The following is a 56709-nucleotide window of genomic DNA, read 5'->3' on the forward strand; positions in this document are numbered from 1 at the left end:
CAGCGTGTCGAACACGCTCACCCGCAGCGAGTTCAGCGCTAGTTAGCCGGGCTGCCTGGGGAAGGGCGCACGTTCGTCAAATGCAGGCTGGGGTCCCACGGGATCCCAGGCTTTGGGTAGCTGGTCAAAGGACGCCTCGCTACGCGTTTGACCGCTGGAGCCCACACGGACGAGGCATCTACTAATGTTAGCCTTACCTAAGTAGGTGCTCGACCTGCGAATCCCACCCGATGAAAGGCCTCACTGTGCCCGCACGCCTCCGCCGTCCCGCAACGGCGCTCCTCGCGCTCACCGCCGCCGCAGCTCTTCTGCTCACCGGATGCGCCGTCGCCGAGACCGCCGCTGACGACACCTCCGCAACGGACGCCGATCTGCGCCAGGTCGAGCACGCACGCGGCACAACGGACGTGCCCGAGCAGGCGCAGCGCGTCGTCACGCTGGAGCCGCTGGAGCTCGACACGGCGGTCGCCCTGGGTATCACGCCGGTCGGCGCGGCGATCGCCTCGAACATCACCGGAGCGCCCGCCTACCTCGGGGTGGAGGGTGTGCAGAGCGTGGGTACCGTCCCCGAGCCCGATCTCGAGGCCATCGCAGCGCTCAAGCCCGACCTGATCCTCGGCACCGAGACGCGCCACTCCGCGCTGTACGAGCAGCTGTCGGCCATCGCGCCCACGTTGTTCATCGCGACGCAGGCCGACCCGTGGCGCGACAACGCCGCGCTCATCGGCCAGGCCCTGAACCGTGAGGACGAGGTCGCCGCGCTGCTGGCCTCGGTCGATGAGCGTTGTGACACCCTCGCCGACGAGTACGCCGTCGACGGCCAGACCGCGCAACTGATCCGTCCCCGCGACGAGACCACCCTCAGCCTCTACGGGCCGGTCTCGTTCGCCGGCAGCCTGCTCGAGTGCGTCGGCTACACGATCCCCGAGCGCGACTGGGCCGACGGCCTGCAGGCAGACCTCTCGCCCGAGAACATCCTCGACGCGCAGGCCGATCACGTCTTCGTCACCACCATCGATGTCGACGACGCCTCGACCATGCCCGCCGCACTCCGTCAGAACGCCGATGCCTTCGCCGCCGCGACGCTTGTCGACACCAGCTACTGGGTGTCGGGCGTCGGACCGAAGGGAGCCCACACCGTGCTCGACGACATCGAGGCGTACCTCGAAGCGAACCGGTGAGGCCGGCCATCGAGGCGGGGCCGCGTGCGGTCCCGCCTCGCCGGCGGTTCCGTCGCGCGACGGCCGGGGCCGCCGCGCTCGTTGCCGGACTGGCCGTCGCCGTGCTGCTGTCCCTGCTGATCGGCGCCAACCCTCTCTCGCCGTCCGCGCTGCTCGCCGCGCTGAACGGGGCAGGCACACCCGAGACCTCCTTTGTGCTCTTCGACCTGCGCGTTCCCCGCACCCTCGTCGGCCTCGCTGCGGGCGCCGCGCTCGGAGTGGCAGGTGCGCTGATTCAGGCGTTCACCCGCAACCCGTTGGCCGACCCCGGCATCCTCGGCGTCAACGCGGGGGCCGCCATGGCCGTCGCCCTCGGCGTCGCGTTCCTCGGTGTTCACGGTGCCTCGCACACGATCTGGTTGGCATTTTTCGGCGCGCTCGTCGTCACCGTGGCCGTGTACCTCGTCGGGTCGGCGGGGCGGGGCCCTGCAGACCCGATCCGGCTCACGCTTGCCGGCGTGGCGCTCGGCGCTGTGCTCTCGGGCATCACCACGGGACTCATGCTCAGCAACCCCGACGCGTTCGATTCGATGCGCAGCTGGAACGCCGGTTCGTTGCTCGGACGCACCACCGATGATCTGCTCTCGGTACTGCCGTTCCTCGCCGTCGGGATGCTGATCGCGATCGCATCGTCGCCCGGACTGAACGCGGTGGGCCTCGGTGAGGACGTCGCTCGGGCACAAGGGGCGAACGTCGCGGGCATCCGCATCGGCGTCATCGTCGCCGTCACCCTGCTGGCGGGCGGCGCGACAGCGCTGGCCGGACCGATCGCCTTCGTCGGGCTCATGGTGCCGCATGTGATCCGCTGGACGTTCGGTGTCGATCAGCGCCTCATCATCCCGCTGTCGGCGGTGCTCGCACCCATTGTCGTCCTGCTCTCCGATGTGGTCGGCCGGGTGATCATCGCGCCCGCCGAGGTGCCCGTCGGCATCGTCACAGCTCTGGTCGGCGCCCCGGTTCTCATCGTGCTCGCACGCCGCAGAAAGGCCAGCACACTATGACCGCCTCATCGCTCGTCGCCGCACCGCGCCGGGTCGTCCTCGCCGCGGGGCCGCTGCGGATACCGGTGCGCGTGCGCAGTCTGTGGGTCGGCGCGGCGGCCATCGTGACCCTGGTGGTTCTGCTCGTACTGTCGCTCGGCCTCGGCTCGTATCCACTCGCGCCCACCGAGGTCGTGCGCGTCCTTCTCGGCGGGGGAGAGGCGATCGACCGCACCGTCGTCCTCGACTGGCGGATGCCACGGGCGCTGGCCGCGATCTCGCTCGGCGCTCTACTGGCCATCGCCGGCGCTCTGTTCCAAACGGTGACGCGCAACCCGCTGGCCAGCCCGGACATCCTCGGACTGTCGAACGGCGCGTTCACCGGGATGCTGCTGACCCTGGTGTTCGTGTCGGCCAGCGCCCCCGCGCGTACGGCCGGTGCGCTGATCGGTGGGCTCGGTACCGCCGCGCTGATCTGGTTGCTCGCCGCGCGGGGCGGGGTGCAGGGGTTCCGATTGATCATCATCGGCATCGGCATCTCGGCGATGCTGGCCTCGGTCAATACGTGGATGCTGTTGCAGATCGAACTCGAGACGGCGATGTTCGCGTCGGCCTGGGGCACAGGGTCGCTCAACGGTGTGACGGCGGATGCTCTCGGAATCGCTCTGTTGTGCGCGACGCCGTTCGCCGTGGCCGCCGCGATGCTCGTACCGCGACTGCGGCAGATCGACCTCGGCGACGACATGGCCGCGGCTACCGGTGCACGCCCTGCTTTCGTGCGTACGGCGGCTCTGCTGATCGGCGTCGTGCTGGTCGCCGCCGCCACCACGGTCGCCGGCCCCGTCGCGTTCATCGCGCTCGCCGCCCCGCAGATCGCTCGCCGGATCGCGCGGACGCCCACCCTGTCTCTCGGGCTCTCGGCGCTGCTGGGTGCGGTGCTGCTGCTCGCCTCGGATCTCATCGCGCAGCACGTGCTGCCGGTGCCCCTTCCTGTGGGGGTCGTGACCGTCTCGGTCGGCGGCGCCTACCTCGTTCTGATGATCATCTGGGAGATACGCCGCCGTGCCTGATCACGCACCCCGCAACGACCCCTCCGCCCGCTTGCGCGCCGAGGGGATCACCCTGTCGTACGACCGCACCATGATCGTGCACGACACCACCGTCGTGATCCCCGACGGGTCGTTCACCGTGATTATCGGCGCGAACGCCTGCGGCAAGTCCACACTGTTGCGCGGACTCTCGCGGCTGCTGGCTCCGGCGAGTGGAGAGGTGGTGCTCGACGGCAGATCGATCTCGACGTACCCCGCGAAAGAGGTCGCCCGACGGCTCGGGCTGCTGCCGCAGAGCGCGCTCGCGCCGGACGGGATCACGGTCGGTGATCTTGTGGCCCGTGGCCGGTACCCGCATCAGAACCTGCTGCGACAGTGGTCGGTCGCCGATGAGGACGCGGTGCGCCGTGCCCTGGCAGCGACCGGCACGAGCGAACTGGCTGAACGCGCGGTCGATGAGCTCTCGGGAGGGCAGCGACAACGTGTGTGGGTGGCGATGGTGCTCGCACAGGAGACGGACCTGTTGCTGCTCGACGAACCGACGACCTATCTCGACGTCGCTCACCAGATCGAGCTGATGGAGCTGTTCGCCGAGCTGAACGCGCAGGGGCGCACGATCGTCGCTGTGCTGCACGACCTCAACCATGCCGCCCGCTATGCCTCGCACATCATCGCGATGCGCGGGGGACGGATCCTCGCCGAGGGGCCGCCCGCCGAGGTGATCACGAGCGAGCGGGTCGAAGAGGTGTTCGGCCTCGCGAACGTGGTGATCGACGATCCGGTCACCGGCGGCCCGCTCGTCGTCCCTCTCGGCGGCGCGGCACGGAACACGAAGATGAAGGAGAACGTATGAGCAGCCCGCGGCCATGGGAGTACAGCGCCTTTCCGGTCGTGGTGACCGCCCGGCGGCAGATCAGCCCCGGATTCGTGCGGCTGACGTTCGGGGGTGAGGCACTCGAGCACTTCGCGACCTGGGGAACCGATCAGCGCATCAAGATCGTGCTGCCGCTGGCCGACGGGTCCTTTCCGGATGTCGGACTGCTCGACGAACCCACACCGCACCCGTCGCAGTGGTACACGCGATGGAAGGAACTGCCTGACGGTGCGCGCAACGTGATGCGCACGTATACGCCGTCCGGCATCCGTCCGGAGTCGCGCGAGATCGACGTCGACATCTACCTGCACGATCCGGCCGGTCCGGCATCGGCCTGGGCAGCGCAGGCCGTTCCCGGTGACCGTGTGGTGATCACCGGTCCGGACAGCCGCAACGGCTGGACCGGTTACGGGCTGCACTGGGCGCCGGGCGATGCCAAGCGGATGCTGCTGGTGGCCGACGAGACGGCGTTCCCGGCCGTCGCCGCGATCCTGCGCGCGGTGCCCGACGCCGAGCGGGTGGACGTGATCCTCGAATGCACCGACCCGGCCGATGACATCGTGACAGCGCATGCCCCGGCGCATGCGCACATCACGCGCGTATCGCGCGGCGATGACCCCGACTGCACCGGCGCCGAGCGCGCGGTCGTCGAATGGGGCCGGGAGCGCGGCGAGGGGATGCACGCGGACCCGGGGTTCTACGCCTGGCTGGCGGGGGAGTCCGGCACCACGGCGCGGGTGCGTCGCCATCTCACGGCGAGCCTCGGTGTGCCCAAGGCCAGGGTGGCGTTCCTCGGTTACTGGAAGGTCGGCGGGCCCCTCGTGGGGTGATCCGCGCGGCGGCCACGGCCTCACAGCGCGTTCCTCACTAGTTCTCGCTACGCTGGCAGTGCCCACCCGTGCCGTGCGGACCGTACAAGAAAGAACACCCGTGAGCATTCCTCGAACCTCCACCGACCAGGAGGGCGGATATCCGAGCCCTCTCGATCTGATGAGAGGGGGTGAGATCGGATGCTGATCGCGGCGCTCACACTGTTGCTGGGTGTGCTGCTGACGCTGGCGATCATCGCGGCCTGCGGGTTCTTCGTCGCGCAGGAGTTCGCGTACATGTCGGTCGACCGGTCGCGGATGGCCGCTCAAGCCGAGAAGGGCGATCTTCAGGCGAAGCGCGTGCTGGCGATCACCAAGCGCACCTCGTTCATGCTCTCGGGCGCGCAGCTCGGCATCACCGTGACGGGTCTGCTGATCGGATACGTCGCCGAGCCGTTGATCGGTCAGTCGATCGGCACGCTGCTCGGAGGCGTGGGCCTCGATCCCGCCGTCTCGGTGCTGATCGGAACGACAGGGGCGCTGTTGCTGGCGACCGTCGTGACGATGATCTTCGGCGAGCTGTACCCGAAGAACCTCGCCATCGCGAGCCCCGAACCGCTGGCCCGTGCTCTGGCCGTGCCGACGCGCATCTACCTGCTGCTGTTCGGTTGGCTGATCGCCGTGTTCGATCTCGCCGCGAACGCCCTGCTGCGCCTGCTGCGCATCGAACCCCTCGAAGACGTCGACGCCAGTGCGACCGCTCGCGATCTCGAAGCGATCATCGAGGACTCCCGCGCCAGCGGTGACCTGCCCGATGACCTGTCGATCATGATCGATCGCATCCTCGACTTTCCGCAGCGCGACGTCGAGCACGCGATGGTTCCGCGCTCGCGGGTCGACTCCGTCCAGCCCGATACGACGATCGCCGAGGTGCGCGCGATGATGGCCGTCGGTCACACCCGCTACCCGGTGGTCGGCGATGAGGACGTGCCGGTCGGCGTGGTCGAGCTGATCGACCTGCTGCGCTCCGGCGGCTCCGACGATGCTCCGGTGAGCACGATCATGCGCGAACCCGTCATCCTGCCCACCGCCATGCGTCTGCCCGTGGCGCTCGATCGCATGCGCCTGGCGCGCAACGAGATGGCCTGCGTCGTCGACGAGTACGGCAACTTCGACGGCATCCTCACCATCGAGGATCTCACCGAGGAGGTCGCCGGAGAACTCTCGGACGAGCACGACGACGCCCCCGACCCCCTGCGCATGCACGACGACCGCTGGTGGATCGACGGCGACGTGCACCTCGACGAGGTCGAGCGTCTGGTCGGATACGACTTCGACGAGGACGACGATGAGGATGAGACGATCGCGGGCCTGATCATCCGCGAGTACGGAGACCTGCCCCCGGTCGGCGCCATCGTCACGATCAGCCTGGCCGACCGGCCGAGCGAGACGGTGCAGGGCCTGCGGATCCACCGGAGCCTGGAGGTCGAGGTCATCGAGGTGGCGCGGCTGGTGCCGTCACGGGTCGCCGTGCGTCTGCACGAGACCGACGACGACGCGGATGCTACCGCTGACGCGCCCACAGAGGATCGACGCGACGAGGAGGCGGCACGATGAGTTGGTGGATGGTCACGATCATCACGATCGCTCTGATCGTGGCGAGTGCGTTCTTCGTCATCGTCGAGTTCGCGCTGCTCGCCGCGCGCCGTCATCGGCTCGAAGAGGAGGCCGAGCACAGCGCCTCGGCCCGTGCTGCGCTGCGCAGCGTCAACGAGCTGACCGTCATGCTCGCGTTCGCCCAGCTGGGCATCACCGCCTGTACGTTCCTGCTCGGCGCGATCACCAAGCCGGCTATCGACTACGCGTTGGCGCCGGTGCTGGTGCAGTGGAACGTGCCGGCGGTCGCCGCCGACATCATCGCGTTCATGATCGCCCTGGTGATCGTCACCTTCCTGCATCTCGTCATCGGTGAGATGGCGCCGAAGTCGTGGGCGATCGCGCACCCCGAGACCGCAGCGAAGTCGACCGCGCTCGCCGCCCGCGCGATGACGTGGCCGCTGCGCCCCTTCCTGCTGTGGATCAACCGCATCGCGAACCGGCTCGTGCGGGCATCCGGCGTCGAACCGGTTGAGAAGGCCGCGGTGGGCGGGCAGGACGCCGACACCATCCGCGAACTCGTCGCGCACTCGCGCGCCGCCGGCGCTCTCGAGGAGCAGTATTCGCGCCCGATCGTGCGCGCCATCACCCTGGGGTCGTCGACGGTGGGAGATATCGTGCGCACCGATCGACGACCGACGGCGGTGGCCGAGAATGCCACGGCCGCCGACGTGCAGGCCGCGGCTGAAGCATCCACGCATCTGCGCATCCTCGTCGGAACGGGCGCGGACTGCCGTGTCGCGCACGTGCGCGACACCCTTGGGGTCGCCTCCGACACGCCGGTGGCGCAGATCGCCCGTGTGCCCCTGGTGCTCGCGCCCGATGACTCCGCATACGACGCTCTGACCCGCATGCGCGCCGCTCGTGCGCAGTTCGCGGTCGTCGTCTCCCAGGCCGAGCTCATCGGTGTGGTGACCGTCGACGACCTGCTGCGGCAGATCCTTCCGACGGCGGACCAGATGGCGGGTTGAGACCGTCACCGGGCGCGGTCTCGGCCGCTCCCGGTGGCGATCGGCGCCGTCGTCCGGCGACGGACAGGGCCGGTTCCGCGTACGCTGGTGTCGTCGCCGTCTCGCGAGCCCGTGCGGGCACACGCGGAGAACGTGACGACGAACCCCTCTTAACGCATACCCCTTTCCGATGAATCCGGTCATCGGTACTCTCGGCTCACGCCGGGAATGCGGTGTGTATGGTGTGCTTCGAAGAAAGGACGCACCCTTGGCTGAAGGCAAGAAGCTCGTCATCGTCGAGTCCCCGACGAAGATGCGATCGATCCAGGGCTACCTCGGTGATGGTTACGAGGTGCTCAGCTCGGTCGGCCACATCCGTGACCTGGCCGACAAGAAGGACATCCCCGCCGACCAGAAGAAGGCGTACGGGAAGTACTCGATCGACGTCGAGAACGACTTCGACCCCTTCTACGTGGTCTCTGACCGCAAGACGAAGACGGTCGCCGAATTGCGCCGCGCGCTCAAGGGCGCCGATGAAGTGCTGCTCGCCACAGATGAAGACCGCGAGGGTGAGGCGATCGCCTGGCACCTGCTCGAGACGCTCAAGCCCAAGGTGCCCGTCAAGCGCATGGTGTTCCACGAGATCACCAAGGACGCCATCCAGGCGGCCGTCGGCAACACCCGTGAGCTCGACATCGCGCTGGTCGATGCGCAAGAGACCCGCCGCATCCTCGACCGTCTGTACGGCTGGGACGTCTCGCCCGTGCTCTGGTACAAGGTCAAGTCCGGTCTCTCGGCCGGCCGCGTGCAGTCCGCCGCCACTCGCATGATCGTCGAGCGCGAACGTGAGCGCATGGCGTTCGTGTCGGCCGAGTACTGGGACGTCGAGGCCGACGCCGCCGCAACCGGCAAGTCGTTCCGCACGCGCCTGGTGCGCGTCGACGGCGGACAGCTGGCACGGGGTACCGACTTCGACGACACCGGCAAGCTCAAGAAGGCCGTCGTCGTGCTCACCGAGCAGCAGGCGACCGCGCTCGCAGCGGCGGTCGACGCCGCCGCATCGGCGACCGTCAGCAAGGTCGAGGCCAAGCCCGGAACCCGCAGCCCCTACGCCCCGTTCACCACCTCGACGATGCAGCAGGAGGCCGGTCGCAAGCTCTCGATGAGCGCCAAGCACGCCATGGGCGTCGCGCAGCGTCTGTACGAGAAGGGGTACATCACCTATATGCGTACCGACTCGGTGGCGCTGAGCGCGCAGGCGACGCAGGCCGCCCGCAGCCAGGCCGTCGCCCTGTACGGCGACGCGGCCGTGCCGCTGAAGCCCCGCGTGTACAAGTCCAAGAGCAAGAACGCGCAGGAGGCGCACGAGGCGATCCGCCCCTCGGGCGACACCTTCCGTACGCCCTCGTCGGTGGCATCCGGACTCGACCGCGACGAGCAGAAGCTGTACGACCTGATCTGGAAGCGCACCGTCGCCAGCCAGATGTCGGATGCCAAGTACGAGACGACCACGGTCACGCTCGTGGTCGACGCCGACGGGCAGATCGCCGAGTTCACCGCCTCGGGCACCGTGTACACGTTCCGTGGGTTCCTCGAGGCGTACGAAGAGGGACTCGACGAGAAGCGCAACGCCCAGGACAAGGCCGATGAGCAGTCGCTGCCCGCCGTCGCCGTCGGCGACGAGGTGGCGATGTCGGATGCTACCGCCAAGGGCCACCGCACCACGCCGAAGCCCCGCTACACCGAGGCGTCGCTGGTGAAGGCACTCGAAGAGCACGGCATCGGCCGTCCGTCGACGTTCGCCAGCACCATCGGTACGGTCATCGATCGCGGCTATGCCTCGAAGCGCGGTCAGGCGCTGGTGCCGACGTGGCTCGCCTTCAGTGTGGTTCGTCTGCTCGAGCAGCACTTCGCCGACCTGATCGACTACGACTTCACGGCGGCACTCGAAGACGACCTCGATGCGATCGCCCGTGGCGAGCAGAACCGCGTCGAGTGGCTGCGCTCGTTCTACTACGGATCGGATTCGCAGGTCGGACTGCGGCAGGTCGTCGACAACCTCGGCGAGATCGATGCGCGGGCGCTGAACTCCACCCCGATCACCGACACCGCGACGTTGCGCTTCGGCAAGTACGGCCCGTACCTCGAGGTGACCGACCCCGCCGACCCCGAGGCGAAGCCCCGTATCGTCAACGTTCCCGAGGATCTCGCGCCCGATGAGCTGACCGCCGAGAAGGCTCAGGAGCTGATCGACGCGCCGGTCGCGGGCGACCGCGTGCTGGGCGAGAACCCCGAGAACGGCAAGATCATCGTCGTCAAGGACGGTCGGTTCGGGCCCTACGTTCAGGAGAACGACCCGGTCTCCGACGAGGATGCCGTTGACGCGGCCACGGGCGAGGTCGTCGAAGCGCCCAAGGCGAAGAAGACCAAGAAGGATGCGCCCAAGCCGCGCACGGCATCGCTGTTCCGTTCGATGTCGGTCGAGACCATCGACCTCGATGCCGCGCTGAAGCTGCTGAGCCTGCCGCGCGTCGTGGGTGTCGATCCCGAGTCGGGCGACGAGATCACGGCCCAGAACGGTCGCTTCGGCCCGTACTTGAAGAAGGGCACGGATTCGCGTTCGCTCGAGAGCGAGGCGCAGATCTTCGACGTCACGCTGGAGCAGGCGCTCGAGCTGTATGCGCAGCCGAAGTACGGCGCCCGCAAGGCGTCGAGCGCGCTCGCCGAGTTCGACGCCGACCCCGTCAGCGGTAAGCCGATCCGCGTGCGCGACGGGCGCTTCGGCCCGTACGTGACCGACGGCGAGACGAACGTCACCATCCCGCGCGGTCAGACTCCGGACGACATCACCTTCGAGATCGCCGTGCAGATGCTCGCCGACAAGCGCGCAAAGGGCCCCGCGCCCAAGCGCGGTAAGAAGGCGCCGGCCAAGAAGGCTCCTGCCAAGAAGGCAGCGGCCAAGACGGATGAGGAGAAGGCTGCGGCTCGCTCCGCCGCCGCCAAGAAGGCAGCCGCCACGCGTGCGGCGAACCGCATCAAGGCCGCGCAGGCCAAGGCGAGTTCGTGAGCTCAGCGGGCGTCTGGGTCACCTTCGAGGGCGGCGACGGTTCCGGCAAGTCGACGCAGGCCGCGCTGCTGGGTTCCTGGCTCGAGGCGCAGGGGCGAACCGTGTTGCGCACGCGGGAACCCGGCGGCTCCGAGGTCGGGGTGCTGATTCGCGACATCGTCCTGCATCACCGCGGCGATATCGCGCCGCGGGCCGAGGCGCTGCTCTATGCGGCTGACCGGGCGCACCACGTCGCGACAGTCGTCCGGCCGGCGCTGCAGCGGGGCGACGTGGTGGTGCAGGACCGCTACCTCGACTCGTCCGTCGCCTATCAGGGAGCGGGCCGAGTGCTCGATGCGGGCGAGGTGCGCGAACTCTCGCTGTGGGCCACCGAAGGCGCGCTGCCCGACCTGACCGTTCTGCTCGATATCGATCCGTCGCTGGCGCGGAAGCGATTGGATGCCGACGACAAGCCCTTCGACCGTCTGGAGGCGGAGAAGGAGGAGTTCCACACGCGTGTCCGCGACGCGTTCCTCGCTCTTGCCGCCGCCGAGCCTCAGCGGTTCCTGGTGGTCGACGCGACGGCCGATCCCGACGACATCGCCGTCGTCGTGCGTGCGCGCCTCGCGCGCCTGCTCTGACGTCGGGTACAGCAGCCGATGTCGGTCACGCCGTTAGGCTGGAGAGCATGACCGCCGTCTCGACCGCCCCGTATCCGTGGTCGGATGTCTGGGGGCAGGAAGCTGCGGTGCAGACGCTGCGTCAGGCAGCAGCCGACCCGGCCGCGCTGTCGCACGCGTGGCTGATCACCGGTCCGCCGGGGTCGGGACGCTCGACGCTCGCCTATGCCTTCGCCGCGGCGCTGATCGCCGCGGGCCCTGAAGATCAGGCCACGATGCGGCAAGTGCTCGCCGGAACGCATCCCGATGTCACCGCGCTGCGCACCGACAAGGTGATCATCACGATCAAAGAGGCCCGCGCGCTCGTGGAACGGTCGTACTTCGCGCCATCGGCCGGGCGATATCGCGTGATCGTCGTCGAAGACGCCGACCGTATGGTCGAACGCACCTCGAACGTGCTGCTGAAGGCCCTGGAAGAGCCGCCCGAGCAGACCGTGTGGGTGCTGTGTGCGCCCAGCGAGGCAGACCTGCTGCCCACGATCCGCTCGCGCGTGCGTGCACTGCGGTTGCGCGAGCCCGATGTGGCGGACGTCGCGCGTCTGATCTCGGCGCGCACGAGGGCCGATGACGTCGTCGCTGAACAGGCGGCTCGGCATGCCCAGCGTCACATCGGCATGGCGCAGCGGCTGGCCGGCAACGACGACGCCCGACGTCGACGCGACGAGAGCCTGCGCGCCGTGCTCGGCGTGCGGGGCGTTGGCACCGCCGTCGAGGTGGCCGGGCGCATCATTCAGGCGGCCACCGAGGACGCGAAGTCGCTCACCGCCGAGCGGGATGCTGCCGAACGCGCCGCACTGCTGCGCATGGTCGGTGTCGCCGAGGGGCAGGCCGTACCGCCCGCGTTGCGATCGCAGATCTCGGCGCTGGAGGACGAGCAGAAGAAGCGGGCCACGCGCAGCCTGCGCGACGGTATCGACCGGGTGCTCACCGACCTGCAGTCGATGTACCGCGACGTCGTCATGCTGCAGTTCGGGCGTCGCGAGGGGCTGATCAACGCCGAACTGCTCGCCGAGCTCGAAGCCGTCGCTGCTGCCTGGCCGGTGCAGCGCACTCTCGTGGTGCTCGACGCGATCGCCGAGACGCGGGAGTCGTTGGAGCGCAATGTCGCCCCGTTGCTCGCCCTGGAGAGCCTGTTCGTCACCGTCGCCAGCGGAAGGACCCCGTGAACCACTCAACCGAACCCCGCGCACCCCGATCGGGTCGCGTGCGTCGTCTTGTCGCTGTCGTCTCCGGGCTCGCGGTGGCCTCCCTCGCCCTCTCCGGATGCCTCTACGCGCAGATCCCCGAGATGCAGGCCTCTGAGACGCGCGCACCCGACACCGCGGGCATCGCGCCCGAACTGGTGCCGTTCTATTCGCAGGAGATCGTGTGGGAATCGTGCGGTGCGCGCTTCGACTGCACCGAGGTCACCGCGCCGCTGGACTGGGACAACCCGGGCGACGGTGAGATCTCGCTCGCGCTGGTGCGTCATCAGGCGACGGGCGAGTTCCAGGGCTCGCTGCTGATCAACCCCGGTGGCCCCGGCGGCAGCGGCTACGACTTCGTCGCCGACTCGCTCGAGTACGCGGTGGGCCCCGAGTTGATCGAGAGCTTCGACGTGATCGGCTTCGACCCGCGCGGCGTCGGTCGCTCGACGGCCGTGCAGTGCCTGGACGACGCCGAGATGGACGAGTACAACTACGGTGTCCTGACCGCCGAGCGCGGAACACCGGAGTGGGAGGACGCGGTCACGGCCCGCAACGCCGAGTTCGCCGACGCGTGCGAGGCGAACAGCGGCGGCATCCTGCCCCACATCACCACGGTCAACTCCGCCCGCGACATGGACCTCATCCGAGGAGTGCTCGGCGACGACCACCTGAACTACCTCGGATTCTCGTACGGGACGTTCCTCGGAGCGACGTACGCCAAGCTCTACCCCGAGCGGGCTCAGCGCCTCGTGCTGGACGGCGCCATCGACCCGGCGGTGCCGGGCCTGCAGGTGGGAACCACTCAGGCTGTCGGATTCGAGTCGGCGCTGCGGGCGTACCTGCAGGACTGCCTCGACACGGCCGAGTGCCCGTTCAACGGCACGGTCGACGAGGCGACCGCCGACCTGCAGGCGCTGCTGGCGAGCGTCGAGCGCTCGCCCCTGCCCAACGGTGATGGGCGGATGCTGACGGCCGACACCATGATCACCGGCGTCATCACGGCGCTCTACAGCGAGCAGAGCTGGCCGTATCTCACACAGGGGCTCACCCTGGCGCTGCAGGGCGACCCGTCGGTGATGATGCTGCTCGCCGACAGCTACAACAGTCGCGACGTCGATGGTGTCTACCTCGACAACTCTTCTGAGGCATTCCGTGCGTACAACTGCATGGACTATCCGGTCGAGGATGATCCCGTCGCCGAAGAGGCGGCGATGAAGCGGATCCGCGAGCAGGCGCCGACCTTCGCACCGTACTGGGAGGGGCCTGACCCGTGTGCGGTCTGGCCGTACCCGCCGACCGGTACGCGCGGCGAGATCGCGGCATCCGGTTCGGGGCCCATCGTCGTGGTCGGCACCACCAACGACCCGGCCACTCCCTATGAGTGGTCCGAGTCGCTCGCCGACCAGCTCGAGAACGGCGTTCTCGTCACCCGCGTCGGCGAGGGGCACACGGGCTACAACAAGGGCAACGCGTGCGTCGACGCCGCGGTCGAGGGCTTCCTGATCGATGGCATCGTGCCCGAGGACGGTCTGCGCTGCGAGTAGCCCGGAGGTCATAGGGCTGTCAGAGCGCGGTGAACCGTGGTTCAATACCCGCATGACATTCCAACGTCGGGGCACGGGCCGGCGCGAGGACCTCGTCGAAGCGGCGACCGCGATCGTGCGCGACTCCGGCTTCGGCGCCGCATCCGTCAAAGCGGTGACGGCGCGTGCGGGGATGAGCACCGGTCTGCTCTACCGATATGCGGATGGACTCGACGATGTGCTCGCCGAGGTGTTCCGTCGCTGTGCCGGTGTCGAGATGGCCGCAGTCGACCAGGCCGTGACCGCGGTCGCGAGCGCCGACGCGACCAGCAGACTGGTCGCGCTCATCGAGACGTTCGCCGATCGGGCGCTGCGCGGCGGCAGACTCGCGTGGGCGCTGCTGGCCGAACCCGTCGACCGCATCGTCGACGACGAACGGCTCATCTATCGTCGCGGCTATGTCGGCATCCTCACCGAGATCGTCACGGACGGCGTGCGCAGCGGTGAGTTCCCGCTGCAGAACGCGCGACTGACCGCGGCCGGACTCGTCGGCGCCATCGGCGAAGCACTGGCCGGGCCACTTGCTCCGGTGAGCGCCGAGCATGACGATTCCGATGCCGTCGTCGAGGCGATCACCGCGCTGTGCCTGCGCGCCGTCGGTGCGCGGTGCGATCCTCCCTCATCAGCGCACGGTTTCTCGGGCGAGGAACCGGGGCCATGAGCACGCACCAGGTCTTCAACCAGGCGCCGCCCCGCGTCGACCTCGACGAGTACACCGCCAACGTCGCCCTGGGCGAGGGCGTCGCGCGGTACGACGCGGGTTGGGCCGAAGAGGCGCTGCGCGCCACCGGGCTCCGCGTCGGAACCGCACAGTTTCAGGACGACGCGCGACGCGCGAACCGGCACAAGCCCGAACTGCGCACCCACGACCGCTGGGGTCATCGCATCGACGAGGTCGACTACGACCCCGCCTACCATCGGATCATCTCGGCGGCTGTGGCCGATGGCGCGCACACCAGCGCGTTCGCCGACCCGCGCCCCGGTGCCAACGTCGCCAGGGCTGCGACCTTCATGCTCTACGCGCAGATCGAACCCGGACACGCATGCCCCGTGTCGATGACGCACTCCGCCGTGCCTGTGATCGAGCAGCATCCGCATGTCGCCGCGGAGTGGATGCCACGACTGCTGTCGCGGTCATATGACGGCCGGCTCGTGCCGGGCAAGCAGAGCGCGCTGTTCGGTATGGCGATGACCGAGAAGCAGGGCGGGTCCGATGTTCGGGCCAACACCACGGTCGCGCGCCCGATCGGTGACGGCCGGTACGAGCTGACCGGGCACAAGTGGTTCTGCTCGGCGCCGATGTCGGACGCCTTCCTGGTGCTCGCGCAGGCGCCCGGTGGGCTGTCGTGCTTTCTCGTGCCGCGGCTGCTCGACGACGACGCGCGCAACGCCATGCGCATCATGCGGTTGAAGGACAAGCTCGGCAATGCCGCCAACGCCTCCAGCGAGGTCGAGTACGACGGTGCGATCGCTCACCTGATCGGTGGGGAGGGGCGGGGAGTCTCGACCATCATCGAGATGGTCACCCACACGCGGCTGGACTGCATTCTCGGGTCGGTCGCCGGTATGCGCCAGTCCGTCGCCGAGGCGGCCTGGCACGCCAGGCACCGTCTGGCTTTCGATCGCACGCTGATCGATCAGCCGGCCATGACGGCGGTGATCGCCGACCTGCAGCTGGAGACCGAGGGGGCCACGGCGGCGGCGCTGCGCCTGGCGCGTGCGTACGACCGGGACGCGACCGCGCAGGATTCCGCCTTCGCGCGTCTGGGCACGGCGGTGATGAAGTACTGGGCCTGCAAGCGCGGTCCCGCGCATACGGCCGAGGCGCTCGAGTGCCTGGGCGGCAACGGCTACACCGAGGATTTCCCGCTGGCGATGCGCTACCGTGAGCAGCCCGTGCTGGCCGTGTGGGAGGGGTCCGGCAATGTGATCGCGCTCGACGTGCTGCGGGCGCTCGGTCGCGAGCCGGAGGCCTTCGACGCGTTCGATGCGGAGGTTTCGAGCGCGCGCGGAGCGGATGCCCGCCTCGACGCGCACCTGGACAGAACACGCACGCTGGTGCGCGCGGTCGGCGCGGATGATGCTCCCCAACGGCGGGCACGCGCACTCACGAGCGCTCTGGCGCTGGCCCTGCAGGGGGCCCTGCTGGTGCAGCACGCGCCGTCCGCCGTGGCGGACAGCTTCGTCGGCTCTCGCCTCGGCGATGACGCGGGAGGGTTCCTGTTCGGCGCGTTGCCGACGGGAGCGGATGCTGTCGCGATCGCCGCACGGGCGTGAACACGCCCGTGGTGACACGGCCGGTTTCGCGATGACGGCTCTGGCGTAGTAGGATTCTTGATCGTGCCGCGGTTCACCGCGCACGCCACCTTAGCTCAGTGGTAGAGCATCCCACTCGTAATGGGAAGGCCGTCAGTTCGATCCTGACAGGTGGCTCGAGAAAGGCCCGGGATGCCAGCATCCCGGGCCTTCTGCGTACTCGCGTCGGATCAGATGACCGAGCGGCCCTCGGCCTTGGCCTTGCGGGCTTCCTTGATGAAGGCACGGACGATGACGGTCAGCGTGCCGGCCACGATCACAGGCCACATCAGCACGTACACGGTGAGTGCGACGGTCGACAGTTCCATGTCAGTTCCTCTCGTTCTCGGCCCGCAGGGGCTTCTCGGTGTCGGTGAGCTGCGCCAGTTCGACGTTCAGCGCGTCGGTGTCGACGGTGTCGAAGTCGCCGGTGCGCTGCTTGATGACGTCGAAGTCGAAGTCGGGCTTGCGGCTCGGCAGCGTCAGGGCGACGCACACGATCGTCGAGACCGAGTAGGCGATCAACGAGCCCGACAGCACCGGGTAGGTGTGCAGGAAGCCGATGGCGAACGGTGCCGCGGCGAGCGTCGAGACGACGCCCACGATCAGCGCCACCCGCGTGCCGAAGAAGCCGAAGGCCATGAGGCCCAACACGACGCCGATGCCGATCGTCGAGAGGACGTCTGCGGCGATGCCGATCGGGCCGCTCAGGTCGACCCACTCGAACCGCACCGGCAGGAACGCCGCCAGAGCGACGACCACCGACACCGAGAAGGCGAGGTTGGTCACCCGGTTCCAGTAGAAGCTCGCGATCACCGGAAACACCAGCGCACCCCAGAGCGCACCGACGAACACCAGCAGATCGAGGATGTTGAACTGGCTGCCGGCGAAGTAGAGTCCTGCCACCATCGCGATGACCATGGTGATGCGGCCGATGAGCACCATGGTGCGCGGGTTGGCCTTCTTCTTGCCGGCGATGTTCTGGCCGTAGATGTCGGCCATCACGATCGACGACAGCGCGGTCAGATCGGAGTCGGCCGTCGACGACAGCGACCCGATGATCATCACGAAGAAGATGCACAGCAGCAGCGGCGAGAGGTAGGTCGCGGCCATCTGCGGGATCAGGTTGTTGACGTCGCCGCCCTCGGGCGTGATACCCGCGTACAGGGCGATGACGCCGAGCATGCCGACGCCGATGATCGTGGCGCCGTAGCCGAACGTCGCCGTCACGAACGTCTTCTTGATGAGGTCCTCGCGCACCGCGAATAGGCGCTGTGCGATGGTCTGGTTGCCGATCGCATAGGCCAGCACGGCGGCGATGTAGGGGGCGCCCTGGTTGAAGAACGCGTCCGACGAGAAGAAGTCCGCCTGCTGCGGCGTGAGGTGCGATGCCCCCGTCTCGAACAGGCTCGGGCCGCCGGCCGCGAAGAACACGACGGGGATGATCACGATCACCGCGCCGAGCATGGCGCACACCTGGGCGAAGTCGGTCAGCACCGAGGAACGGAATCCCGACCACAGGGTGTACAGCAGCACTCCGGCGCCGATGGCGAGGATGCCCTGGCTGAACGTGAACGGCGACAGCAGCGAGATCAGCGCGCCACCGGCGATCAGGTTCGAGGTCAGGCTGATGACGCTGCCGAGCACGTTCGATCCGGCGAGCATGAGCTGGCTGGAGCGGCCGTGGCGGGCGAACATCACCTCGGCGATCGTGTGCGCCTTCGGGGCCACCTGGCGGATGCGCCGACCGAAGGGGTAGATCAGCAGGATCATCAACGCGCCCCACAGGCCGTAGTGGATGGGGCCCGAGATGCCGTAGGTGTATCCCGAGGTGGCTGAGGCGTACATCGATGCGGCCCAGATCCAGGTGGCGGTCATCGAGGCGGCCGAGATGCCGAACCCGATCTTGCCGCCGCCGGTCATGTAGCCGTCGGCGTTCTCTGTGCGCTTGCGGATGCGCAGGGACATGTACAGACTGCCGCCGAAGAACAGCAGCATCAGAAGGACCGTGATGGGTCCGGAAAGCACTTGAAGGTTTTCCACGTTTCTCTCTCTCGTATCGAAGGTCGGCGTCGGTGCCGGATCACGGGAGCGAGAGAGCGCTAACGGGAGGGGAGCGTGGCCTTGAGGGGTCCGGAGGTGCGGGCGGAGTCGTAGCGGGAGGCGGGCGTCACGCGGGCCGGCATACAGGTCCTTTCGTCGGTGAGCACGCGCGCCACAGCATCCGTCGCCCTGCGGGGTGCTGCACGCGTGCGCGGACGGAGATTCCACCCGCACGAGACCGGCGAGAGCGCCGCGCTGCTCACGACGAGGCGCAGTCGTGGCGCGCCTGAGGCGGGGCATCTCGTGCCCCGAAAAGGCGGGCGCTCGCGAACGGCGGCAGCGCAGCGAGCGCACTGGGCCCGCTTCTCCAACGTAGCAATCCGCCTGGTCAAGTCAAATGCGCACGGTGTTCGCGATGTCGGTATCTCGGCGTACTCTCGAGGCATGAGCCGGGCTTTGCTGATCGTCGACGTGCAGAACGACTTCACCGAGGGCGGGGCGCTCGCCGTCGCGGGTGGTGATGCCGTGGCATCCGCCGTATCGCAGCTGCTCGCCGACCGCGCGGGCGACTACGCCGTCATCGTGGCGTCCCGCGACTGGCATGACGCCGACGGCGATAACGGCGGGCACTTCGCCGACGCTCCCGATTTCGTCGACACGTGGCCGGTGCACTGCGTCGCCGGCACCGACGGCGCCGAGTACGATCCGCTGCTGGTGACCGACGCCGTCACGCACCATGTGCGCAAGGGGCAGGGCATCCCCGCCTACTCGATGTTCGAGGGCGTCACCGATGAGGGGCGGAGTGTTGCCGAGGTGCTGTCGTCCCACGGCGTGACCGACGCCGACGTGGTCGGCATCGCGACGGATCACTGCGTGCGCGCATCGGCGTTGGATGCTATCGCCCATGGCGTTCACGTGCGTGTGCTGACCGATCTGACTGCGGGCGTCGGGGAGGAGACGAGCGAAGCGGCGCTGGCCGAGCTCGCTCACGCCGGTGCTGAACTCGCGGTCAGCGCGGACGTCTGAACGTGACCGAACCGGTCGCCGGCGCGCCGCGGTGTGCGCTGCTGTTGCGCGCCGTCAACGTCTCGGGCCGCAACAGGGTTCCGATGGCAGAGCTCCGAGCGGTGCTTGCGCAGCACACCGCGCTGACGGGCGTGTCGACGTACATCGCCAGCGGCAACATCCTGTGCGATCTGGCCGGTGATGCCGCAGACGTGAGCGCCGAGGTCCGGGCGCTGATCGCCGAGCACTTCGGCGTCGATACGCCGGTGATCGTGCGCACGCATGCGCAGCTCGTCGCCGCTCTGCGCGACAACCCTTTCCCGGATGCGCCGCTCGATAAGACGCTGCACGTGATGTTCCTCGCGTCCGATCCCGCACCGGATGCCGTTGCTGCCCTCACACCGCGACTGCTGCCGGGGGAGCGGATCGCGCTGGTCGGACGCGACCTCTGGATCGACTACGGGCCCGGCGGGGCGGGAGCGACGAAGCTCTCCAAGAGCGTGCTCGACCGGGCGCTCACAACCACGGGGACGGCGCGGAATCTCAACACGTTGCGCCGCCTGATCGAGCTGACGAGCACGTGAGTGCCTTCCCCGCCACGATCGCGGCCCCCGTCGAACACGAACTCGTCATCAAGAAGTCGCGGTTCCTCACCACGGTCGCACCGGTCGAGTCGCCCGAGCACGCCGACGAGATCATCGCCGCGCTCAAGAAGACGTACTGGGACGCCCGGCACAACTGCAGCGCGCAGGTCACGGGGCTGAGCGGAGACCGGGCGCGTTCGTCCGACGATGGCGAGCCGTCGGGCACTGCCGGCATGCCGATGCTCGAAGTGCTGCGTCGGCGTGAGCTGACCGACGTCGTCGCGGTGGTCACGCGGTACTTCGGGGGCATCAAGCTCGGTGCCGGGGGCCTGGTACGTGCCTACTCGACGGCGGTGTCCGAGGCGCTCGACGGGGCGGCTCTCGTCGACCGGCTGCCGTTGGCGCAGGCCACGCTGGCGGTGCCGCACGCCGATGCGGGGAGGTTCGACAATCTCGTCCGCACCTGGGTGGCCGCACACGGTGCGGTGCTGGGTGAGACCGTCTACGCGGCAGAAGCCCGGTTCGAGGTGTGGGCCCCGGCGGATGCGCTGCCCGCGCTCGCCGCCGAGGTCGCCGAGGCCTCGGGCGGTGCCGTGGCGGCGGTGCAGACCGGCGAACGACGCGTGATCGACGTGCCGCGCGGTTAGGTGCCCGCGCTCAGCTGCGCAAAGTAGTCAGTTGCGCAGAGTGGTCAGCCGCGCAGAGCGGTCAGGACAGCATCCGAGAACGGCGGCCATACCTCCGCCGCCCACGGGCCGAAGTCGCGATCGCCCAGGGCGACGCATGCGACGCGGGCCTGCGGGTCGACCCACAGGAACGTGCCCGTCTGACCGAAATGACCGAAGGTCTGGGCGGAGTTGCCAGATCCGGTCCAGTGCGGACTCTTCTGGCCGCGCAGTTCGAAGCCGAGCCCCCAGTCGTTCGGGCGCTGCGCGCCGAAGCCGGGCAGGACGCCGTCCAGGCCGGGGAAGGCGACGGAGGTCGCCTCGGCGAGCGTCTGCGGCGCCAGGAGCGTCGGATTCTGCAGTTCGGCGGCGAAGCGTGAGAGATCGGCGACGGATGCCACCGCGCCGGCACCCGCCGACCCGTCCAACCGAGCTGTGTCCATGCCGAGAGGCGTGAAAACCGCCTCATCGAGATAGGTGTCGAAGGGGATACCGGACCGGTCGGTCAGCGTCTCGGCGAGCACGTCGAAGCCCCGGTTCGAGTAGATGCGTCGGGTACCCGGGGCCGAGCGCACCTTGTTCTCGGAGAAGTCGAGTCCCGACGTGTGCGCGAGCAGATGGCGCACCGTCGACCCCTCGGGGCCCGCCGGGTCATCGAGCGCGAAGACCCCCTCTTCGATCGCGATCAGCGTTGCATAGGCGGTCAGCGGCTTCGTGACCGATGCCAGTCGGTAGGGCTGCTCGATGTCACCGTGCGAGGCGAGCACGCGGCCGTCGGCCGAGATCACCGCGGCTGCGGTGTTCTGCGCCGGCCAGTCCTCGATGCGGGCGAGAGCGGCGTCGAGAGTGTTCATGCCTCGATCCTCCCACGCATGGTTCGGGCGCGCGCCGTGCCGGGTGGCTGCGCCCTACTGGCCTTGTGCGTGTGAGCGCCGGTAGTCCTGACGCGCGGCCCACATGGCCGCACCCACCGTGACCGCCGCTGCCGTCAGCACGGCCGCGACAGAGAGCGCGGAGGGCCCAGCCGCGAAGCCATGCAGCACGGGATTGGCCCACTCGAAGACGTAGGTCGGCGGCCACCACTCCGCGACCGTGCGCGCCAGCGGGGGCAGGCCGGAGACCGGAATGAACCCTCCGCTGGCGAAATAGCTGCCGAGGGCGAGCATGATCATGACCGGCTGGATCAGGCGGTGCGTGTGGAGCCCGACGGCCGCCAGCACGCCCAGACCCGCGCAAGCGACACCGGCCGGAACCACAATGAGTGCGGCCTGCATCAGGTCGAGTGGGGCGATGCGCGTACCGAAAGCCAACGCCAGCAGCACCGTCGGGATCGCTGCCACGAGCGACAGCATCCATCCCGCGATCGCGGCGCCTGCCGCCGCGAGATGCGTGCCCACCGGCGTCAGCGCGATCTCCTTGCGCGTGCGGTGCTCTGTCTCTACGGCGTACAGGTTCGCCGAGATCAGGGCGGCTCCGAGGAGCAGGGCGAGGATGACCGCTGAGCCGCCCATGAACGCCGTCCGCGTGACGTCCGTTCGCTGCTCCTTGATGGTGCTGGCAGAGACCCCTGTCAGATGTGAGAGGTCGTCGTAGAGGTTCGCGGTGGTCGTCAGACGCAACCGCACGTTCTTCATCGCATCGGTATTGATGTTGTACGTGCTCGTGAGGATGCGCTGCGTCTCGGCGAAGTCGGGCGGAATGGTCACGATCGCGTGCAGCCGGCCATCGCGCAGCATCCCCTCGGCCACATCGGCGTCCGTGGTGATCGTGTCGAAGTACGGGCCCGTGGCACCTTGTGTGACATCGAGAGTGCGGATGAGGCTGCGCGAATCGGCGGAATCGCTCTCGTCGATGACGGCGATCGGCCAGGCATCGCTCGCACCGAAGATGATCGAGGCGAGTCCCAGCACCACGACCGGAACGGCCATCGTCTGGATCAGCAGGTCGATCCGGCGGCGGGCGAGGCGCAGGTTCCTGCTGATGAGGGCGAACAGGGCGTTCAGCTGCGTCATGTCATTGTCCTTGGGTGAATGTCGCGGTGCGGGTGAGTCGAACGATCGCGAAGGCGGCGAGAGCTGCGGCGATCAGCATGCTGCTCACCAGCCCCCAGGCCAGCCCGGGCGGTTGGGAAAGACCGGCCGCCTCGAACCGGACGGCGTCGAAGAGATGGTGCAGGGGGATCCACTCGGTCGACCGCCACAGCACTTCGGCGATCCCGCCGTGAGCGAAACCGCGGATGTACGACTCGTACCCCGAGACCAGAAAGTGCCCGACCGCGAGGATCACCGCAATCGGGATCAGCGGGAGGCTGCGGCGCAGCGTCACGGCCAGAAGCGTTCCCAGGGCCGCGCCGTATGCCCAGATGACGATCACCGACACGAGAGCCAACGGTCCCAACCGACCGAGCGGAAAGCCCAGCACCCAGCCGATTCCGACAGCCGCGCAGCCGATCGTCACGAGCGAGAGCACCAAGCTGGCGAGCCACTTGCCCGCGACGAGCGCGCCCGGGCCCGCAGGAGAGACGATCAGTGCCTTGGCGGTGCGCTCCTCCCACTCCCGGGTGAGAGAGACGCCGGCATTGACGATGCCCGAGTACAGGGCGGCGAACAGGATGAGTGCCGACCCCAGGTAGATCGTGATCGGGATGTCATGTTCCATCGCCGTTGTCTCGACGATCTGAAGACGCGGTGAAGAGGCCGGGACAACCTCGGCGTTGAACGTGCGCAGCGCCTGCTCCAGGCGCAGATGCTGGTTCTTCGTGCCGTCGGAGTTGATGTTGAACAGCGCGAGCTCGACCTGCGGAGCGTGTCCGGAGGCGAGGTCGTCGTCGAAGCCGTCGGGGATCGTCAGCACCGCGCCGACCTCGCCGGAGGAGTACATCTCTCGTGCCCGCTCGGGATCTGTCGTGAGGATCTCGTAGTACTGCCCGTCGTCGTTTCGCATGTCCTCCATGACCTGGACAAACTGGTGCGATCGGGGAGAGTCGTCCTCATCGGCAACAGCGATGGTCGCGGTCGTCGACACGTGGATCACGATCGCGTAGAGAAAGGTGAACGCGACGGGCACGAGGATGCTGATCAATGCGAACAGCGGAGCCCGCCACGCTACCTTCAGATCCTTGAACAGCAGAGCCGTGATGGATCGCATGACGTCCTCTCAATCCCTCAGGTCTCGACCGGTGTAGTGCAGGAACACGTCCTGCAGGCTCGCCTGCGGCCGCAGCACCTGCTCGGGCTCGGGCACGACCGCGGTGAGCTCGTCGATCGTGCCGGCGGCGACGTTCCGACCACGGTCGATGATGATGACCCGGTCGCCCAGACGCTGCGCCTCCTCCATGTAGTTCGTCGTCAGGAGTACACCGCGTCCTTCGGCGGCGGTCTCGCGGATGCGCGCCCAGATCGCCTCTCGCGATTGCACGTCGACCCCGAGCGTGGGCTCGTCCAGCACTAACAGGTCCGGGGCCATCATGAGGGCCTTCCCCAACGCCAGCCGACGCTGCATCCCGCCGGAGAACGTGCCCGCGCGGTCGTCAGCGCGTTGCTGAAGCTGCACCAGTTCGATCGCCTCGGCCACCCGACGTTTCTGTTGGTCGCGCGGCACCCCGTAGTAGCCGGCGTGGAAGGTCAGGTTCTCCCGGGCGGTGAGTTCGGGGTACAGTGCCGTCTCCTGAGGGACCACTGCGACGCGGCTCAGGAGCTCCCTGCGGTTCTGACGAGGGATCAGACCCAGCACCTTCACCTCTCCGACTGTCGGGGTGAGCAATCCCGTCAGCACGTTGATCAGTGTCGTCTTGCCGGAACCGTTCGGTCCGAGCAAACAGGTCACCTGACCGCGCTCGGCGCGCACCGTCAGATCGCTGAGGGCGTGGAACGGGGCCCGTCCGCGCCGTTTGAACTCGACGTCGACGCCTACCAGGTCGATCGCTGCGGTCACGTTCGCTCTCCTCATCTCGTGGTCGGATGAGATGAGCCTGCGCCCGACGCGCCAGTAGGATCAAGCGTGATGAATAAGCAGCGAGGTCGCCCGAAGAAGGGGGCCGACGACGGGCGGGCCCGGATTCTCGCGGCCGCGGGTGAGCTGTTCGTCGGCGGCGGATATCAGCGCACCACACTGCGTTCCATTGCCGAGAAAGCGGGGTGCGACGTGGCGCTCATCTCTTACCACTTCGGCTCCAAGAAAGGGCTGTTCGCGCAGGCGATGGCTCTAGAGCTGGCCCCGGCGGAAGTTCTCGAGCGGGCATTCCCCGGCGATCCGGACACGCTCGGCATCCGATTGCTCGTGCTCGTCACGACGGCATGGGAGCGTCCCGAGGTGTCCGGCTCGCTGACGCACCTCGTGCAGATGGCGATGACCGATGAAGAGGTGCGCCAGCCGTTCCTCGAATACCTCGATCGAGAGGTCATGACCCGCATTGTTGAATACTTCGGCGGCCGCGATGCGCGCGCACGAGCGACGGCAGCACTGACACTGGTGATCGGTGTCATCTTCGGTCGATACGTGCTGCGGGTGCCGTCATTGGCCGGGCAGGATGCGCAGCAGTTCCTCGACTCGCTGGCCCCGAGCGCGCGTGTGGCGACGACGCGTCGCGTCCATCGGGTGCGCACGGGGGAGCAGACATGATGCGGGCGCGGACCGGATTCCCGGCCCGCACCCACTCCGCGGATGCCGCAGGCGCGGCCTACTTCAAGCCGGAGCGCACGAACGCGTCGACGACGTAGCGCTGCAGGAAGATGTAGATCAGCAGCACCGGTACGCAGGCGAGTCCGGCGGCGGCCATCGTGGCGCCCCAGTTGTTGCCCTCGGCGCTGAGGAAGCTGCGGACGCCCACCTGCAGCAGTGCATCGCTCTGCCGCATGATCAGCGTGGGCCACAGGTACTCGTTCCACGCCGAGATGAATGCCATGATGCCCAGCGCCGCCAGTGCCGGCCGCATGTTCGGGACAACGACCGACCACAGAGTGGCCCAGCTCGAGCGGCCGTCGAGGTGCGCAGCCTCGATCAGCTCACGCGGGAACGCGCGCATGTGCTGCACCATGAGCAACACCGCGAACGCGCCCGCGAGCTGCGGTACGACGACGCCGCCGATCGTTCCGAGCAGCCCCATCTGCGAGACCAGCACGTAGTTGGGGATCATGGTCACCTGGAACGGCACGAGCCAGGACCCGATGAAGAGGAACATCAGCAGTTTTCGGCCCGCGAAGTTCCACACCGCGAACCCGTAGGCGGCGAGCACGGCGATCAGCAGCTGGGCTGTTGCCAGGGTGAGCGCCATGACGAACGTGTTCACCAGCATCGAACCGATCGGGATCGTGTCCCAGACGTACGCAAAGTTCTCCAGGCTCAGTGGCCACGGCAGCAGCGTCTGGTCGAGGGCGTTCTCAGGGGCGCGCAACGCGGTGGCGAACATCCAGTAGACGGGGAAGACGCTGAACACGGCCAGCAGCACGAGCACGAGGTGCCCGACGACCGTGCCGACGCGACTCCGTGAAGCGACGGCGATGTCCTCTTCGCCCTGCCGGCGCGCGGCGGACGGCCGTGGCGCTGCTGCCAGCGCAGGAGTGGTGACGGTGACGAAAGACATGTCGGTCCTAGTTGTCGTAGAAGCTGAGCCGCTCCTGCAGCTCGAGGAAGATGAACGCGATGACTCCGAATCCGACGAAGAAGAGCACGCCTGCGGCCGACGAGATGCCGACGTCGAAGTTCTGGAACCCGAACTGGTAGAGCAGGTAGTAGATGTTCGTGGTCGAGTTGGTCGGGCCACCCTGGGTGAGCAGGTCGATGATCGGATACGTCCACTGCGCCGCGAGCAGGATCGTCATCAGCGAGAGGAATACGAGCGTCGGCGAGAGCAGCGGCAGGGTGATCCTCCGGAAGATGCGACCGGAACCGGCGCCGTCCAGCGAAGCCGCCTGCGCGTACTCCGGGGCGATCCCGGCGAAGCCCGCAGCGACGACGAGGACGCCGAACCCCAACATCTGCCAGCCGACGATCACGATGATGCTCCAGATCGCCAGGTTCGGGTCGCGGAACACATTCGGCATGTCGACACCGAAGTGCGCGAGCACCGTGGCGAAGGCGCCCTGTTCGGCGAGCAGCCAGCGCCACACAGCGCTTGTCGCGACCGGCGTGATCAGGAACGGCACGAAGATGAGCGCCTGGTAGAACGTGCGTGCGCGCCCCGTGACCTGGCACGACATCATGGCGATCGCGATCGGCAACACGAGAGAGAACACGAAGAACGCCGCAATGTAGACGACGGTGTTGAGCAGTGCCGTGTGCAGTTCAGGAAGAGCGAGGACCTCGGCGTAGTTGTCGGTGCCGACGAAGGTCTTGGGGCTGGTCGGAAGCAGGTTCCAGTCGTAGAACGATAGGCCGAAGGTCTGCGCGAGCGGGCTGTACGTCCACAGGATGAGGAACAGGACGCCCGGCAGCACGTAGAGGTAGGGCTGCAGCGACTGCGGGCGCAGACGGCGACGGCGTGCCGGCGCCGCGGGTGCGCCCGCACCTTCGCCGACCGGTCGGGCCGGCGAAGGTGCGGTGACGGTGACGAACATCCGGAGTTACTCCTGCACCGATCCGTTGACGGCCGCGAGCTGCTCGTCGGCGCTCATCTTCATGAACGCCTCGAGCATCTCGGGGGTCATCTCGTACACCGTCGGGAACTGCCCGATCGGCACGACAGAGTGCAGCACCCGGTCGCCGTACACGTGCACCAGATTGTAGGACTGGCCGCCGTCCTGCCCGCGTGCCCCCGGGTGCGCCACCGCGAGGTCCTGGGTGTAGCACGTGGCAGAGGCCACCGATACCGGGATGCCGGCGAACGTGCTGGTCGTCGAGTAGTGCAGATGGCCCCCGAGGATGCCACGGACGTCTGAGCCCCGCAGCACATCCGCAAGGCGCTCCTGGTCGCGCAGTTCGACGAGACCCATCAGGCCCAGGGGGCTCGGCACGGGCGGGTGGTGCAGCGCGAGCAGCGTGCCGTCCTGCGCCGGGGTGGCGAGCTCGTTCGCAAGCCACTCGAGCTGCGCGTCAGTGATCTCACCGTAGTGCTGACCGGGCCGTGTTGAATCGAGGGCGATGATCCGCAAGCCGTTGATGTCGTAGACGCGGTCGACCGGTTCGGACTGCTCAGCGTCTTCGTCGAGCAGACCGCGGCGGAACGCGACGCGCTCGTCGTGGTTGCCCATCACCCAGATGATCTGGGCGCCGAGCGCGGCAGCGGCGGGCTCGACGATGGCGCGCAGTCGCTGGTAGGCGTCGGGGCGGCCGGTGTCGGCGAGGTCTCCGGTGAAGACAATCGCTTCGGGGCGGGCGTTGGCCTTCTCGAAGCCGGAGAAGAGCTCGGCGAGGTTCTTGTCCGAGTCGATCTTCTCGTGGAGCAGGTCGCCGTCGCCGACGAAGTGCGTGTCGGAGACGTGGAGGATGAAGTGTTCGGGAGCGGGGTGCTGTCCGATGAGAGTGGACATGTGTCTCGTTTCTGGAGTCGGGGGTCAGGCGGACGTACGGGTGTCGACCAGCGCGGCGGTGAGCCGCGTGAGGTCATCACCGGTGAGGCCGTGCGCGAGCAGGTAGTCGGCGACCGACCCGTGCTGCTTCTCAACACGGTCGATCAGCGCGTCGATCACGGGGGCCGGGCTCTCGGCGATGAGCCCGAGGACGTCGGGGGTGAGGGTGAACCCACGCTGCTCGAACGACGAGACCATGGCATCGACCCATTCGCCGCGCAGGTTCTCCTCGCTGGCGGCGTAGTCGTCGACCACAGCGCGGCGTTCGACGCCGGCCGCGCTCAGCGCGAACGCGACGACGATGCCGGTGCGGTCTTTGCCCGCCGTGCAGTGCACCAGCACGGCCTCGTCCTGCGGGGCGTCTGCGATGGTCTTGATGGCAGCGGCCAGCTGGCGTCCGCGTCGGTCCACCATGTGGTCGTACACCGGGGCGAGGGCCACACCGCCTGCGGCCTGCGCGGCGGGAGCGGCGTCATCGAACACCGGCAGGTGATAGACCGTGAGATCCATGCCGTCCAGTGCGCTCGGCGACGATTGGCGTTCCTCAGTGCCCCGCAGGTCGATCACCCGGGTGATGCCCAGCTCACTGAGACGGTCGCGTCCGGCATCGTCGATCCGGTGCAGGGCGTCGGACCGGAACAGCTTGCCCCAGCGGCTGGCGCCGGATGCTGCCGGGTAACCGCCGGTGTCACGCAGGTTGTAGAGCCCGCGGAGCGGCTGGTTGCGGCGCGCGGATGCCGCGTGTTCCGCGTCGAGCAGAGGGTGGCCGGTCACTCGATCAGCCCCTGGGCGCGGTCTGCCGCCTCGCGCATGGTCGCGGTCGGGTCAGCGCCGTAGTAGATCGACTCTTCGATCGCCGTGGCCAGGACCTGATCGACCTGCGCGTAGCTGTCGCCCGGGTACGACACCCAGGGCTCGAGTGCGTCGAGCTGTTCCAGGTTCGGCTTCACGAGCGGGTTCTGCGCGACCCATTCGTGAAGCGGGCCACCCTCTTCGGTCATGCTGCTGCGCAGCGGCAGGTAGCCGATCTGCGTGGAGATGATCTCGTACGCGCGCTCACTCGTCATCCACTGCATGAGCTCCCATGCCGCGGCCTGCTTGGCGGGGTCGGTGGCGAACATCGCCAGGAACGAGCCCGAGTTCGTCGGAACGACGGCCTGGTCGTCGAAGGCGGGGAGCGTGCGAGCGCCCAGCTGCCAGCCACCGGCCTCCGCACCCATCATGAACGCCCCCTGCAGGGCAGAGGTGTTCACATGAATGGCCGTCTTGCCCTGGGCGAACGCCTCGTACTGGCTGGTGGAGTCCTCGTTGGTGAGGATGCCGGACTCGAACATGTCGGTGAACGTCTGGACGGTCTCGATCGCGGCGTCGGAGCCGAACTCGATCGATGCGCGATCCGCGCTGAGCACATCCGCGCCGTTGGAGCGGAAGAGGCCCTGCATGCACCAGCTTCCTCCGGTGATCACGCACGAGATGCTCAGCGACGGCGCGTCGGTTGCGGCCGTGATCGTCGCCGCGACCTCCGAGACGGCTTCCCACGTCGACAGGTCGACCGTCTCGGCGTCCAGGCCCGCGGCGGCGAACGCCTCGGCGTTGGTCCAGAGCACGGGAGTCGAGAACACGTACGGGAGGCCGTAGGCGGCGTCGTCCCAGTCCGCGAGCACAGCGGCGCGCTCATGGTACGGGTACTCGCCGCCGAACTGCGCGTCGAGGCCTTCCTGTCCCACCAGCGCGGTGAGGTTCTGAGCGCCCAGCGTGGTCGCCGCGAAGTCGAGTTCGTTGAACGTGAGCTGTGCGATGTCGGGGGCGGCGCCGGCGAGCAGCTGCTGCTGCACGCTCGCCGCCGTGCCTGCGGAGGAGCTCGGCTGACCGACGACAGAGATGTTCGGGTGCTCGACCATGAACTCGTCGAGCAACTGGTTGATGGCATCCGACCAGGTGCCGACGTTGGCGAGGTTGTACGACTCGAAGACGATCTCGACCTGCTGGTCGTCCGACAGCTCGACAAGCGTTCCGGAGGCATCCGCAGCGGAGCCGGTGGCAGAGCTGCACCCTGCAAGGGCGGCGACGCCGAGGATCGCCGTGGCGGCGAGTCTGGCGCGACGGGCACGGAGTTTCATGATGTTCCTTTTGATGAGGGGTGGGTAGAGAAGGGGGAAGGAAGGGCGATGCTCAGACGGCAGCGAGTTCGGTGTCCGCCACGGCGGCAGGTTCGGCGTCGTCGACCCAGACGAGTCGTCGCCCGGAGTCACGATCGAAGAGGTGCACGTTTTCGACGGCGACGCACAGCGTCACGTCCTGGCCGGGCGTGACGATCAGATCGCGTGATGTGCGCGCGAAGACCCGGCTTCCGGCGACGAGACATGTCACGATCTGTTCACCGCCGAGATTCTCGACGATCTCGACACGGCCGGCGAATCGCACTCCGGGGCCGGTCAGCGGTGCCGTCGCGACGGCGACCTGTTCGGGGCGTACCCCGAGCACGATGTCGAGGTCGTCACTGCGTCCCGCCCACAGCCGGCCGGTGACGCCGTCTGCCTCGATGGCGACCTCGCCGTCGCTCGTGGTGATGCGCGCGTCGATCAGGTTCATCGCCGGGCTGCCGAGGAACCCCGCGACGAAGACCGATTCGGGGCGATCGTAGACCTCTTCGGGAGTGCCGTACTGCTCGATGCGGCCGGCGTTGAGTACGACGATCTTCGTCGCCATCGTCATCGCCTCGACCTGGTCGTGGGTGACGTAGACGAAGGTCGCGCCCAGCCGCCGGTGCAGCGCGGTCAGCTCGTGTCGGGTCTGGGTGCGCAGCTTCGCGTCGAGATTGGACAGCGGCTCGTCCATCAGGAACGCCTTCGGGTTCCGCACGAGCGCGCGCCCGACGGCGACGCGCTGACGCTGCCCCCCGGACAGCTCCTTGGGCTTGCGCTCCAGCAGATGGCCGATCTCGAGGCTTTCTGCGACCTCCTCGACGCGCCGCTCGATCTCTGCGGCGCTCAGTCGTTGCACCTTGAGAGGGAAGGCGAGGTTCTTGCGGACGCTCAGGTGCGGGTACAGGGCGTAGCTCTGGAAGACCATCGCGAGGTCACGCTTCTTCGAGGGCAGCTCGGTGATGTCATCGCCGTCGAGCAGAATGCGACCGGCGGTGGGCTCCAGCAAGCCGGCGATCATGCGCAGCAGTGTCGTCTTGCCGCACCCCGAGGGACCGAGCAGGACGACGAACCCGCCGTCCTCGATCGTCAGATCGATGTCGCCGACAGCTACGGTGCTCCTGAAGCTACGACCGATGCCCGAGAGCTGGATGGTTCCCATGAGTCGCTTTCCGCAAGCGACCTATGATGCCGGGACCCTCCCGTGAAATTCGCTTGCGGTTACATTCGAATCTGGGAAAGTTAATTTCCTGCTAACGAGGGGTCAACGACGATAGCCCTCGGCGGTAACATCTTCATCTTCATCCGTGTCTGTGGCATCGTCGGCGACGAGGTCGAGCACTTCCTCGCGTACGGCGGTGCGGGCGCGCTCGGACGCATCGGACATTCGTTCAGCGACGGCGATCTGCAAGGCGTTGAGTGCGAGCAACTGCACCAACCCGCTCGCCATCGTCCCCTGGTCCCAGCTCTGAAAACGGGCGCCAGTCACAAGCATGTGCGCGGCGCGGGAGGCGAGCGGAGGACGAGCGAAACTGCTCAGCCCGATGACCGTTGCACCGGCCTCGATGGCAGCATCCGCGACAGCCAGCGACAGCGAGTTTGCGCCGCTGGCGCTCACCACCAGGCACACGTCGTCGTGGCTCAGCACGCGTGCCGTCAGTTGCGCGACGACGCCATCGCTCGGTGCCTCGCAGGGGCGCCCGTTGATCGTGAACGCCATGGCGGCGGCCTGCGCGGCCGCGTGGGAACCGCCCGTGCCGACCAGAAGCACTCGCCGCGCGCGGGCAATGGCCGCGACCGCCGCATCGAACGCGTCGGGGTCGACGGAAGCCAATGAGGTCTGCAGCATGGTCCCTGCCGATTCGGCGAGGCTGCGCAGATACCCTTCTGTGCCCGTCGGACATTCCTGTCGCTGTGCTCCCTCAGCCGCGAGGTCGCGCAACAGCATCATGCGCAGGTGCTGGAACCCTCGAAATCCCAGCCCGCGGCTCGCACGGCTGACCGTGGCGGGGGAGGTCTCGGCAGCTTCTGCGAGCTCAGCTCCTGACATCTCGACGACATCCTGCGGCCGCTCAGCACACAGCCGTGCCACGCGCTGCGCGCTCGGCACCAGGGACGGCAACAACGACAGGATCTGTTCGATCGTGCCGCCCAGGGGCGGCTCGCCAAGCGACGCGTTCATGCCAACGAGGATGCCATGCACACGGGTGCGGATACCCGTCGTACGCCGACCATGTGCATTGCTCTCCTCCGGTTGAACGCTCCGAACCGTAGTGATTCTGGGCGGCCGTGTGGACAACGGCCGGTGAACGATGCGTGCCGCGTATCGAGATGCGGGCGTGCGGAACAAACCTGTGCGGTGGGCCCCGTGGGGCTCGAACCCACGACCCGCGGATTAAAAGTCCGATGCTCTGCCGACTGAGCTAGAGGCCCGTGGCTCCAGTCTAGGGCGACGTGATCATCCAGGGCGAAACGAGCGGCCCGGCGGGTAGACGCACAAGAGGGAGTGCGGCATCCCCCGAAGCCGCACTCCCTCTCAGATCTCGCGCCGAGCGGTCCCCACCACTGGCGCGACTGCACTCATTCGGTCGGCAGCAGCACCGAGTCGATGAGGTACACGGTGGCGTTGGCGGTCTGCACGCCACCGCAGATGACGTTGGCGTCGTTGACCATCCACTCCTCGCCCGAGCCGGTCACCTCGAGGTCGGAGCCTTGCACGGTGGTGTGCATGCCGGCGATGTCGGCGGGCTCGATCTGGCCGGGCACCACGTGGTACGTGAGGATCGACGACAGCGTGTCGGCGTCGGTCTTCAGTGCCTCGATGGTGGCGGGGTCGATCTTCGCGAATGCGTCGTCGACGGGCGCGAAGACGGTGAACTCGTCGCCGTTGAGCGTGTCGACCAGGTTCACGTCGGGGTTGAGCTGACCGCTCACCGCCGAGACGAGCGTCGTCAGCAGCGGGTTGTTCGACGCTGCGACCGCGACCGGGTCCTGCGACATGCCCTGGATCGAGCCGTCGCCGTCCGGCACCTGCTCGGCGTAGGCGGCGCAGCCGGGTCCGACGAGGTTCGCGGCCGGGTCCATCATGTCGTCGGTTGCCTCTTCCGACGTCGCAGGGGCCTCGGGCTCGGTCGATGCCGACTCAGTGTCCGACCCAGCGGAACATCCGGCGAGCAGGAGAACGCCGGCGAAGCCGAGGGCGAGAGCTGCGGTGGTCTTCTTCTTGGTGCTGAGCATTTCAACCTCCGGGGTTCGGGGCCGCGGACTTCCCGCGGCGTTGACGGTTGTTCGGAGGCCTCGCCAGATCGGATCGGAGAATCTCGAGATTTTTCTCTGCGCCGCGGATTTCCGGGCTGAAGCAATCCGATCCGGGGTGCCGGGCCGAAGCACCAGCAACGGAAGGCGGATCATGGAACTGATCATCATCGGGCTGCTGGGCGGCCTCATCACCGGCATCTCGCCGTGCATCCTGCCGGTGCTGCCGGTCATCTTCCTCACGGGCGGCGCGCAGTCCGCGCGGTTCGAGGGAGAGGCCCTGCCGGCGCGACGCAGCCGGCCGTTTCTTGTGATCGCCGGGCTCATGCTCAGCTTCACGCTCGTGACTCTGCTCGGCTCGCTGCTGCTGGGCCTGCTCAACCTGCCACAGGATGTGCTGCGGTGGGCGGGCATCATCGTGCTGCTGCTGCTCGGACTGGCGCTGATCATTCCACGGCTGGAGCACCTGCTCGAGAAGCCGTTCCAGTGGATCCCGCGCAAGCAGGTCGAGAACCGGGGCAGCGGGTTCGGGGTGGGGTTGGCGCTCGGCGCCGTGTTCGTCCCGTGCGCGGGCCCGGTGCTGGCCGCGATCATCGTGGCAGGATCCACCGGACGCATCGGGCTCGACACCGTGCTGCTGACCGCCTCGTTCGCGGTGGGTGTCGCTGCTCCGCTGTTGGCGTTCGCGCTCGCCGGCCGCGGGTTGGTCGAGCGCATCCGTGCGTTCCGTTCGCGCGAGCGGATGCTGCGGATCGCCGCGGGTGTGGCGATGATCGCTCTGGCGGTCGGCCTGGTCTTCAACGTGCCGCAGATGCTGCAACGGCTCGTGCCCGACTACACCGCTGGATTCCAGCAGGATCTGGCAGAGCGTGGCGATGCGCTTGACCTGGGCGGGCTCGTCACCGATGAGAACCGCGAGCTCGACAACTGCACGAACGGCGCGACGGTGTTGGAGGAGTGCGGCACCGCTCCCGCGATCCGCGGTATCGAGCAATGGCTGAACACCCCCGACGGCGCAGGCGTTGACCTGGAGCAACTGCGCGGCGAGGTGGTGCTGATCGACTTCTGGGCGTACTCGTGCATCAACTGCCAGCGTTCGATCCCGCACGTCGTCGCCTGGGATGACGCGTACCGCGATGCGGGGCTGAACGTCATCGGCATCCACTCTCCGGAGTACGCCTTTGAGAAGGACGCCGGCAACGTCCGCGCCGGGATCGACGACTTCGGCATCGAATACCCGGTGGCGCTCGACAACACCCTCTCGACGTGGACGGCGTATCGCAACCGCTACTGGCCCGCCCACTACTTGATCGATGCCGAGGGAACGGTGCGCCACATCTCGTTCGGTGAGGGCAACTACGCCGCCACCGAGAAGATGATCCGCGAGCTGCTGCAGGATGCCGATCCGAACGCGTCCCTGCCCGGGGCCACCGAGATCGCCGATGTGACCCCCGAGGTGGGGGCGACCACACGAGAGACCTTCCTCGGTTCGGCGAAGGACGTCAACTACGGCGGGCCGGGCGCCTACCGGGCCGGGCGTGGCAGCTACACGCTGCCACAGCAGCAACCGGATGATTCCTTCGCTCTCGATGGCGACTGGCAGATCGAGACGCAGTACGCCACGCCTGTAGCGGGGGAGAGCGGCATCCGGCTCAACTATCGGGCATCCGAGGTTCGTATGGTCCTCGCCGGCGCAGGCGACGTCACGGTGCGTGGTGATGACGGCTCGACGCGCACACTGCGCGTCGACGGGACCCCGCGCTCGTATCAGGTCGTCGACGACGACCCGCACACGGGTGTGCTCACCGTCGACGTCTCCGAGGGTGTCGAGGTGTACTCGTTCACCTTCGGGTGACGGAGTGGCGTACAGGGGCAGCGAGAGAGGATGCGGCATGCTGGTCGATATGGTCATCGACGGCGTAGAGGTGCCGGAGGACGGCTCGGCGGGAGACAACGCCACCGTGCTCCTGTTGCGCATCGCTGACGGCGATCAGCAGGCGTTCGCCGAACTCTACGACCTGCTCTCGCCTCGCGTGTTCGCGCTGATCCTGCGCGTCATCGTCAACCGTTCGCAGGCCGAAGAAGTGCTGCAGGAGGTCTTCCTGGAGATCTGGCAATCCGCCGGGCGTTTCGCTCCGAACAAGGGGCAGGGAAGATCGTGGGTTCTCACGATCGCGCACCGACGAGCGGTCGACCGGGTGCGGTCATCGCAGTCCAGCGCTGACCGGGACGTTCGGGCCGGTGCACGAGATCTGGACCCCGCGCGGGACGTGGTGTCTGATGAAGTGGAGTCGCGGCTGGAGAGTCACCGACTGGTGCGTGCGCTCAAGATCCTGCCGGAGGCCCAGCAGGAGGCGCTGATTCTGGCCTACTACGGCGGCTACAGCCAGAGTGAGATCTCGGCCCTGGTGGGTATTCCGCTGGGGACGGTCAAGACGAGGATGAGAGATGGGATGTCGCGGTTGCGCGGCGAACTGGGGGTGACGACATGAACGAGCAGGAGTTCTCCGAGCTCGCGGCGGGCCATGCCCTGCACGCGCTGTCGGATGCTGACCAGCAGCGCCTCACTGCCGCACTGGCCGCCCACCCCGAATGGCAGGCGACCCTTGACGCCGAGCTCGAGACCGCGTCCGCGCTGGGAGCGATGCTCACGCCGATCGCTCCGCCCGCCGCTCTGCGCGAAAACCTTCTCGCCCAGATCGCGACGACACCGCAGGCAGCGCCGGTGGCATCCGAGCAGGTCCCCGCTCCCGGCACGAGCGGGCCCGGCGGTCGACGCTGGAATCGGATGCTGTTCGCGCTCGCCGCCTGCCTGGTGCTGCTGGTCGGCGCCGGCATCGGCACCGCTGTCGTGCTGGCGCAACTGCAGCGTCCCGAGGCGGTCGTCGCGCTGGAGCAGATCCTCGGTGCCGAGGATGCCGATGAGGCGACGGTGCAGACCGTCGCCGGCGGTACCGCGACGGCGCACTGGTCCGACACCCTGGGCACAGCGGTGCTCGTCACCCACGGACTCGACGATCTGCCGGCCGATGCGAGCTACGAGCTGTGGTTCGTGCGCGGCGATCAGCCCATTGCCGCGGGAGTGTTCGACACGTCGCAGGGCGAGGCGACCGCCCTGCTGGATCAACCCATGCAACCCGGTGACGCCATCGCCGTCACCATCGAGGCCGCCGGTGGGTCACCGACTGGGCAACCCACGACCGACCCGGTCATCGTCATCCCGACCAGCTGACCACCACACGGTGCCGGGTATCGGGTGCCGCCGCCGGGCCGGTGCCGATCGCGCGCAGCGCGCGTACCCTGGAGGGATGCCCGAGCAGTTCCACCGCCCCGTCCGCCGCCCCACGGCCGCCTTCGACAACCTGGTCGGACACGAGGATCCGGCCGAGCAGTCGCGCATGGCTCACGCGACAGCATCCGCACTCCTTGACCGTGCTCGCACCGATGACAGCGGCGCCGTCACCGACCGTCTGATCGGGTTCGCCGCTGAACACGGTATCGACGAGATCGCCGAACTGTGGTCTCATGCGCCGGCGCGCTCACTGCCCGGCGCTCTCTGGCGGCTGTATCTGCTGCAGCTCGCGACGCGGAACGACGCCGAGCAGACCGCGCTGCTGTACGAGCGGGGGCGCGTCGAATTGCGCTCGCCAGACGCCGCCATCGCCGGTGCACCCGCACCCGCCGACCCGCAAGAGATCGTCGCCCTGGTCGACGCGATCCTGCGCGGGGTCTTCCGAGGCGACTTCGCCCTCGCCCTCGAGAGGGCGGCCGCGTACTGCCGGGTGCAGGCATCCGGCGCAACCCACGTCGCCGACGACTACGAGGCGACCGAGCCCGAGCGCGCCGGCGCCCTGACCCGCCGGGCACTGCGCCTGAGCACTTACGCCGAGGATCTCGCCGCGTCGGCAACGGCCTGGCGGCGCGGAACCCTCGTCTGAGAACGCGGCGCGGCACCTGTTGTTCGGTGCCCCGGATGGGCGCGGGAGCGGGCATGAAAAAGACCGGACCGCAAGAACGCCTCTCGGCGGAAGGCCGCTCGCAGCGGCAGAAGTTGGAGCCCGGGGTTATGCGGCCCGGCCGATTCCAGTCTAACGCGTACGCGGCCGTGGTGATTCACGGGCGGCCCTTCTGCCGGGCGCAAGCCGCCGGGCAATAGGCTGAGCGCATGGCTCAGCGCTACGCCCTCATGATCACGCCCGCGGATGCGACCGACACCCGCACGGACTACTCCGAGACCTTCACCCCGGTCGATGTCGCCGCACCCGCACTGAGCGTCGGCGAGCTCAGCACCCAGCGCGGCGACGGCGTCTTCGAATCGATCGGCGTCATCGACGGTCATCCGAACGAGGTCGAGGCGCACGTGCAGCGCCTGGCGCACTCCGCGCGGCTGTGCGATCTTCCCGCCCCGAACCTCGCGCAGTGGCGACAGGCCGTCGCCGTCGCCGCTGCCCAGGCGCCCGAGGGTGAGGGCGTGGTCAAACTCATCCTGAGCCGTGGCGTTGAGAATGGGCCGGCGCCGACGGCGTGGGTCACGGCATCCACCGCGCCCGACTACACGCGCGTGCGCAGAGAAGGCGTGCGTGTGGTCACGCTCGACCGCGGCTACGACCTCGGGGCGGGGGAGCGGGCACCCTGGCTGCTGCTCGGCGCCAAGACGCTGTCGTACGCCGTGAACATGGCGGCGCTGCGCGAGGCGCACCGGCGCGGCGCCGACGACGCGATCTTCGTCACGCGCGACGGTGACGTGCTCGAAGCGCCGACCGCGTCGCTCATCATCCGCTCCGGTGACGAGTTCATCACCACGGCGCCGTCGGCCGGCATTCTGCACGGCACCACGCAGCTGGCCGTGTTCGAGTACCTCGAGGCACAGGGTCTTCGTACGCGCTATGCGACGTTGTCGACGGCCGACCTGATGGGGGCGGATGCCGCATGGCTGGTCTCCAGCATCCGACTGGCAGTGGCGATCACCGCCATCGACGGTGAGCCACTGGCATCCGACGCCGCTCTGACCGCCGAACTGAATACCTTCCTGCTCTCCCCGCGCTGAGCCGCGCCCAGCGCGCTCTGCGCCGCGCCCTCGGCCCCGCACCCCGTGCCCAGTGTCGGAAATCTCAGACGGATGCCGCCGCGGGCGGCGTGTCGGGGCGCGACGCGCCGCGCCGAGCGATCTTCGTCTGGGATTTCCAACGGCCGTCCGGGGCATCCTGCGCCCGCAGGTGCGCGCCGGCATCGACCTTCGCCAGGATCGCCGCCTGCACACTCGACCAGTCGTGCACGATCATCGCGTAGTCGAAGCGCAACGTCTCATAGCCCCGGGCTGCGGCACGAGCGTCGCGCAGCAGGTCTTTGTGCCGATTCTGCTCGCGGGCGTGGTTCTCGCGTCCGTCGCATTCGATCAGAAGCCGGTCGCCGACGACGAAGTCGATCTCGCCGACACCGCGGATGCTGACCTGCGAGCGCACGGTGATCCCGAGCCTGTGCAGCCGTAGCCTCACGAGTGATTCGAGGCCGCTGTCGGCATCCGAGCGGGCGAAGCCGACCAGCCAGCGCATGTCGAGCGGCAGACGGTGCCACAGCCAGGCGATGCCCGCCGGTGAGATCTTCGCCTGCCGCAGGGCGGACTCCAACGCCGCGAAGAAGGTGTCTTCACTCTCGCACGAGGCCAGTTGCAGCAGCACGTTGTGCACCGGAGGCAGCTCGCCGACCATGGCGGATCCGTCATCCCAGTGCAGTGTGCACCGGGTGCATGTGCCATGCGGCACGCCCGCGGCACCCAGCCAGACGTGGTCGGCCGCGCCGTCGAGCACCCACAGTCCATGCAGGCGGGCCGCCTCGGCGCAGGCGGGAACGCCGCCGTGCTCTGTCGCGTGGCGGAATGTCGCCGGCACATCGGGGAGCGCATACACCCCCTGACGCACGCGCACGACGTCGCCGTCGCGCACGGCGCGGGTGAGCTCGCGCTCGGGAACCCCGCGCGCTTTCAGCTCACTCGTGCGCGCGGGGCGGCCGAGTTCGGAGAGGGCGAGGCGCACCAGCATCCGTCGAGAATGCCTGCCGGGCAGGGACCGCGGATGCCCGATTCCCGGCCGCTGTGCACAACTCGCCTCGGCACGGCGCCTGGGGACAAACGGAAATCCCAGACGATCAGCAACCCGGTCGGCGTGTCAGCATGTGACACGCCGGGGCCGCAGACGATCGTCTGGGATTTCCGACGGTGCGGGCGCTCAGCGCGCCCCGGGAATCACCCGAAGCGGCCCGAGACGTAGTCCTCGGTGGCCTGCACGCTGGGCGTGGTGAAGATGGTCGAGGTCTCGTCGAACTCGATCAGCTTGCCCGGCTTGCCGGTGCCGGCGATGTTGAAGAAGGCCGTCTTGTCAGAGACGCGGCTGGCCTGCTGCATGTTGTGCGTGACGATGACGACCGTGTAGTCGTTCTTCAACTCGCCGATCAGCTCCTCGATCGCGTAGGTCGAGATCGGGTCGAGGGCCGAGCAGGGCTCGTCCATCAGGATGACCTCGGGCGAGACGGCGATCGCGCGGGCGATGCACAGACGCTGCTGCTGACCACCCGACAGACCCGAACCGGGCTTGTCCAGGCGGTCCTTGACCTCGTTCCAGAGGTTGGCGCCACGCAGCGACTTCTCGACCAGGGCCTCCTGGTCGCTCTTGGACATCTTGCCGTTGTTGAGCTTGACGCCCGCCAGCACGTTCTCCTTGATCGACATCGTGGGGAACGGGTTCGGACGCTGGAAGACCATGCCCACCTGGCGACGCACCAGCACGGGGTCGACACCCGGGCCGTAGAGGTCCTTGCCGTCGAGCAGCACCTCACCCTCGACGCGCGCGCCGGGGATGACTTCGTGCATGCGGTTCAGCGTGCGGAGGAACGTGGACTTGCCGCAGCCCGAGGGGCCGATGAACGCGGTGACGCTGCGGGGCTGGATCTCGAGGGACACGCCCTCGACGGCGAGGAAATCGCCGTAGTAGACGTTGAGGTCGTTGACTTCGATGCTCTTGGACACGAGGTTCCTTCTATCGGGTGGAATCGGGATGCGGCTCAGCGGCCGGCGGTCTTGGGGGCGAACCACTTCGCGATCAGGCGACCGAGCAGGTTCAGCAACATGACGATCAGGATCAGCGTGAGCGCGGCGGCCCACGCCCGAGCCAGTGAGGCGTCGGGGCTGGTGCCCTGGTTCATGTACGAGTTGTAGGCGAAGACCGGCAGGGTCATCATCTGCCCGCTGAACAGGTTGGTGTTCAGGCTGGCGGTGAACCCGGCGGTCAGCAGCAGCGGAGCAGTTTCGCCGATCACGCGGGCGATGGCGAGCATCACCGAGGTGGTGATACCGGCGATCGAGGTGGGCAGCACGACCTTGAGGATCGTCAGCCACTTCGGAACGCCGAGCGCGTACGAGGCCTCACGCAGCTCGTTGGGCACGATCCGCAGCAGCTCTTCGCTGCCTCGCACGACCACCGGGACCATCAGCACGGCCAGCGCGAGCGAACCCATGAAGCCCATCGAGATGCCGGGGCGGATCAGCAGGGCGAACACCGAGTAGATGAACAGACCGGCCACGATCGACGGGATGCCCGTCATGACGTCGACGAAGAACGTGATGCCCTTGGCGATGCGCCCGCGACCGTACTCGACGAGGTAGATCGAGGTCATGAGGCCGATGGGGACCGCGATCAGGGCCGCCACCAGGGTGATCAGCACCGTGCCCCAGATGGCGTGCACGATACCGCCGCCCTCGCCGACGACGTTGCGCATCGAGTAGCTGAAGAACTCGGCATCGAATCGTGCGATGCCGTTGCTGATGACCGTCCACAGCAGCGAGATCAGTGGCAGCAGCGCGACGGTGAACGCGGTGGCGACCAGCGCGGTCATCAGCCGGTCGACAGCCTTGCGGCGGCTCTCGGCGATGGCCGACATGGCCGTGATGAGCACCATGTACAGCAGCACGCCGGTGATCACGGCGCCGGCGATGTTGAAGTCGGCGAGGTTGCCGTTGGGAGCGGTCACCGCGAACGCGGCGGCCGACAGCACGAGCGACGCGGCCAGCAGGGCCCACGGGGCCCACGATGCCAGGCGGCCCGAGGTGAGCGAGGCGGAGGCGGGGGTCTGCATGGTCATGTCAGTTCGCTCCCGAGAACTCGGCGCGGCGGGCGACGATCCAGCGCGCCAGCGCGTTGACCGCGAAGGTCACGATGAACAGGATGAGGCCCGTGGCGATCAGGGTGTTCACACCCGTGTCGTGCGCCTCGGGGAAGGCGAGGGCGATGTTGGCCGGGATCGGCGTCGGGTTGGTCGCCGTCAGCACGAGGAAGCTGTAGACGGCAGCGGGGGAGAGCACCATGGTCACGGCCATGGTCTCACCGAGGGCGCGACCGAGAGCGAGCATCGTCGCCGAGACCATGCCGCCGCGAGCGAAGGGCAGCACGGCCATGCGCACCATCTCCCAACGGGTGGCGCCGAGCGCAAGCGCGGCCTCTTCGTGCAGCTTCGGCGTCTGCAGGAAGACCTCGCGGCAGATCGCGGTCATGATCGGGATGACCATCACGGCAAGCACGAGTGCGGCGGTCAGGATCGTCTTTCCCGTCGACGAGACCTGTCCGCCGAAGAACGGCACCCAGGCCATGTTCTCGTTCATCCAGGCGTAGATCGGCTGCAGCAGCGGGGCGAGTACCAGACCGCCCCACAGGCCGAACACGACCGACGGCACAGCAGCCAGCAGGTCGATGATGTAGCCCAGCACGCCGGCGAGGCGGCGCGGGGCGTAGTGCGAGATGAACAGTGCGATGCCGATCGAGATCGGGGCGGCGATCAGCAGCGCGATGAAGGACACCCAGACCGTGCCGAACGCGAGCGGTCCGACGTACTGCCAGAACGAGTCACCTTCGAGGATGTGGTTGTCGGTCGTGTCGGGAGCGAACGCGGGCAGGCTCTGAATGATCAGGAACGCCGCGACCGCCACGAGGACGACGAGGATTGTGATGCCGGCGCCGAGCGCGGTGCCCGAGAAGACCCGGTCGCCGAGACGCTGCTTGGCCTTGATCGGGGGCGCGGCTTGTGCCGGCCTGGTCGTCGTGGTCATGTTCTCCTGCTGTTCGGGTGGAATCGGATGCTGTGGTGTCGGAGTCGGGGTGTCGACCGCCCGATGCCCCCACGCCCTATGCGGGGCGTGAGGGCATCGGATTCAGCTCAACTCGTGGATCAGTCGACCTTGATGGTGTCGATCGCGGCGAGGACCTTGTCGCGCAGTCCGGCCGAGATGGGAGCGCTACCTGCGTTGTCGGCGGCAGCCTGCTGGCCCTCTTCGCTGGCCATGTACTCGAAGTACGACTTGACCAGGGCAGCGGTGTTGGCGTCCTCGTACTGCTCGCATGCGATCAGGTAGCTGACCAGGGCGATCGGGTACGAACCTGCCGGAGCGGCGGCCGGGTCGATGGCGAAGACGAGGTCACCGGCGCCGCGGCCCTCCTCCAGCGGCGAGGCCTCGACGAGCGCTGCGGCGGCGTCTGCCGAGTACGCGACGTACTCGCCGTCGACACCGACGTGCACCTGGCCGAGCTCTGCGGTCTGCGATGCGTCGGCGTAGCCGATCGCGCCGTTGCCCGCGGTGATCGCCTGCACGACACCCGAGGTGCCCTGAGCGGCCTCGCCACCGTTGATGGGCCACTCGCCGTCGGGCTCGTGGGTCCAGACATCGGCAGCGGTCGCTGCGAGGTAGGTGGTGAACGTCTCGGTGGTGCCCGAGTCGTCCGAGCGGTGGACGGGCGAGATCACCAGGTCGGGCAGCTCGACGCCCTCGTTCTGCTCGGCGATGGCCGCGTCGTTCCAGTTGGTGATGGTGCCCGCGAAGATGCCCGCGATGGTGGCGGCGTCGAGGTTGAGCGAGTCGATGCCCTCGAGGTTGAACGCCACGGCGACGGGCGAGATGTACAGCGGCACCTCGACGATGGCGTCGCTGGAGCACATACCGAAGCCGCCCTCGGTGAACTCGTCGAGCTTGAACGCGCGGTCCGAGCCGATGAAGTCGCTGGCGCCGGCGAGGAAGTTCTCGCGGCCGGTGCCCGAACCGGTGGGCTCGTAGTTGACGGTGACGCCGTTGTTGGCGGTCTGGAAGCCGGCGACCCATGCCTCCTGGGCGGCGCCCTGCGAGGAAGCGCCCGTGGCGCGCAGGGTGCCCTCGAGCGTCGAAGTCGAGTCGGAGGTCGAGCCCTCGGTAGCCGGGGCTTCGTTCGCGGCGCAACCGGTGAGGGCGAGTGCGGCCACGGCGCCGATGGCGCCGATTCGAGCGATGCTGGAGATCTTCACTGTGGATCCGTTCGATCGGGGACTTGTGGATGCCCTGGTGCGGGGCACACAGTGACGCTACGAGCGACGGTTAACGAGACTCTCCCACGATGGTGAACGGAAGGTGAACGACTGCTGTCGGCTAGACCTTCGGCTCATGGGTCTCGATCGAGATGATCCCTGACCCCGGATTGGTTGCCGAGAGGTGAACAACCGAGAACGCGGACATGGCCAGTGCGCTCGCGCTGTTGACATACGACCCGCGCATGGTGCCGGTCGCCAGTGCCATCTCTGAGAGCAGTTCCGGCAGAACGGGGCCGTGACTGCACAGCACAGCGGGCTTGCGCGAGCGCACACGGCGTCCGATGACGGAGCGGATATCGGCGGTGCCGTGTTCCCAGGCATCCTGACTGATCTTGTCGGTGACGCGCGCGGCCCGCCCGAGTTTGCGTTCCAGCGGAGCCACGGTCTGCCGGCACCGTTCGGCGTCGCTGGTGACGATGCGCCGCACCCCGAAGGCCCGCAGTGGCGCGACGATCGCCTTCGCCTGGCGCGCGCCCTTGCCGGTGAGCGGCCGCGCAGCGTCCGGCCCGTCCCAGTCCGATCGCGCAATCGCCTTGGCGTGGCGCAGCGCGATCAACGGGAACGTGTGCAGCACGCCGTCCTCGACCAGCCGTGCGAAGTTCTCGAGGATCTCGATGTCGACGGGATAGCTCAGGCGCTGGCGCGCCTGCTTCACGCTGACCCATTCGATGGCGGCGATCTCACCGTTGGGGACGAAGGATGAGGCGCGGATCGCGTCATCGGTCGCCTCGGCGGCCCAGTAGTGCACGACCTTCTGGCGCTTGGGGCGCATCCAGTACTTGCTCACGCCGACCGGAACGCCCAGGCAGACGCGAATGCCGGTCTCTTCACGAACCTCACGCACCGCGGTCTCGGCGAGCATCTCGCCCGGGTCGACCTTGCCCTTGGGCAGCGTCACATCACGGTACTTCGTGCGGTGGATCAGCAGCACGCGCAGCTTGCCCTCCAGCATCCGCCAGACGACGGCGCCGGCGGCGTAGACGGCGGTGTCGGTCATCGACGGGTCTGCTTGCGACGGCGGCGTCCCTGCACAGCCGCCATCATGCGGTCCTGCAGGTCGATCAGCGGTGACTCCTCTGTCGACTGGGCGCGCGTCCACACCCCGCCCTCACCCAGATGCCACGAACTGGTACGCGGGTCCATGGCGAGATCGAACAGTGCGTGCAGTTCCTTGGTGTGCGCCGGGTCATCAAGGCGCACCAGCGCCTCGACGCGCCGGTCGAGGTTGCGGTGCATCATGTCGGCGCTGCCGATGTAGACGATGGGCTCGCCGTCGTTGTCGAACATGAACAGTCGCGAATGCTCGAGGTAGCGCCCCAGGATGCTGCGCACCGTGATGTTGTCGCTGACGCCGGGCAGGTCCACGCGCAGGCCGCAGATGCCGCGCACCCACACCTCGACCTTCACGCCGGCGATGCTGGCGCGGTACAGGGCGTCCACGATCTGCTCGTCGACCATCGAGTTGACCTTGATGCGGATACGTGCCGGGCGGCCGGCCTCGGCGTGCTTGCGCTCGTTGTCGATGTGACGCAGCAGCCCCTTGCGCAGGTGCAGGGGCGCCACGAGCAGACGCTTGAACTTCTTCTCGATCGCGTAGCCGCTGAGCTCGTTGAACAGGCGGGTGAGGTCGCGTCCGACGAGCGGGTCGGCGGTGAACAGACCGAAGTCCTCGTAGATGCGGCTGGTCTTGGGGTTGTAGTTGCCGGTGCCGACGTGCGAGTAGTGGCGCAGTACGCCGTCCTCCTCGCGGATCACGAGTGCCAGCTTGCAGTGCGTCTTCAGACCCACCAGTCCGTACACGACGTGCACACCGGCCTTCTCGAGCTTGCGTGCCCAGACGATGTTGGCGGCTTCGTCGAAGCGGGCCTTCACCTCGACGAGTGCCAGCACCGACTTGCCGGCCTCGGCGGCGTCGATGAGGGCCTGCACGATCGGGCTGTCGCCCGAGGTGCGGTACAGCGTCTGCTTGATGGCCAGGACGTGCGGGTCGCGCGCGGCTTGCTCGAGGAACGCCTGCACGCTCGTCGCGAACGATTCGTAGGGGTGGTGCACGAGCACATCGGACTTGCCGATGGCCCGGAAGATGTCGGGCCGCTCATTGCTGTCGCCGGGCTGGAACGCCACGGCCGTGGTCGGCAGGTGCGGCGGGTAGCGCAGGTCGGGGCGGTCGATCCGCGACAGGCCGAACAGGCCGCGCAGGTCCAGCGGCCCAGGTAGGCGGTAGACCTCCTGGTCGGTGATGTCGAGCTCGGTGATGAGCAGCTCGAGCGTCACATCGTCCATGTCGTCGGTGATCTCGAGGCGGATCGGCGGACCGAACCGGCGTCTGAGCAGCTCGGCTTCGAGCGCCTGGATCAGGTTCTCGCTCTCATCCTCTTCGATCTCGACGTCCTCGTTGCGGGTCAGCCGGAACGCGTGGTGGTCGAGCACCTCCATTCCCGGGAACAGATCATCCAGGTGGTTGGCGATGAGGTCTTCGAGGCGGATGTAGCGCACGATCTGCCCGCCGCCGGGGACGGCGATGAGGCGCGGCAGCATCGAGGGCACCTTGAGGCGCGCGAACTCCTGGCGACCGGTGCGGGCGTTGCGGATGCGGATGGCGAGGTTCAGCGAGAGCCCGGAGATATAGGGGAACGGGTGCGCGGGGTCGACGGCCAGCGGCATGAGCACGGGGAAGACCTGCGCCTGGAAGTACTCGCCCAGCGCGGCGCGCTCAGCGTCGGTCAGCTCGTCCCAGTCGGTGATCTCGATGCCGGCGTCAGCCAGTGCGGGCTTGACCTGTTCGCTCCAGACGGCGGCGTGCCGCAGCTGCAGCGCATGGGCCTCGCGCGAGATGTCGCTGAGCACGTCGGAGGGCGCGCGGCCGACATTGGTGGGCACGGCCAGCCCTGTGAGGATGCGCCGCTTGAGTCCGGCGACGCGCACCATGAAGAACTCGTCGAGGTTGCTGGCGAAGATCGCCAGGAAGTTCGCCCGTTCGAGTTCGGGGACCGTGGGGTCCTCGGCCAGTTCGAGCACACGCTGGTTGAACGCCAACCAGCTCAGTTCCCGGTCGTGGTAGCGATGATCGGGCAGAACCGAGTCCGGGGTCTCATGCGCGTCGAAGTCGTCGTCTTCGGCGTCCTCGAGTCCGGCGTCGACAAGTACGTGATCGATCATGGGGTACATCCTTGCATCCGTCGGTTACGAGCAGGAGAACTCAGCCCGCCGCTTGTCCCGGTTCGTCGTTCAGATTGAAGCGGTAGCCAACGTTGCGCACGGTGCCGATGACCTGCTCGGCGTCGCCGAGCTTGGCGCGCAGGCGACGCACGTGCACGTCGACGGTGCGGGTGCCACCGAAGTAGTCGTAGCCCCAGACGTCGCTGAGTAGCTGTTCTCGGGTGAAGACGCGGGAAGGGTGTGTCGCCAGGAAGTGCAGCAGCTGGAACTCCTTGTACGTCAGGTCCAGCGGACGTCCGTGCAACTTGGCAGAGTACGACTGCTCGTCGATCGTGATCCCGGATGCCTGCACGCTGACGGGTGTCTCGGCGTCGGGCCGGGTCAGTGCGAGACGCAGGCGGGCATCGACCTCGGCGGGGCCCGCGGTGGCCAGCACGACATCGGCGAAGCCCCATTCGGTGGAGATCGCGCTCATGCCGCCCTCGGTGACCACGAGCAGCACCGGCGCCTCGCCGCCCGCGGTCTGCAACAGACGACAGGCGGCTCGGGCCGCGACGAGGTCTTCGCGGCCGTCCACGACGATCGCCGCGCACTCGGGGAGCGATAGCAGACGGGACGGCTCGATCGGGTGATGGCGGATGCTGTGGGCGAGCAACCCGAGCGCTGGCAGCACCGGCTCCGCATCGGGAGCCGGGGTGAGTACCACCAACACGGCCACGCACACATGTTAGTCGGGTGCGTCCCGCCGTCGGAGGAATGCGTCAGACGGGTGCGGGTATGTGACGGGTACGATGGCGTCATGCAAGAAGTGGCACTCGCTCCGCGCAACGCGTTCCACGGCGTGATCGCCGTCTTGGGCGTGGCAGCGGTGACGGCGATCCTGCTGGGATTCCTGCTGCCGGCCGACACCCGGATCGGCTGGTTGCTGATCGCCTTCGGTGGTGTCGTGTTGCTGTCGTTCGCCGTGCAGCTGGCGTATGCCCGTCCGCAGGGGTTCGTCGTGCGGGTATCGGCGAGCATCGTGGGATCGCTGGTGCTGATGGGGATGGTGTCGGCGGCCTTCGGCGTCGCGACACTCGTCTCGGCGTTCTGACGCGACCGGGTTGCGTGACAGGTGACTAGACTGTCGGGCATGGACATCGTCGCGCTCGAACTCTTCTTCCTCGGTCTGCTGGGCCTTGCGGGCCTCGCGATCGCCTTCGTCGCCGGCGTCGTGCTGGTGAACCTGTTCCGCGGTCAGCGCTGATCCAGAGCCGATCATGATCGAACTGCCCACGGATCTGCCTGCCGATCTGGCACCGTTGTCGTGGTTGCTCGGCGTCTGGGAGGGCACCGGCGTCATCGAGTACAGCGCGGGCGACCAGCGCTTCGAGGGCGAGTTCACCCATCGCGTGAGCTTCAGCCACGATGGCGGGCCGTTCCTGAATTACGCCGCCACGGCCTCGTTCCGCGGCACTGAGGGTCAGGACGAGCCGATCGCCTTGCTGTCCGAGACCGGCTTCTGGCACCTCGCACGGCCGCGCACGGCATCCGATCCCGGCCCCGCACTCCTGCCTCCCGCCGAGGCCGCGACCGAGCGCACGGTCGACGACGTCGAGGCGCTGCGTACCGACGACGGTTTCCCGCTCGAGGTCTCGGTCGCGCATTCGGACGGCACGCTCGAGCTCTACCTCGGGCGCATCGCCGGCCCCCGTATCGACATCGCCACGGATGCCGTCGTGCGTCCAGCGGGTGCAAAACAGTACACCGCAGCCAGCCGCATGTACGGCCTGGTCGATGGACACCTGCTCTGGGCATGGGACATCGCGGCGATGGGCGAGACGCTGAAGTCGCACGCATCCGCCCGCCTGGCCAAGGTCTGAGTCGGCGGTGTTCGACAGCATCCCCGGCGCCGTCCGTGAAGGCGACGTGATCGCCCACTTCGGCAACCCGCTCATCGAGCAGCGACAGCTGGCCGCGGGCGAGGCTCTGGTGCCGCTGACCGATCGCACCCTGATCGAGGTCGCCGGCGCAGACCGCCTCACCTGGCTCGACTCGTTCACCTCGCAGGCGTTGAAGGGCCTGCCCGCGGGTGCCAGCACTGAGCTGCTCGTGCTCGACCCGCAGGGTCGCGTCGAGCACGCCGCCGCCGTCTTCGAGGACGGCACGGCGACGTGGCTGATCGCCGACAGTGCGGATGCCGATGCGCTGGCCACCTGGTTGCAGCGCATGGTCTTCCGCTCCCGCGTCACCGTCACGGTGAAGTCGGATGCTGTCCTGGTGGGTTTCTTCGCAGGAGGCGGTGCGCAGGCCCGCGTCGCCGTGGCGGCTCCGAATGGCCACGCGCTCGTCTGGAACGACCCGTGGCAGAGCGTGCAGCCGGGCGGGCACCAGTACGCCGCCGTCGATGGGCATCCCGGCGCGGACTACGCCTGGACGATCGCCGTGCTCGATGACGCGGACGCGCTCACGGGGCCGTTCGCGGGGGCACTGGCGGCGGAGGCTCTTCGTGTCGCCGCGTGGCGCCCCCGTTGGTCGCACGAGGTCGATGAGCGCACGATTCCGCACGAGGCCGATTGGATCCGCTCCGCCGTGCACCTCGACAAGGGGTGCTACCGCGGCCAGGAAACCGTCGCGAAGGTGCACAATCTCGGGCATCCGCCGCGACGACTCGCGGCCCTGCACCTCGATGGCAGCGAGGTGACCCTGCCGCAGCCGGGATCGCCCGTGCTGGCCGGTGACGCCGAGGTCGGTCAGGTGACGTCCGCCGCGCTGCACTACGAGGACGGGCCGATCGCGTTGGCGATGCTCTCACGACGCGCGCCGATCGGCGACCTGGTCGTGCGCGCTGACGGCGTCGACATCGCGGCGGCGCAGCAGGTCATCGTGCCGGCCGACGCCGGGGCCACGGCCGAGGTGCCGCGTCTGACGCGCCTGTCGCGGCGACCGCTGGGCGAGGATCCTCGCAACAGCCGCTGAGCCGGTCGTGCCCGGCCGATAGGCTGGGTGCATGACGCGCACCCTGATTCTGCTCCGGCACGGCCAGAGCGAATGGAACAAGCTCAACCTGTTCACCGGATGGGTGGACGTTCGCCTGACCGAGCAGGGCAAAGAAGAGGCCCGCCGTGGTGGCGAGCTGCTGGCCGAAGCCGGGCTGCTGCCCGACGTGCTGCACACGTCGCTGCTGAGCCGCGCGATCCAGACCGCGAACATCGCCCTGGATGCCGCCGATCGGCTGTGGATTCCGGTGACCCGCTCGTGGCGCCTCAACGAGCGTCACTACGGCGCGCTGCAGGGCAAGGACAAGGCACAGACGCTCGAAGAGTTCGGTCCCGAGCAGTTCCAGCTCTGGCGCCGCTCGTTCGACGTGCCGCCGCCGCTGCTCGACGACGACAGCGAGTTCAGCCAGGTGCACGACGCGCGCTACGCGGGCATCGACGGCGACGTGCCGCGCACCGAGTCGCTCAAGCTCGTGATCGACCGCCTGCTGCCGTACTGGGAGGACGCGATCGTCCCCGACCTCGAAGCCGGCAAGACGGTGCTCGTCACCGCGCATGGCAACTCGCTGCGCGGTCTGGTCAAGCACCTCGACGGCATCAGCGACGACGACATCGCCGAGCTGAACATTCCCACCGGCATCCCGCTGGTGTACGAACTCGATGAGAACAACGTGCCGACCGGACCGGCTCGCTACCTCGACCCTGAGGCCGCTGCGGCCGGTGCCGCGGCTGTCGCCGCGCAGGGCAAGAAGTAATCCCCGCAACGACGAAGCCCCTCTGAATCCTGGGCGGATTCAGAGGGGCTTCGTCGTGTCGAACAGCGGATGCCGCGGATCAGGCCTCTGGTGCGTCCTCGCCAGGGGCCGAGAGCTGTGCCTCGACGGCGAGGGCGATGTCCTCTTCTTCGACCGCCCAGTCGCCGGTGGCGAGGTAGACGACCTTCTTGGCCACGGCGACCGCGTGGTCGGCGAAGCGCTCGTGGTAACGGCTCGCGAGGGTGGCGTCGACGGTGGCCTCGGCCTCACCCTTCCAGTTGTCGCTGAGCACCTTGTCGAAGACGTGCGCGTGCAGCTCGTCCACGTCATCGTCGGCGTTGCGGATCGCGTCGGCGAAGCGCAGGTCCTGCGTGCGCAGCAGGTCGGCGAGCGTGCGAGCGATTTCGACATCGAGCTCTCCCATGCGGCGGAAGGTGCCCTTGAGGCCCTTCGGCACGGCGCGCTCGGGGAAGCGCAGGCGGGCGAGCTGAGCGATGTGCTCGGCCATGTCGCCCATGCGCTCGAGCGATGCGCTCACGCGCAGCGCGGTGATCACGATGCGCAGGTCGCGGGCGACCGGCTGCTGGCGCGCCAGGATCTCGATGGCCTGCTCGTCGAGCGCGACGGCGAGTTCGTCGATCTTGGCGTCGTCGGCGATGACCTCGTCAGCCAGTGCGACGTCGCTCTCGGCGAACGAGGTGGTCGCCTTCTCGATGGCGATCGTGACGAGGTCGGCGATCTCGGTGAGCTTCGCCTGCAGGTCCTCGAGGGACTGGTGGAACACTTGGCGCATGTCGCGCAACCTTTCGTCGGGGACTCGGCACGGTGAGTGCGCGGGCACGGGTGCCTGAGGGGCACGCTCGCGCGAGGTCGACACGATTGTGTTCGCCGAAGGTTAACGAACGGTGCCCGGAATGTGAATACTAGCCTTCCCGCCGCATGACGGCGCGCTGAACGGCAGGCAAAGCCGCGCGATCCCCGTACGCTGGAGCCATGGATTCGCCCCAGCTCGCGCTGTTCGCACTCGCCATCGGCGCGATCATCGGGGCCGGTACCGTGCTGCTGGTCGTCTGGGCCTACCGCGTCCGGGCGCTGGCCGCACAAGAGACGTCCACCGCGGTGCCCGCTGGCGTGGCCGAGGTTCTGCGGGGCATGGATGATCCGGCCTGCGTGCTCAACGCTTCGGGTGTGGTCGTCGCGATGTCCCATGCCGCCGAGCGGTTCGGGATCCGTCCGGGGGCCGTGCTCGACAACGCCGATCTGCGTCGGCTCGTGCGCAATGCGCGTGATGACGGGGACACCGCGGCCGACACGTTGCGTCTTGCCGTGGGCGGAAGCCTCGACCCGCGCCTGGTGTCGGCGCGGTCGAGTCGTATCGGTGCGCAGCTGACTCTCTTGATCATCCGCGATGTCACCGAGCGGGAGCGCCTCGAGCAGATGCGCACCGATTTCGTCGCCAACACCAGCCATGAGCTCAAGACGCCGGTCGCTTCGGTCAGCCTTCTTGCCGAGGCCATCGAGTCGGCGGCCGACGACCCGCACCAGGTGCGCGTGTTCGCCAAGCGGATCGCAGCCGAAGCCGGTCGCCTCGGACAGCTCACCGGTCGCATCCTGAGCCTGGCCAGACTGCAGGCCGCCGAGACTCTGGCACAGGTCCGGCCGATCTCGATCGATGAGGTTGTCGCGGCCTCGGTCGAGGCACACCTGGTGCAGGCCGATTCGGCGGGGGTGACGCTGACTCGTGGCGGCGAGCGGGGCGCATGGGTGCGGGGTGACGCACAGGTGCTCGTCGAGGCCGTCGGCAACCTGATCGCGAACGCCATCGTCTACTCGCCCAAGGGCTCGAGCGTGGGAATCGGCGTCAAGGTCGTCGACGACATCGTCGAGATCGCCGTCGCAGATCAGGGAATCGGTATCGCGGAAGCGGATGCTGAGCGCATCTTCGAGCGCTTCTACCGCGCCGACGAAGCCCGCTCGCGACGCACCGGGGGCACCGGGCTCGGGCTGTCGATCGTTAAGCACGCGACACAGCGGCACGGCGGAGAGGTGCGACTGTGGTCGCGGCCGGGACGGGGGTCGACCTTCACGATCCGCCTGCCGCGGATCGAGGCGCCGGACACCGGCAAGAAGAAGACCAAGAAGAGCAAGAAGAAGCGCACGGACAAGAGCGCCGCGAAGGCTGTCGCGGCACGAAACGGAGAGAACGCATGACCCGGATCCTGCTGGTCGAGGACGAACCCGACCTGGCTGACCCGCTCGCCTACCTGCTGCGCAGAGAAGGCTACGAGGTCGAGATCTGCGAGGACGGTCCCGGCGCGCTGAATGCGTTCCGCGAGCGGGGTGCCGACGTGATCCTGCTTGATCTGATGTTGCCGGGCATGCCGGGTACTGAGGTGTGCCGCCAGGTGCGGCAGGGTTCGTCGGTGCCGATCATCATGCTCACGGCGAAGGATTCGGAGGTCGACATCGTCGTCGGGCTCGAGCTCGGGGCTGACGACTACATCACCAAGCCGTACTCATCGCGCGAGCTGCTGGCCCGCATGCGTGCCGTGCTGCGCCGCGTGGTGCAGCCGGAGGCGGAGCTCGACGAGCGCGTGCTCGAAGGCGGACGCGTGGTGCTCGACATCGACCGGCACACGGTCGCCGTGGACGGCGACGAGATCAGCATGCCGCTGAAGGAGTTCGAGCTGCTCGAGGTGCTGATGCGCAATTCGGGTCGTGTGCTCACCCGCGGGCAGCTCATCGACCGGGTCTGGGGGAGCGACTACTTCGGCGACACCAAGACTCTTGATGTGCACATCAAGCGCATCCGCTCCCGCATCGAGAAGAACCCGGGTGACCCGGTGATGCTGGTGACGGTGCGCGGTCTCGGCTACCGCTTCGAGGGCACAGCCGGCTGAGTACGTCGTCCTGGCACTCACGCAGAAGAGGCCGATCCCATTCGGGATCGGCCTCTTCTGTCGTTCGCGCGGAGCGCGGAAGTCACTCGCCGGCGCTGGGCACCAGGTCGGAGTACTCGGGCAGGGTGCCGTCGAGCACCGGAATCTCGGTGGCTGTGGCCTCGCCGTCTCCAGAGACGAAGAGCGCCTCGATGTTGGAGCCGGGCATGACGTTCAGACCGTCGATCGGCAGCGGATCCTTGTCGGCGCCGAGGCTGACGGAGTCGCCCGCGGGAACCCGCACGGTCAGCATGGTGCCGGCGATGTCGATGTTCACCCGTCCGCTCTTGTCGCCGGTGTTGACGAACGCGGCGACGAGGTTGCCGGTTGAGCCGTCTTCGGTGGCGATGACCATCGCGTTGCGGACGACGATGTCGCCGCCGGTCGCGTCGACGTTGACGCCGTCGGACGGCGAGTAGTCGATGGTCGTGGCCTGGTTCGTCATGAACGTGCAGCCAGTGGTGCCGAGCGCGACGACGGCGCCCAAAGCGACAGCGGCGACGAGACGCGAGGCGATGGACGCAGCAGAGCGCGAGTTCACGGATCCTCCTGAGATGCGACGGGTGTCGAGGATCAGTCTAGTGGGTCGTGCGCCGCGGTTCAGGACCTGACCGCCGGATCGGTTCGCGCACGTCGGCGCGAACTCTAGTACATAGTCGCTGTGGTATCCTGGAGATTGCCGAAAGGACACGTTTTTATGCTTTTTGAGGTTGGCGAAACCGTCGTCTATCCGCACCACGGAGCCGCAACGATCATCGAGGTCAAGGACCGCGTGATCAAGGGCGAGACGAAGAAGTACCTGAAGCTCAATGTCACTCAGGGCGACCTGATCATCGAGGTTCCCGCTGAGAACGTCGACCTCGTCGGCGTGCGTGACGTGATCGGCCAGGAGGGCCTCGACCACGTGTTCGAGGTTCTGCGTGCCCCGTTCACTGAAGAGCCCACGAACTGGTCCCGCCGCTACAAGGCGAACCTCGAGAAGCTGGCGTCGGGGGACGTCATCAAGGTCAGCGAGGTCGTGCGCGACCTGTGGCGCCGCGATCAGGACCGCGGCCTGTCGGCCGGCGAGAAGCGGATGCTGGCGAAGGCTCGCCAGATCCTCGTCTCGGAGCTGGCCCTCGCCGAGAAGATCGACGAGGACAAGGCGGGCGCTCTGCTCGACGAGGTGCTCGCCTCGTGATGTGAGACCGACCGGAGTCGGAAAGAGGACGGATGCCATGGGCATCCGTCCTCTTCGCGTCTGTGGCCTGCGGCGGGGCGGGTAACGTGTGAGCGTGACTGTGCACACCTCTCCTCGCACCGCGATCATCGTCGTCGCAGCAGGCTCCGGCACGCGACTCGACGCCGGCGCGCCGAAGGCGCTGGTCGCGCTCGATGGACGCTCGATCTTGCGGCACGCACTCGATGGCGTGTTTGCGGCGCAGCCGGCACAGGTGATCGTCGTCGCACCGGCCGGTCACGAGCAGACCGCGGCGGACGCACTGGCGGATGCCAATCGCGATCGAGGCTGGCGGACGACTGTCGTGACGGGCGGTGAGACGCGCCAGCAGTCGGTCGCCGCCGGGATCGCGGCCCTTGACCGTACGGTTGAGACGGTGCTCGTGCACGACGCCGCCCGCGCTCTCACGCCCGCCGCGCAGATCGACGCGGTCGTGGCCGCGGTGTCGGATGCGGGGATCATCCCGGCACTGGCAGTGATCGATACGCTCAAACAGGTCGACGGCGATGTCATCGTGGGTGGAGTCGATCGGTCGGTGCTCGCGGCCGCTCAGACTCCTCAGGGTTTTCCGCGCGCGGCCCTCGAATCCGCCTATGCGCACGCCGAGGCGGATGGCATCGACTACACCGACGATGCCGCATTGTTCGCCGCGGCCGGGGGCGCTGTGCAGCGCATCGCCGGCTCGGCACGCGCTTTCAAGATCACCACACCCGCCGATCTGGAGAGGGCACGAATGCTGCTCGCCGACACCCCCGCGAACCCCTCGTTGCCCCGGGTGGGCGTCGGCACCGATGTGCACGCCTTCGGTGGTGACGGCAACCTCTGGCTGGCCGGTCTGGAGTGGCCGGGAGAACAGCCGTTGTCCGGGCACTCCGACGGCGACGCCGTGGCGCACGCCATCGTCGACGCGCTGCTCGGCGCCGCGGGACTCGGTGACATCGGCCAGCACTTCGGCACCGCGCACCCCGAGTACGCCGGAGCGCACGCCGACGTGTTCCTCGCCCGTACCGCCGAGATGCTCGCTGAGGCCGGCTTCGCGATCGGCAACGTGTCCGTGCAGTTCCAGGGCAACCGTCCCCGCTTCAGCGCACGACGTCTCGAGGCGGAGGCCGCGCTGTCGGCCGCGCTCGGCGGGGCGCCGGTGAGTGTCGCGGCCACCACCACCGACGGCCTGGGGTTCACGGGCCGTGGCGAGGGCATCGCGGTGACGGCCGTCGCGCTGGTCGTGCCGACCCGCTGACAGCATCCGCTCTGCGGAGTTCTGCGCAACGTCGGACGCCTCCGGCCAGAGTGTCCGAAGAACTGCAGATCTCCGATCGACGGCTGTGCTCCAGGTGCACCCCGGTACGCTAGGGAGGTGACTCTCCGGCTCCATGACACCCGCGCGCAGCAGCTGCGCGATTTCGTTCCGCTCGATGCCTCGAACGTGACGATCTACGTGTGTGGACCCACCGTGCAGTCCGGCCCCCACATCGGTCACGTCCGCGCAGCTCTCAGCTTCGATCTGCTGCGCCGCTGGCTGGAGTACCGGTACGGCCGGGTGACCTTCGTGCGCAACGTCACCGACATCGACGACAAGGTGCTCGCGAACGCTACCGATGACGAGCCGTGGTGGGCGCTGGCCTACCGCATGGAGCAGGAGTTCTCGGACGCTTACGCCGCGATCGGCATTCTGCCGCCGACCTACGAACCGCGCGCGACCGGTTTCATCCCGCAGATGCACGAGCTGATCGCGACGCTCATCGAGCG

At 68.1% G+C, this 56709-nt stretch carries 56 protein-coding genes and 2 tRNA genes (2 of these 58 only partly in view); 33 read left to right on the plus strand and 25 right to left on the minus strand.

Going from position 1 to position 56709, the window contains the following annotated elements; genetic code table 11:
- The 15 genes from JF543_RS12300 to JF543_RS12370 all read left to right on the plus strand — a co-directional run.
- Positions 1-46, plus strand: partial view of a GntR family transcriptional regulator gene (locus JF543_RS12300; protein WP_347401157.1) — the 3' portion only. 713 nt of this gene lie to the left of the window's left edge; only the last 46 of its 759 coding nucleotides appear in the window; its start codon lies beyond the left edge, outside the window; its stop codon occupies positions 44-46.
- Positions 47-245: 199 nt separating this feature from the next.
- Positions 246-1181, plus strand: a complete 936-nt coding sequence (locus tag JF543_RS12305) for an iron-siderophore ABC transporter substrate-binding protein (protein ID WP_347401158.1) — start codon at positions 246-248, stop codon at positions 1179-1181.
- Positions 1178-2221, plus strand: a complete 1044-nt coding sequence (locus JF543_RS12310; RefSeq protein WP_206824543.1) for an iron chelate uptake ABC transporter family permease subunit — start codon at positions 1178-1180, stop codon at positions 2219-2221. Before JF543_RS12305 ends, JF543_RS12310 begins: the two co-directional genes overlap by 4 nt.
- Positions 2218-3270 carry a FecCD family ABC transporter permease gene (locus JF543_RS12315; RefSeq protein ID WP_206824545.1) on the plus strand — a complete coding sequence of 351 codons (1053 nt, stop codon included), beginning with the start codon at positions 2218-2220 and terminating at the stop codon, positions 3268-3270. Before JF543_RS12310 ends, JF543_RS12315 begins: the two co-directional genes overlap by 4 nt.
- Positions 3263-4102: an ABC transporter ATP-binding protein gene (locus JF543_RS12320; RefSeq protein ID WP_410340598.1), complete on the plus strand. Its 840-nt coding sequence runs from the start codon at positions 3263-3265 to the stop codon at positions 4100-4102. The genes JF543_RS12315 and JF543_RS12320 overlap by 8 nt, the downstream gene beginning before the upstream one ends.
- Entirely contained in the window at positions 4099-4953 is an 855-nt protein-coding gene (locus JF543_RS12325) for a siderophore-interacting protein (protein ID WP_206821909.1), read from the plus strand. The genes JF543_RS12320 and JF543_RS12325 overlap by 4 nt, the downstream gene beginning before the upstream one ends.
- A 180-nt stretch (positions 4954-5133) precedes the next feature.
- Entirely contained in the window at positions 5134-6549 is a 1416-nt protein-coding gene (locus tag JF543_RS12330) for a hemolysin family protein (RefSeq protein WP_206824547.1), read from the plus strand.
- Positions 6546-7559 carry a CNNM domain-containing protein gene (locus JF543_RS12335; protein ID WP_179410156.1) on the plus strand — a complete coding sequence of 338 codons (1014 nt, stop codon included), beginning with the start codon at positions 6546-6548 and terminating at the stop codon, positions 7557-7559. The genes JF543_RS12330 and JF543_RS12335 overlap by 4 nt, the downstream gene beginning before the upstream one ends.
- 247 nt (positions 7560-7806) lie before the next feature.
- Positions 7807-10605 (plus strand): type I DNA topoisomerase, encoded by a 2799-nt coding sequence (gene topA, locus JF543_RS12340; RefSeq protein ID WP_206824549.1) that lies wholly within the window; start codon positions 7807-7809, stop codon positions 10603-10605.
- Complete coding sequence (tmk, locus tag JF543_RS12345) at positions 10602-11225, plus strand: dTMP kinase (protein ID WP_179410158.1); 624 nt, start codon at positions 10602-10604, stop codon at positions 11223-11225. Before topA ends, tmk begins: the two co-directional genes overlap by 4 nt.
- Positions 11226-11272: 47 nt before the next feature.
- Positions 11273-12430, plus strand: coding sequence for a DNA polymerase III subunit delta' (locus JF543_RS12350; RefSeq protein WP_206824551.1), 1158 nt, complete (start codon positions 11273-11275; stop codon positions 12428-12430).
- Positions 12427-13995 (plus strand): alpha/beta fold hydrolase, encoded by a 1569-nt coding sequence (locus JF543_RS12355; protein ID WP_206824553.1) that lies wholly within the window; start codon positions 12427-12429, stop codon positions 13993-13995. The genes JF543_RS12350 and JF543_RS12355 overlap by 4 nt, the downstream gene beginning before the upstream one ends.
- Positions 13996-14047: 52 nt before the next feature.
- The gene (locus JF543_RS12360; protein ID WP_206824555.1) at positions 14048-14695 is read left to right on the plus strand and encodes a TetR/AcrR family transcriptional regulator; all 648 of its coding nucleotides are present in this window, start codon (positions 14048-14050) and stop codon (positions 14693-14695) included.
- A complete protein-coding gene (locus JF543_RS12365) occupies positions 14692-16311 on the plus strand; it encodes an acyl-CoA dehydrogenase family protein (protein WP_206824557.1) in 1620 nt (539 codons plus the stop codon). Before JF543_RS12360 ends, JF543_RS12365 begins: the two co-directional genes overlap by 4 nt.
- Before the next feature lie 84 nt (positions 16312-16395).
- Positions 16396-16467: transfer RNA gene (locus JF543_RS12370), tRNA-Thr, on the plus strand.
- A gap of 53 nt (positions 16468-16520) precedes the next feature.
- Here the strand turns inward: JF543_RS12370 and JF543_RS12375 are convergent.
- Positions 16521-16658, minus strand: coding sequence for a putative transporter small subunit (locus JF543_RS12375; RefSeq protein WP_179410162.1), 138 nt, complete (start codon positions 16656-16658; stop codon positions 16521-16523).
- Position 16659: 1 nt separating this feature from the next.
- Entirely contained in the window at positions 16660-18327 is a 1668-nt protein-coding gene (locus JF543_RS12380; protein WP_206824627.1) for a sodium:solute symporter family protein, read from the minus strand.
- A gap of 489 nt (positions 18328-18816) precedes the next feature.
- On the opposite strand from JF543_RS12380, the gene JF543_RS12385 reads away from it, so the two are divergent.
- From JF543_RS12385 to JF543_RS12395, 3 genes are read left to right on the plus strand one after another with little or no spacing between them, the layout of a single operon-like run.
- Positions 18817-19398: an isochorismatase family protein gene (locus JF543_RS12385; protein WP_206824559.1), complete on the plus strand. Its 582-nt coding sequence runs from the start codon at positions 18817-18819 to the stop codon at positions 19396-19398.
- A 2-nt stretch (positions 19399-19400) separates the two neighbouring features.
- Positions 19401-19961 (plus strand): DUF1697 domain-containing protein, encoded by a 561-nt coding sequence (locus JF543_RS12390; protein ID WP_307858926.1) that lies wholly within the window; start codon positions 19401-19403, stop codon positions 19959-19961.
- Positions 19958-20608, plus strand: a complete 651-nt coding sequence (locus JF543_RS12395) for a YigZ family protein (protein ID WP_206824561.1) — start codon at positions 19958-19960, stop codon at positions 20606-20608. Before JF543_RS12390 ends, JF543_RS12395 begins: the two co-directional genes overlap by 4 nt.
- 44 nt (positions 20609-20652) lie before the next feature.
- On the opposite strand, the gene JF543_RS12400 is transcribed toward JF543_RS12395, so the two are convergent.
- Genes JF543_RS12400 through JF543_RS12415 form a run of 4 tightly spaced genes read right to left on the minus strand, consistent with a single transcriptional unit; the run spans position 20653 to position 24559 of the window.
- Positions 20653-21480 (minus strand): serine hydrolase domain-containing protein, encoded by an 828-nt coding sequence (locus JF543_RS12400; protein ID WP_206824563.1) that lies wholly within the window; start codon positions 21478-21480, stop codon positions 20653-20655.
- A 54-nt stretch (positions 21481-21534) separates the two neighbouring features.
- The gene (locus JF543_RS12405; RefSeq protein ID WP_206824565.1) at positions 21535-22638 is read right to left on the minus strand and encodes an ABC transporter permease; all 1104 of its coding nucleotides are present in this window, start codon (positions 22636-22638) and stop codon (positions 21535-21537) included.
- A 1-nt stretch (position 22639) separates the two neighbouring features.
- Positions 22640-23773, minus strand: coding sequence for an ABC transporter permease (locus JF543_RS12410; protein ID WP_206824566.1), 1134 nt, complete (start codon positions 23771-23773; stop codon positions 22640-22642).
- 9 nt (positions 23774-23782) lie between these two features.
- Positions 23783-24559, minus strand: coding sequence for an ATP-binding cassette domain-containing protein (locus JF543_RS12415; RefSeq protein ID WP_206824567.1), 777 nt, complete (start codon positions 24557-24559; stop codon positions 23783-23785).
- 69 nt (positions 24560-24628) lie between these two features.
- On the opposite strand from JF543_RS12415, the gene JF543_RS12420 reads away from it, so the two are divergent.
- Positions 24629-25246 (plus strand): TetR/AcrR family transcriptional regulator, encoded by a 618-nt coding sequence (locus tag JF543_RS12420; RefSeq protein ID WP_206824568.1) that lies wholly within the window; start codon positions 24629-24631, stop codon positions 25244-25246.
- Between the two features lie 58 nt (positions 25247-25304).
- Here JF543_RS12420 and JF543_RS12425 read toward each other — a convergent pair whose 3' ends face one another.
- From JF543_RS12425 to JF543_RS12465, 9 genes are all read right to left on the minus strand, one after another.
- Positions 25305-26207, minus strand: a complete 903-nt coding sequence (locus JF543_RS12425; RefSeq protein ID WP_179410171.1) for a carbohydrate ABC transporter permease — start codon at positions 26205-26207, stop codon at positions 25305-25307.
- A gap of 7 nt (positions 26208-26214) precedes the next feature.
- Positions 26215-27180, minus strand: coding sequence for a carbohydrate ABC transporter permease (locus JF543_RS12430; protein ID WP_206824569.1), 966 nt, complete (start codon positions 27178-27180; stop codon positions 26215-26217).
- A 6-nt stretch (positions 27181-27186) separates the two neighbouring features.
- On the minus strand, positions 27187-28092 hold the full coding sequence (locus JF543_RS12435) for a phosphodiesterase (RefSeq protein ID WP_206824570.1): 906 nt from the start codon (positions 28090-28092) through the stop codon (positions 27187-27189).
- A gap of 24 nt (positions 28093-28116) precedes the next feature.
- Positions 28117-28905: a tyrosine-protein phosphatase gene (locus JF543_RS12440; RefSeq protein WP_206824572.1), complete on the minus strand. Its 789-nt coding sequence runs from the start codon at positions 28903-28905 to the stop codon at positions 28117-28119.
- The gene (locus JF543_RS12445; protein ID WP_242519714.1) at positions 28902-30251 is read right to left on the minus strand and encodes an extracellular solute-binding protein; all 1350 of its coding nucleotides are present in this window, start codon (positions 30249-30251) and stop codon (positions 28902-28904) included. The genes JF543_RS12440 and JF543_RS12445 overlap by 4 nt, the downstream gene beginning before the upstream one ends.
- A gap of 52 nt (positions 30252-30303) precedes the next feature.
- Positions 30304-31437: an ABC transporter ATP-binding protein gene (locus JF543_RS12450; protein ID WP_206824574.1), complete on the minus strand. Its 1134-nt coding sequence runs from the start codon at positions 31435-31437 to the stop codon at positions 30304-30306.
- Positions 31438-31539: 102 nt separating this feature from the next.
- Complete coding sequence (locus JF543_RS12455; protein ID WP_206824576.1) at positions 31540-32457, minus strand: MurR/RpiR family transcriptional regulator; 918 nt, start codon at positions 32455-32457, stop codon at positions 31540-31542.
- Between the two features lie 178 nt (positions 32458-32635).
- Positions 32636-32708: transfer RNA gene (locus JF543_RS12460), tRNA-Lys, on the minus strand.
- Positions 32709-32855: 147 nt separating this feature from the next.
- Positions 32856-33512 (minus strand): fasciclin domain-containing protein, encoded by a 657-nt coding sequence (locus JF543_RS12465; protein WP_206824577.1) that lies wholly within the window; start codon positions 33510-33512, stop codon positions 32856-32858.
- Between the two features lie 172 nt (positions 33513-33684).
- Here JF543_RS12465 and JF543_RS12470 point away from each other — a divergent pair, with 172 nt between their 5' ends.
- The 5 genes from JF543_RS12470 to JF543_RS12490 all read left to right on the plus strand — a co-directional run bounded on the left by JF543_RS12470 (position 33685) and on the right by JF543_RS12490 (position 38577).
- Positions 33685-35385 carry a cytochrome c biogenesis protein DipZ gene (locus tag JF543_RS12470; protein ID WP_206821952.1) on the plus strand — a complete coding sequence of 567 codons (1701 nt, stop codon included), beginning with the start codon at positions 33685-33687 and terminating at the stop codon, positions 35383-35385.
- Between the two features lie 37 nt (positions 35386-35422).
- The gene (sigK, locus tag JF543_RS12475) at positions 35423-36022 is read left to right on the plus strand and encodes an ECF RNA polymerase sigma factor SigK (RefSeq protein ID WP_179410180.1); all 600 of its coding nucleotides are present in this window, start codon (positions 35423-35425) and stop codon (positions 36020-36022) included.
- Positions 36019-36762 (plus strand): anti-sigma factor, encoded by a 744-nt coding sequence (locus JF543_RS12480; protein ID WP_179410181.1) that lies wholly within the window; start codon positions 36019-36021, stop codon positions 36760-36762. The genes sigK and JF543_RS12480 overlap by 4 nt, the downstream gene beginning before the upstream one ends.
- 76 nt (positions 36763-36838) lie before the next feature.
- On the plus strand, positions 36839-37468 hold the full coding sequence (locus tag JF543_RS12485; RefSeq protein WP_179410182.1) for a DNA-directed RNA polymerase subunit beta: 630 nt from the start codon (positions 36839-36841) through the stop codon (positions 37466-37468).
- Between the two features lie 227 nt (positions 37469-37695).
- Positions 37696-38577 (plus strand): aminodeoxychorismate lyase, encoded by an 882-nt coding sequence (locus tag JF543_RS12490; protein WP_206824580.1) that lies wholly within the window; start codon positions 37696-37698, stop codon positions 38575-38577.
- Positions 38578-38641: 64 nt separating this feature from the next.
- Here the strand turns inward: JF543_RS12490 and JF543_RS12495 are convergent, their stop codons facing one another.
- From JF543_RS12495 to JF543_RS12530, 8 genes are all read right to left on the minus strand, one after another.
- Entirely contained in the window at positions 38642-39568 is a 927-nt protein-coding gene (locus tag JF543_RS12495; protein ID WP_206821957.1) for a type IV toxin-antitoxin system AbiEi family antitoxin domain-containing protein, read from the minus strand.
- Positions 39569-39771: 203 nt separating this feature from the next.
- Positions 39772-40551: a phosphate ABC transporter ATP-binding protein PstB gene (pstB, locus tag JF543_RS12500; RefSeq protein WP_179410185.1), complete on the minus strand. Its 780-nt coding sequence runs from the start codon at positions 40549-40551 to the stop codon at positions 39772-39774.
- Positions 40552-40586: 35 nt separating this feature from the next.
- On the minus strand, positions 40587-41663 hold the full coding sequence (gene pstA / locus JF543_RS12505) for a phosphate ABC transporter permease PstA (protein ID WP_179410186.1): 1077 nt from the start codon (positions 41661-41663) through the stop codon (positions 40587-40589).
- 1 nt (position 41664) lies between these two features.
- A complete protein-coding gene (pstC, locus tag JF543_RS12510; protein ID WP_179410187.1) occupies positions 41665-42624 on the minus strand; it encodes a phosphate ABC transporter permease subunit PstC in 960 nt (319 codons plus the stop codon).
- A gap of 119 nt (positions 42625-42743) precedes the next feature.
- Positions 42744-43847 (minus strand): extracellular solute-binding protein, encoded by a 1104-nt coding sequence (locus JF543_RS12515; RefSeq protein WP_179410188.1) that lies wholly within the window; start codon positions 43845-43847, stop codon positions 42744-42746.
- 121 nt (positions 43848-43968) lie between these two features.
- A complete protein-coding gene (locus JF543_RS12520) occupies positions 43969-44907 on the minus strand; it encodes an NUDIX hydrolase (RefSeq protein ID WP_179410189.1) in 939 nt (312 codons plus the stop codon).
- Entirely contained in the window at positions 44904-47069 is a 2166-nt protein-coding gene (locus tag JF543_RS12525; protein WP_206824582.1) for an RNA degradosome polyphosphate kinase, read from the minus strand. Before JF543_RS12525 ends, JF543_RS12520 begins: the two co-directional genes overlap by 4 nt.
- Positions 47070-47109: 40 nt before the next feature.
- On the minus strand, positions 47110-47787 hold the full coding sequence (locus JF543_RS12530) for a response regulator transcription factor (protein WP_224818761.1): 678 nt from the start codon (positions 47785-47787) through the stop codon (positions 47110-47112).
- Positions 47788-47868: 81 nt separating this feature from the next.
- Here JF543_RS12530 and JF543_RS12535 point away from each other — a divergent pair, with 81 nt between their 5' ends.
- The 4 genes from JF543_RS12535 to JF543_RS12550 all read left to right on the plus strand — a co-directional run bounded on the left by JF543_RS12535 (position 47869) and on the right by JF543_RS12550 (position 50802).
- The gene (locus JF543_RS12535; RefSeq protein ID WP_206824583.1) at positions 47869-48162 is read left to right on the plus strand and encodes a hypothetical protein; all 294 of its coding nucleotides are present in this window, start codon (positions 47869-47871) and stop codon (positions 48160-48162) included.
- 166 nt (positions 48163-48328) lie between these two features.
- Positions 48329-48931 carry an FABP family protein gene (locus JF543_RS12540; RefSeq protein WP_179410192.1) on the plus strand — a complete coding sequence of 201 codons (603 nt, stop codon included), beginning with the start codon at positions 48329-48331 and terminating at the stop codon, positions 48929-48931.
- A gap of 7 nt (positions 48932-48938) precedes the next feature.
- Complete coding sequence (locus JF543_RS12545) at positions 48939-50027, plus strand: folate-binding protein YgfZ (RefSeq protein ID WP_206824584.1); 1089 nt, start codon at positions 48939-48941, stop codon at positions 50025-50027.
- 31 nt (positions 50028-50058) lie between these two features.
- Positions 50059-50802 carry a phosphoglyceromutase gene (locus JF543_RS12550; protein ID WP_179410194.1) on the plus strand — a complete coding sequence of 248 codons (744 nt, stop codon included), beginning with the start codon at positions 50059-50061 and terminating at the stop codon, positions 50800-50802.
- Positions 50803-50881: 79 nt separating this feature from the next.
- On the opposite strand, the gene phoU is transcribed toward JF543_RS12550, so the two are convergent.
- A complete protein-coding gene (phoU, locus tag JF543_RS12555) occupies positions 50882-51595 on the minus strand; it encodes a phosphate signaling complex protein PhoU (protein ID WP_179410195.1) in 714 nt (237 codons plus the stop codon).
- Between the two features lie 200 nt (positions 51596-51795).
- Between phoU and JF543_RS12560 the strand changes: the two genes are divergently transcribed.
- Both JF543_RS12560 and JF543_RS12565 read left to right on the plus strand, forming a co-directional pair.
- Positions 51796-53013 (plus strand): sensor histidine kinase, encoded by a 1218-nt coding sequence (locus tag JF543_RS12560; protein WP_179410196.1) that lies wholly within the window; start codon positions 51796-51798, stop codon positions 53011-53013.
- Complete coding sequence (locus JF543_RS12565) at positions 53010-53702, plus strand: response regulator transcription factor (protein WP_179410197.1); 693 nt, start codon at positions 53010-53012, stop codon at positions 53700-53702. Before JF543_RS12560 ends, JF543_RS12565 begins: the two co-directional genes overlap by 4 nt.
- An 82-nt stretch (positions 53703-53784) precedes the next feature.
- On the opposite strand, the gene JF543_RS12570 is transcribed toward JF543_RS12565, so the two are convergent.
- Positions 53785-54282, minus strand: coding sequence for a DNA modification methylase (locus JF543_RS12570; protein ID WP_347401159.1), 498 nt, complete (start codon positions 54280-54282; stop codon positions 53785-53787).
- A gap of 156 nt (positions 54283-54438) precedes the next feature.
- Between JF543_RS12570 and JF543_RS12575 the strand changes: the two genes are divergently transcribed.
- From JF543_RS12575 to cysS, 3 genes are all read left to right on the plus strand, one after another.
- Positions 54439-54921 (plus strand): CarD family transcriptional regulator, encoded by a 483-nt coding sequence (locus tag JF543_RS12575; protein ID WP_179410198.1) that lies wholly within the window; start codon positions 54439-54441, stop codon positions 54919-54921.
- Between the two features lie 94 nt (positions 54922-55015).
- On the plus strand, positions 55016-56200 hold the full coding sequence (ispD, locus tag JF543_RS12580) for a 2-C-methyl-D-erythritol 4-phosphate cytidylyltransferase (protein WP_179410199.1): 1185 nt from the start codon (positions 55016-55018) through the stop codon (positions 56198-56200).
- A gap of 117 nt (positions 56201-56317) precedes the next feature.
- Positions 56318-56709, plus strand: partial view of a cysteine--tRNA ligase gene (cysS, locus tag JF543_RS12585; RefSeq protein ID WP_206824585.1) — the start only. Its footprint extends 1045 nt past the window's final position; 392 of the gene's 1437 nt are visible here — the first part of the coding sequence; it begins with the start codon at positions 56318-56320; the stop codon falls past the right edge of the window.

Origin of the sequence: Microbacterium esteraromaticum (assembly GCF_017303215.1) — a bacterium.
GTDB classification, from domain to species: Bacteria; Actinomycetota; Actinomycetes; order Actinomycetales; family Microbacteriaceae; genus Microbacterium; species Microbacterium esteraromaticum_C.

What these genes read in the sequence shown, in the direction of transcription:
- JF543_RS12405 (WP_206824565.1), bottom strand. Translation starts at nt 22,638, where the DNA reads ATGACGCAGCTGAACGCCCTGTTCGCCCTCATCAGCAGGAACCTGCGC.
- JF543_RS12315 (WP_206824545.1), top strand. Translation starts at nt 2,218, where the DNA reads ATGACCGCCTCATCGCTCGTCGCCGCACCGCGCCGGGTCGTCCTCGCC.
- pstC (WP_179410187.1), bottom strand. Translation starts at nt 42,624, where the DNA reads ATGACCACGACGACCAGGCCGGCACAAGCCGCGCCCCCGATCAAGGCC.
- JF543_RS12550 (WP_179410194.1), top strand. Translation starts at nt 50,059, where the DNA reads ATGACGCGCACCCTGATTCTGCTCCGGCACGGCCAGAGCGAATGGAAC.
- JF543_RS12465 (WP_206824577.1), bottom strand. Translation starts at nt 33,512, where the DNA reads ATGCTCAGCACCAAGAAGAAGACCACCGCAGCTCTCGCCCTCGGCTTC.
- JF543_RS12540 (WP_179410192.1), top strand. Translation starts at nt 48,329, where the DNA reads ATGATCGAACTGCCCACGGATCTGCCTGCCGATCTGGCACCGTTGTCG.
- JF543_RS12435 (WP_206824570.1), bottom strand. Translation starts at nt 28,092, where the DNA reads ATGTCCACTCTCATCGGACAGCACCCCGCTCCCGAACACTTCATCCTC.
- JF543_RS12420 (WP_206824568.1), top strand. Translation starts at nt 24,629, where the DNA reads ATGAATAAGCAGCGAGGTCGCCCGAAGAAGGGGGCCGACGACGGGCGG.
- JF543_RS12480 (WP_179410181.1), top strand. Translation starts at nt 36,019, where the DNA reads ATGAACGAGCAGGAGTTCTCCGAGCTCGCGGCGGGCCATGCCCTGCAC.
- pstA (WP_179410186.1), bottom strand. Translation starts at nt 41,663, where the DNA reads ATGACCATGCAGACCCCCGCCTCCGCCTCGCTCACCTCGGGCCGCCTG.
- JF543_RS12375 (WP_179410162.1), bottom strand. Translation starts at nt 16,658, where the DNA reads ATGGAACTGTCGACCGTCGCACTCACCGTGTACGTGCTGATGTGGCCT.
- JF543_RS12520 (WP_179410189.1), bottom strand. Translation starts at nt 44,907, where the DNA reads ATGACCGACACCGCCGTCTACGCCGCCGGCGCCGTCGTCTGGCGGATG.
- JF543_RS12380 (WP_206824627.1), bottom strand. Translation starts at nt 18,327, where the DNA reads ATGCTGCTGTTCTTCGGCGGCAGTCTGTACATGTCCCTGCGCATCCGC.
- JF543_RS12490 (WP_206824580.1), top strand. Translation starts at nt 37,696, where the DNA reads ATGGCTCAGCGCTACGCCCTCATGATCACGCCCGCGGATGCGACCGAC.
- JF543_RS12325 (WP_206821909.1), top strand. Translation starts at nt 4,099, where the DNA reads ATGAGCAGCCCGCGGCCATGGGAGTACAGCGCCTTTCCGGTCGTGGTG.
- sigK (WP_179410180.1), top strand. Translation starts at nt 35,423, where the DNA reads ATGCTGGTCGATATGGTCATCGACGGCGTAGAGGTGCCGGAGGACGGC.
- JF543_RS12330 (WP_206824547.1), top strand. Translation starts at nt 5,134, where the DNA reads ATGCTGATCGCGGCGCTCACACTGTTGCTGGGTGTGCTGCTGACGCTG.
- JF543_RS12425 (WP_179410171.1), bottom strand. Translation starts at nt 26,207, where the DNA reads ATGTCTTTCGTCACCGTCACCACTCCTGCGCTGGCAGCAGCGCCACGG.
- JF543_RS12335 (WP_179410156.1), top strand. Translation starts at nt 6,546, where the DNA reads ATGAGTTGGTGGATGGTCACGATCATCACGATCGCTCTGATCGTGGCG.
- JF543_RS12360 (WP_206824555.1), top strand. Translation starts at nt 14,048, where the DNA reads ATGACATTCCAACGTCGGGGCACGGGCCGGCGCGAGGACCTCGTCGAA.
- JF543_RS12385 (WP_206824559.1), top strand. Translation starts at nt 18,817, where the DNA reads ATGAGCCGGGCTTTGCTGATCGTCGACGTGCAGAACGACTTCACCGAG.
- JF543_RS12535 (WP_206824583.1), top strand. Translation starts at nt 47,869, where the DNA reads ATGCAAGAAGTGGCACTCGCTCCGCGCAACGCGTTCCACGGCGTGATC.
- JF543_RS12350 (WP_206824551.1), top strand. Translation starts at nt 11,273, where the DNA reads ATGACCGCCGTCTCGACCGCCCCGTATCCGTGGTCGGATGTCTGGGGG.
- JF543_RS12525 (WP_206824582.1), bottom strand. Translation starts at nt 47,069, where the DNA reads ATGATCGATCACGTACTTGTCGACGCCGGACTCGAGGACGCCGAAGAC.
- JF543_RS12450 (WP_206824574.1), bottom strand. Translation starts at nt 31,437, where the DNA reads ATGGGAACCATCCAGCTCTCGGGCATCGGTCGTAGCTTCAGGAGCACC.
- JF543_RS12470 (WP_206821952.1), top strand. Translation starts at nt 33,685, where the DNA reads ATGGAACTGATCATCATCGGGCTGCTGGGCGGCCTCATCACCGGCATC.
- JF543_RS12430 (WP_206824569.1), bottom strand. Translation starts at nt 27,180, where the DNA reads ATGTTCGTCACCGTCACCGCACCTTCGCCGGCCCGACCGGTCGGCGAA.
- JF543_RS12445 (WP_242519714.1), bottom strand. Translation starts at nt 30,251, where the DNA reads ATGAAACTCCGTGCCCGTCGCGCCAGACTCGCCGCCACGGCGATCCTC.
- JF543_RS12410 (WP_206824566.1), bottom strand. Translation starts at nt 23,773, where the DNA reads ATGCGATCCATCACGGCTCTGCTGTTCAAGGATCTGAAGGTAGCGTGG.
- JF543_RS12400 (WP_206824563.1), bottom strand. Translation starts at nt 21,480, where the DNA reads ATGAACACTCTCGACGCCGCTCTCGCCCGCATCGAGGACTGGCCGGCG.
- JF543_RS12575 (WP_179410198.1), top strand. Translation starts at nt 54,439, where the DNA reads ATGCTTTTTGAGGTTGGCGAAACCGTCGTCTATCCGCACCACGGAGCC.
- JF543_RS12565 (WP_179410197.1), top strand. Translation starts at nt 53,010, where the DNA reads ATGACCCGGATCCTGCTGGTCGAGGACGAACCCGACCTGGCTGACCCG.
- phoU (WP_179410195.1), bottom strand. Translation starts at nt 51,595, where the DNA reads ATGCGCCAAGTGTTCCACCAGTCCCTCGAGGACCTGCAGGCGAAGCTC.
- JF543_RS12485 (WP_179410182.1), top strand. Translation starts at nt 36,839, where the DNA reads ATGCCCGAGCAGTTCCACCGCCCCGTCCGCCGCCCCACGGCCGCCTTC.
- JF543_RS12365 (WP_206824557.1), top strand. Translation starts at nt 14,692, where the DNA reads ATGAGCACGCACCAGGTCTTCAACCAGGCGCCGCCCCGCGTCGACCTC.
- JF543_RS12560 (WP_179410196.1), top strand. Translation starts at nt 51,796, where the DNA reads ATGGATTCGCCCCAGCTCGCGCTGTTCGCACTCGCCATCGGCGCGATC.
- JF543_RS12455 (WP_206824576.1), bottom strand. Translation starts at nt 32,457, where the DNA reads ATGAACGCGTCGCTTGGCGAGCCGCCCCTGGGCGGCACGATCGAACAG.
- JF543_RS12495 (WP_206821957.1), bottom strand. Translation starts at nt 39,568, where the DNA reads ATGCTGGTGCGCCTCGCCCTCTCCGAACTCGGCCGCCCCGCGCGCACG.